Here is a 55,723-nt window from a genome sequence, read left to right on the forward strand (position 1 = left end):
AGCGAGCCGCCGCCACGAGCGCGGCCGCCTGCTCCGGGGTGCGCACGTGCGCGGCCATGATCCCGGCCGCACCCAGGTCGAGGACCCGTTGGATGAACGACGCGTCGTGGTCGGCGACGCGTACGACGGCATCCATGCCGACGGCGTCCGCGCCGCGGATCAGATCGCGGATTTCGGTCAAGGACAACGATCCGTGCTCCGCGTCGATCCAGGCGTAGTCGAGCCCTGCTTGTCCCGCGACCTCCACCAGGTCGGCGCTGGGCAACTGGACCGCCATCCTGTAGGCGGTGGTGTCCGTTTCCCAGGCCGTGCGGATGCGGCGCGGCCTGCTCCTCAGCATGGGGTGGTTCCGGTAGGCATGCCTCGACTGTAAGACCGGAAGGAACGCCACAGTTTCGGTATTGTCGAAAGTTGTGTCGGCTCAACTCGTCCACATGCAGGTCTTCCTCGCCGTCGCGCAGACGGGCAGCGTCAGCGCCGCGGCCCGCCGCCTGCACCTGGCGACGTCACGCATCAGCGAACGCGTCCGGGAACTCGAGTCCGAACTGGGCGTCAGCCTGCTCGACCGCTCGACCCGCCCGGCGACCCTGACCGCGGCCGGCGAAGCGCTGCTGCCGCGCGCCCGCGCGATCGTCGCCGAGTTCGAGCTCGTCGAAACGATGTTCCGCACCGCACGCACACCCCCCGTCCGGGTCGGCATGCGCTCCCTGCCCACGGAGTTCCGCGAGTCGCTCGTCGAGCACACCATCCGCCCCGCCATCGGGCGGTCCGCCCTGTCGCTGCGCCCACTGGACTCGCACCAGCAGCTCGAGTCGCTGCGCTCGCGGGACCTCGAGCTGGGTCTGGTGTGGACCGAACTGCGCGAGGACGGCGAGCTCGAACAGCTTCCGCTGCTCGAGGAACGGTTCCTGGTCGCCGTCCCGGACACGCCGCGGTTCCACCGCCTCGAGCGGGTCGGTCCCGAAGACCTCGTCGGACTGCGCCTGGCCACCAACATCGACCCCTGGACCTTCCCCGACGTCCTCCATCCCTACCTGGCGATGGTGCCGCTGGTGGACCGGATCAACGCCGCCGTCGAGGACGGGCTGGCAATGCTGCTGTCGGACGGAACGCACTGCTCGTTCCTGCCCGCCGCCTGGCACGACCACAGCCACTTCTCGGCACCGCACGGCGAACGGGTGCTGCTGCGCCCCCTGCAGGACCCCCAGCCCGCGATCGTGACCTACCTGACCTGGCGCCGGGACCGCCGTGAGGAAGCCCCCATCCGCCGGGTTGTCGACCGCGCCCACCGGCAGTTCCCCCGCCCCGTCGGCCGGTGACGCCGTCGCGCGGGACCACCACCCGAGCGCACACCACTCGAATCGGCGCCACTCCCCTCTTCGCGATGAGGCCACCCGTACCGATCAGGGCCAGCAGCGCGACCGGACATGCCGCACTAGCGCGATGGCCGGCCACGAGCGGCATGGGCCAGTTCGAACGCGCAGTTGGCCTCGTTCTGCCCGTCACCGAGTTCGACGAACAGCGAGCAGGCGGCGGCCAGCACGTCGATCGCCGTCGCCGTGTTGCCGAGCATCGCGTGGGCGCGGCCCAGGTGGAGCTGTACCCGCGCGGTGCAGCGCCGATCGCGCCGGCCTTCCACGATCTCCAGCGCCCGCGTCAACTGTCGCAACGCCTTCGCCGGGGCGTTCTGCTTGATGTTGAACTCGCCGCAGCGGGTCAACACGGCGGCAGTGCGGTGGTCGTCGCCCAGTGTCATGGCTCGTTCCAACGCCTCTTCCAGCAGCGTCCAGGCTCGCTCGGGCCTGCCCTCGGCCAGGTGCAGCGTCGCCGCTCCGGCGCGGAGCTGGATCTCGAGGTGGCGGTCGCCGGTCTCGATCGCCAGTACGGTCGCGCGCGCGTTGAAATCCAGTGCCGCGCCGGCTTGGCCGGTGACCCGGTAGGTGGTGGCCAGCCCGCCGAGCGCACGCGCGATGCCCGGCACGTCGCCCAGCTCTTCGCTGATCGCCAACGACTCCCGCAGCGCGGCGAACGCCTCCGGGAACCGGTCCCAGTAGATGTGCAACTGCCCGAGCCCCAGCAGGAGCGCGGCCCGGCCGCGGCCGTCGGAAACCCCGGCGAGCGCGTCGGTGGTGAACTGGAACCAGACCTCGTTGCGGCCGCTGTGGTCGAAGTACTGCTGGCACATCACGGCCAGTTCCCAGCCGTGGTCGGCCATCCCCTCGGCGACGGCGATCTTGATGGCCGCGTGCAGCGCGGGCAGCTCGGCTTCGAACCACTCCGTGGGGTCCGTGATCGGCTCGCTGCCGGCCTGCCAGCGGCTCGCGTCGCCGGGTGCCGGGGTCAATACGCTTCGCGGCAGCATGGCCGCCGCCTGTTCGCTGAGGTGGAGCCATCCGCCGAGAGCCCTGGTGATGGTCTGCCGACGTGCAGGCGCCGGTTCCTCCTCGGCCTTCTCGGCCGCGAAGCACCGCAACAGGTCGTGCAGCCGGTAACGGACCGCGCCCGCGACCCGGCCGGCGGGTTCCACGAGGTTGCAGCCGACGAGGTCCTCCAGCATCCGCTCGGCCGCGCGCGCGTCGATCCCCAGCACCGCGGCGGCCAGCCACGCTCCGAAGGTCGGCACGCCCAGCGAGCCCAGCCTGCGGAACAGGATCCGGTGGGTGGCGGGCAGCTGGTGGTAGCTGATCGCGAAGCTGGCGCGGACGGCGAGGTCGCCGACCGCGAGCCAGTCCAGCCGGGTCCGCTCGGCCGTCAGCCGTTCGGCCAGGTCCGCGGTGTTCCAATGGGGGCGTTCGGCGAGCAGCGCGCCCGCGACCCGCAGGGCGAGCGGCAGACCGCCGCAGTGCGCCAGCAGCGGCTCGTCGGGCGCGTGCCGCACGCCGGTGATCGTGCCGAGCAGACTGGCCGCGTCCTCGTCGCCGAGCAGGCCGAGCCGGACGCGCCTGCCGTGCTCCAGCCCGCTGAGCGACTGGCGGCTGGTGACGAGGACCGCGCAGCCGGGCGCGGCGGGCAGCAGCGGCCGGACCTGCCGTTCGTGCTGCACGTTGTCGAGCACGATCAGCACCCTGCTGTCGGCGAGCAGATCCCTCAGCAGCGCCGAACACTCGTCGAGGTCCGGGGGCACCATGTCGACGGGGATGCCCAGTGCGCGCAGGAACCGGGGAAGCACCGTTGCGGCGCTGGAGTCCCCCAGCGTCGCGAACAGCTGGCCGTCCGGGTACGCGTCGCGGACCTGGTGTGCCAGCCGCACCGCGAACGTCGTTTTCCCGAGACCGCCGACGCCGGAGATGGACAGCACCAGCGGCTCGCGCCGGTCCGGCGCGCGCAGGTCGTAGGCCAGCTCGGCCAGCAGCTCCGCTCGGCCGGTGAAGCCGGCGAGATCCACCGGCAGCTGTTGCGGCCGGTTCACCTCGCGAGGGGCGGTGACCGCGGGCCGCAGCGCCGGTTCACCACGCAGCACGCCGGCGTGCAGTGCGCGCAGCGCGGGTGACGGCTCGACGCCGAGCTCGGTGACCATGGTCCGGCGCAGATCCAGGTAGACGTCCAGCGCTTCCGCTATCCGCCCGGAGCGGGCCAGTACCGTCATCAGCTGCGCACGGGGTCGTTCGCGCAGCGGATGCGCGGCGATCACCGCGGTCAGTTCGTCGACGAGCTCGTCGGTGCGGCCGAGGTGCAAGTCCGCTTCGAGCCGGTCCTCGATCGCGACCGGCTGCAGTTCATCCCACCGGTCGGCAGCCATCCGCGCGGAGGGCATGGGAATGCCGGTCAGCGCCCCGGTCGCGGTGGCCGGGTCGAGGGCCGGGTCCGCGCGCAGGATCTGCGCGTGCACGCGCTGCAGCCCGGGCCCGGGGTCGGCGCCGAGCTCCTCGGCCAGCAGGCGCTGCATGTCGTGGAACACCGCGAGCGCGTCACCCTGGCGGCCGCTGCGGTAGAGCGCGAGCATCAGCAGCTCCCGCGCGCGTTCCCGGTAAGGGTGCTCGCCGGCCAGCCGGGACAGCTCGGCGACGGCCGGCGCGTGCTCCCCACGCAGGAGGTCGAGCTCGGCGAGGTCCTCCAGCGCACCCAGGCGGTACTCCTCCAGCCGGGCACGTTCGGTGACGGCCGCCGGGGTGTCGAGACCGGAGAAAGCCGGCCCGCGCCACAGCGCCATCGCCTCGGCGAGGTGCTGCCGCGCGGCGGCCGGGTCGCCGTCGCTCTTCGCCGCCCGAGCCCGCGCGAGCCCCGACGTGAACCGGGCGCTGTCGAGCTGGTCGGGGACCACCCGCAGCGCATACCCCGTGCCGACCGTCTCCAGCGAGCCGTCGTCCGGCTCCAGCGATCGGCGCACCTCGCCGACGTACTTCTGGACGAGGTTCACCGCGCTCCTCGGCGGCTTTGCGCCCCAGACGCCCTCGATGATCTGATCGCGGTCCACCCGGTGATCGGCGTGCAACAGCAGCACCGCGAGCACCAGGAGACATTTGCCGGAGCCCACTTCGAGCGCGTCCACCCCGCGCCAGGCAGCGACCGGGCCGAGTACACCGAACCGGATTACGGGCATGCGTCTATCCCCTCCCCGGCGCGATAGTACCTCCGGCCAGCTACTTTCCGTAAGCCTGCAGCGCGACTGCAGTGAGCATTGTGAGGCTTCCGTCGCCAGTCGAACACGGTTGACGAGAGGAAGACCGACGATGGGAATCAGCACCAAAACACGCCGCAACCCGGGGCGCCGGGGGAAAGCGGTCGCTGTGGTCGCCGCGGCTGCGGCGGCCATCGTCGCCGGGGCTCCGGTCGCCACCGCGGCGCCTGCCGGATTCGAGGTCACCGTGCGGCACAGCTCCGGCACGATCGTCGGCCACCTCACGGGTAACCTGAGCTGGTCGACCTCCGGCAGGACAGTGACCTTCTCGAACCAGGCCTTGACCGTCAAGAGCGGCGAGTGCGTGGACGTCGCGTACGCCGGTTACCAGGGGAACACGCGGGTGACCGACATCTGGGAGGTCCGCGGCGCGTGCCTGACCGGCACCATCGACGACTTCCCCTTGGCGACCGACGTGCCCGGGGGTGTCCAGCAGGTCAACATCACCCTGACCGACGTCGACCACCGGAACAAGGCTTCCATCGCCTGCCGCAAGGACCAGTCCGTGTGTCACGCCTGATGTGGAGGAAGGAACGCATGCGATTCACCCGGTTTCGACGCGTTGTCTGCGTCGCGATGGTCACCGGCATCGGCCTGCTCGGGCTGGACGTCGCCCCGGCATTGGCCGTCGGCTGCGGCTACAACAGCTGCAACGGCAAGGACCCGCAGGCCATGGGGTGCTCGACGGGCGCGAAGAACCTCGACCAGTACACCGACAACTGGGGTGACTACATCGAGCTCCGCTACTCGGCGACGTGCGGAACCGTCTGGACCCGGATGACGACCACCAACTGCCAGTGGGCCAAACCCGTGCTGGAGGTCGGGTACATCGACTACTACGGCCACTACACCTTGCAGGGCCGGTACAGCAGCGCACAGGGCCTGTGCGTGGACGGACCGCGCCAGGGCTGGTCGGCGATGTCGTCCTCCCGGCGTGAACGGATGAGGTTCGAGTCCGACCAGCCCCGCGGCGGCACCAAGGTGCACGTGACCAGCTGCAACGACTGCTACTGAATTCCTCGCGCCCTCCCGGATCGGCGGTGGTCCTGCGGATCCGGGAGGGCCGGGCCGTGGCCCTCGACCCGTCAGCGGAGGCTGCGACCGGTGGTGGCGGCGAAGCGGAACTCCACGCTCACCGGGAGGGCTTCCAGGTCAAGCGCCTGCTGCAGCCGGGGCAGGGCCTCCGCCGCCAGGTGTTCGCGGACCTCCTGCGGGTCACCGTCCTGGGCCAGCGTGATGACGAGGGCCAGCGTCGGGGCTTCGCGGGCCCCCGCCAATGTCGCGCGCGCCTGGTGGACGCCGGGATGGGCGCGCAGTTCTTCGGTGAACGGGGCGACGGCGGTGTCGGCGGCCAGTTCGGTGCGGCCGCGGTCCGGGTCGGTGTCGAAGCGCCACGTCCGGGTCGGTGGGCGGCGGGTCAGCTGGGCGAGGATCCAGCGCAGCGCCAGCAATCCCAGCAGCACCGCGACCGCGGCGGTGACGTACCAGACCCACGTCGGCGGTGCGGCCGTGCCGGGCACCAGCGTGGCCGCCGGGTCGAGGACGCGCAAGCGCCCGAAGTGCGTCGCCACCGCGAATCCGCCGGCGGCCAGCAGGAGCAGCCCGAGCAAGGCCAGCACCGTGCGGTTGAGGCGGGCCGGGCGGTTGAGGTCGGTCATGTCGTCCTCCTCGGGGCGCGGACCCGCACCGCCACCGCGGGCCGGGCGGCCGGGCCGATCCGGTCCAGCCGGTCGGCGACCGCCGTGCGGACGGCGTCGGCCAGCCCGTCGGGGCGGGTGCGGGCGGTGTCGACGCGGACCTTGACCCGCCGCCGGCCGAGCTTCACCCGGGCCGCGGCGACGCCGTCGACGGCGGCCGCGGCGGTGCGCAGGGCCGTGCGGTAGCCGCCGCGGGCGACGCCGGAATCGAACCGCCCGGCCAGCGGCAGCACGGTGGCCGTACCGGGCAGGATCGCGGCGAGCAGCAGCACCAGGCCGGCCAGCGCGAGAACACCTCCGGCGACGGCGGTCGCGATGTCGTTCCAGCGCAGGTCGTGCAGCGTGGCGGCAACGCTGTCGTAGCTGATCCAGGGACGTTCGCCGAGGATGCGCTGGATGGCGCTCACGGCGACGAGCACGCACGCGGCCAGCAGCACGAGCGCGCTCAGCAGAGCCGGGACGCTGCGGCGTGGACGGCGTTTCATTCGACCCTCCGGGACGTGGCGACGGGGCTGTGCAGGGCGGTCACGGTGATGTCGACGCGGGTGACGGTGAGACCGGTCAGCTCCTCGACGCGTCGCTCGAGGTGCTCGCGGGCCCGCTCGGTCGTCCGGGTCACCGAGGCCGGGTAGGTGATCGAGAGGCGCACGTCCAGCGCCACCTCGCCGCCGGTGACGTGGGCGGTCACCTTGGCGGACCGGTCGGGGTCTTCGGCGCCGAGGCTGACGCCGAGGACCCGGCCGGCGGCGCCGCCGACCTCGTCGATTTCCCGCACCGCGTGGGCGGCCAGGCGTTGCACGGCCTGGTCGGCGATGGTGAGTGTGCCGCGTTCGAGGGTGGCGGTCACGGTGCTCAGCCCCGGTCGCGCCCGGACAGCTGGGACAGGTCGAGCTTGCCGTCGAGAACGCGGCCGACGAGGAACCCGATCGCGCCGAGGACGGCGACGGCGGCGAACGCCCCGAACCCGCCGAAGGCGACGGCCAGGCCGAGCACGAGGCCGGTCAGGAGGCCGAGCTGGGTGGAATTCACGACACCTTCTCCTTCGCTTGCTGCTCCACAGTGGGCTGTTCGGCGAGGTCCGCCAGGATGACGTGCACGGCCCGGCCGGTGACGCCCGCCGCGGCCCGCACGGCCGCGGCGAGGTCGGCGGCCACCACCGGGAAGTGCGCGGTGACGGCGATGGTGACGTCTTCGTCGCGGACCCGGACGCCCTTGATCCGCCGCGGCGGGTCGAGGGTGGCGATCTCCCCGAACCGGCCGCCGTGCAGGCCGGCCACGCCGGGCACGGCCAGCACGGCGGCGGCGATCCGGGCGGCGTCGGGCTCGGGGGTCACTGCACCCGGCCGGTGTCGGTGTTGTCGCCTTCGTCGTCCGACGGCAGGTGCAGGTCGCCGACGTGGATGTTCACCTCGACGACCTCCAGGCCGGTCATCTGCTCGACCGCGGTGATCACGTTGCGGCGCACCGAACGCGAGAGGTCGGCGATCGAGACGCCGTACTCGACGACCAGCTGCAGGTCGACGGCGGCCTGCTTCTCCCCCACCTCGACCGACACGCCCTGGCCCGCCGAGGCGGTCGCGCCCGGGATCCGCTCCCGGATCGCCGAGAACGCCCGCGCCGCACCCCCGCCGAGTGCGTGCACACCGGGGATTTCGCGGGTGGCCAGGCCGGCGATCTTCTGCACCACGACGTCGGAGATCGACGTCGAGCCCTGGGCACTCACCAGCGCGCCCTCGGTCTTCGCGGCGGGCTGGGACGAAGAGGTCTGCGCGGGAACCTTGGTGGCAGCAGCGGTCATCGTGGTGTCTCCTTCGCACGGATCGGATGTCTTGCGGTGGCAGAGGAACCGACTTCGATTGTTTCCTCCACACAGGACAGACAGCCGAGCGGGAAGATCGTCACGACCCGATCGTGTGAAGCACGCCACTCACCCCGCAGGTGCGCTCGCGCCGGGGCCGAACCAGTCGAGGCAGACGACCATGGCGTCGTCGGTCGTCCCCCCGGCCGCGCGGCGGAGGGCCAGGTCGGCCAGCACGGCGCCCGGAACCTGCGCCGCCGGGAGTTCGGCGGTGTCGGTGACCGTGCGGGCGAGGCCGGCGTCGCCGTACAGGTCGCCGGTGGGGCCCATGACGTCGTAGACGCCGTCGCTGACGAAGACCAGCCGGTCGCCGGGCCTGGCTTGCAGGCGCTGCGTGAGGTAGTCGGTGTCGCCGAAGGCGCCCAGGGGCAGCTGCTCGTCGAAGGACACGCGGCGGGCATCGCCGTCACGCAGCAGCCACACGCGCGGGGAACCGGTGTCGACGACGTCCAGCGCGCCGGTCGCCAGGTCGAGCTGCAGCAGCAGGGCGGTGACGTACTCGCGGCCGTCGTAGTGGCCGTGCAGGGCCTGGTCGGTGAGTTCGGCTTGGGCGGTCAGGGGCACGCCGGCGCGGCGGGCGTTGCGCATGGCGTTGACGGCGAGGTGGGTGACCATGGCGGCGTCGACGCCGTGTCCCGTGCCGTTGACCAGCGTGACGGTCAGCGACCTGGCCGTCGCCGACCAGTCGAAGCTGTCGCCGTGGACGGCGTAAGCGGGCTCGAGCTGCCCGCCGAGCGCGAACTCGGGCCGGGTGCAGGAGCGTCCCGGCAGCAGCTGCCACTGCATCTCGGCGGCCAGGGTGAGCCGGCTGGTCCGTCGCGCCTGCAGGTAGAGGTCGGTGTCCCGGCCGGCGACCAGGAGCTCGTGGGCGAGTGCTCCGGCGATCCGGGACAGTTCGAGCTGCACCGCCGGGTCCGGTGCGGTCGCGAAGGTGACCGCCAGGACACCCAGGCGGTCACCGCGCACCGAGACCGGGACGTGCGCGGTGACCGTGCTCGCGGTCTTTTCGAACCTCACCTGCTGACCGGTGAACGCCACGCCCGGCGCGGTCCCCCGCACCGGCACGGGTTCCCTGCTGTAGGGAAGGTCCGCCACCGGCTGCAGCTCGGTCATGCCGTAGTCGGCGAGCAGCAGTTCGACGCCCTGGGCGTCCCATCCCGCGGTCAGCACGGCTCGCAGCACCGCGAGCAGTTCGTGCGGCGCGGCTTCGCGCAGCAGCCGGTCGACCGCCGTCGTCTTCACCGCGGTGTCCTCCTCGGAGCCCGAGGTTGGCGGGGCTCCTGTCGATGTCGGCCCGAACCGGCTCTTCGGAAAGGCCGAAGATCGCTCGTGGCGCTGCCGGACGGGGATTGAGGTGCGAAAATCGGGTCTGTGGACCGGTCGACACGTTGGCAGGCTGACGCAGCCGCGGCCGAGCCCGCCGACCTGGTCGACTCGTTCGGGTTCCTGTGGGATTACGCCCGTCAGGTCTCCGAGGACTCGTTACCGGCCTCGCAGTTCCGGGTCCTGGTGGTGCTCGACCGCCACGAAGGCATCAACCTGAGCTCGCTGGCCGAGCAGCTCGGGACCACGCCACCCTTGGCCAGCCGCCTGTGCGACCGCCTCCAGGCCGCCGGATTCGTCGAACGCACGCTCAGCAAGCACAGTCGCCGCGAGTTGTCCTTGCGGCTGGGTGAACGCGGACGGGCTCACCTGAACCGGGTGCGGGCGCGCCGGAAGAAACACATCGCGACTGTGCTCGCCGCGCTGCCTCCCGAAGCACGCGAGGCTCTGTCCGCCGGGCTGAGCGCGTTTCGCGCCGCCGCTCGCCGCGGACGAGGGGTAGATTCCTGACCACGCGGACACCGTACGACAACTGTTGTCATGTGACAACAGTCGGCGGTGGATCGCCACGCGGTGGTGTCGTTCCGAGCCGGAGGCCGCTCCGATCGGGTGAGAGCGCACGATAGGCTGCGTCGACGGCTCGACCTAGGGATGCCACAGTGAACGCGGTGAACCGTTCGCGCAGGACACGCGCTGCCGACCAGGTGGCCGAGGCCGTGTCCGACACCGCGGAGCTGCTCGAAATCCTGTTCGAGCGGGCCCGTGACGCTTCTCCCCGGCCGCTGTCGGTTTCGCAGGTGCGAGCGGTCGTCGCCCTCGACCGCTACGAAGGGCTGAACCTGCGGACACTGGCGGAACTGCTCGGCTCCACCCCGCCGCTGGCCAGCAGGCTGTGCGACCGCCTGGAAGCCGTGGGCTTCGTCGAACGGCTCCCCCATTCCCGGAACCGCCGCGAGCTGGTCCTGCGCCTCAGCGACAGCGGCCGGGCCTACCTGCAGGACCTGCGGGCACGTCGCCGGGAAAGCCTGCACGGTGTTCTCGCCGCGCTGACCGCCGAGGAACGAGACGCCCTCGCCACCGGGCTGCGCGCGTTCCAGGCCGCGGCCAATCGTGATCTGACCGAGGATGACAACCACGCGGCGGGACTCTAGGCTCACTGTTGTCATATGACAACTGACGTGGTGGTCGCCCGCCGTGCCAGGTCGTTCTGAGGTCGCGGTTCAGCCGTCAGCCGTGGCGTGCAGCACGCCGTCGTCGTTCCCGGTCGACAGAACCGGCTTTCCCTCGGAGCACAGCTCATGAAACCTGGGCACCCGCCGATGCCGGCGGCCGCCGTGCGATCGATCGGCGACATCGCGGTCCTCGAAGTGGGCGGCGACGTGGATCACGTCGTGCGGTCGACGCTGCGTGCGGCCATGGAGGCGGCGCTCGCCCGGAATCCCCGGGCGCTGGTGGTCGACCTGAGCCGCGTGGGGTTCTTCGCCTCGGCCGGTCTCTCCGCGCTGGCCTGGCTGCACGAAGCCGCCGGGAAGGCGGGCATCGACGTCGCGTTGGTGGCGACCCAGCGCAGCGTGCTGAGGCCGCTGGCGATCACCCGGGTCGACGACTTGTTCGACATCCATCGGACCGTGGACGCCGCCGTCGAGCGCTTCGGCGCGCCGGAGGTTCGCGGTCACGGCGATTAGCCGGCGGCACTCGCGCCGTTTCACGGGCCCAGCGCCAAGGTGGAGAGCAGGCCCAGGCTCGCCAGCTTGCGCCGGACCGGCTCGGAGGCCACCACGCGCAACGACGTTCCCTCCGAGGCGCAGCGGCGGGCCAGTGCGACGAACGGGACGACGGCTTCCGTGGTCAGGTAGGTCACCGCCGCCAGGTCCAGGACGAGGGCGGTCGCGGGATCGGCCGCGGCGGCCGGCGCCACGATCTTCTCCGCGGCGTGCGCGTCGGCGAGGTCCCCGGCACCGCGCAGGACCAGCACGTCGGTGGCGGGATCCCCGTGGGGATCGACGACAGTACTCAAGTGCCCGTCCTCTTCCGCCGCGCAGCCTCGACGCATCTCGGCGGGAAGCACCGGGTCGCGAGCTGCGCAGCTGTCGCTTCGGGTATCTCGGGGGATTCGCCGCGCGTTACCACCCGGATGGGTACGTCCGCGCCGGAATCACCCGCCGGTCCGGTTTCCGCGACTCCCGCGTTGCCGGGCACGGGCGTGGGGCCTGGCTTAGGCTGCAGCCATGGCCGAGATCGATTCGTTGACCCCTGCCGGCGCGTTCGAGCTGCTGCTCGCGGGCAACCGGCGCTTCGTCGCCGGCACCCCGGAACACCCGAACCAGGACGCCGCCCGCCGCGCCGAGGTCACGCCCGGCCAGCGCCCGTTCGCCGTGCTGTTCGGGTGCTCCGACTCCCGGCTGGCCGCCGAGATCATCTTCGACCGCGGTCTGGGTGACCTGTTCGTCGTCCGCACCGCGGGGCACGTGGCCGGCTCCGAGGTGCTGGGCAGCATCGAATACGGCGTGGCCGTGCTGGACTGCCCGCTGGTCGTGGTCCTCGGCCACGACTCCTGCGGCGCGGTCGGCGCCGCCTCCGCCGCCTTGGAGGACGGGGTGACCCCCGGCGGGTACATCCGGGACGTCGTCGAGCGGGTGACACCCAGCGTGCTGGCGGCCAGGGCCGCCGGGCGGGTCGAACCCGGCGAAATCCTCGCCGAACACGTCCGCCACACGGTGGACCTGCTGCTGGAGCGCTCCCGCGTGCTCGCCGACCGGGTCGACGCGGGCCAGACCGCGGTCGTCGGCCTGTGCTACCGCCTGGCCGACGGCCGCGCGGACGTGGTGGCGGCCCGCGGCCTCGACGTCACCGCCGGCTCCCCGTCCTGACCCCGGCGCCCGTCACCGGAGCTCGCGGGGCCCGGCCGCGCGGCGAAGGCGGTTGGCGATCGCGAGACCCAGCCCCTCCTCCGCCGGCAACGACGCGATGATGACGTCGCACCCCAGCTGGTCGAGCTCCCGCAGGAAGCCGTACAGCCCGCGCGCGTAGCCGGCCATCGACTCCGGAACCGCCACCACGGCGTGCGCCTTCACCGGAACGTCGGCGCAGGAGGGCGGGAGAAAGACGCCCACCTGGTGCCCCTGCTCCTGCGCGGCCTGCGCTGCGGTGGCGATCTCCCCCGGCTCGACCAGGACGACACGCGCCCGCGGGGCGTAGTGCGACGGGTGCTGCCCGGGAACCCGGATCGGACTCGCCGAACCGGTCGCCACCGGGCGCCCGAGCACCGCTTCGAGGTCCTCGGGCGTCACCCCTCCGGGCCGCAGGATGCTCGGGGTGTCGCCGGTGGCGTCGACGATGGTCGACTCGACGCCCACGTCGCACGGGCCACCGTCGAGCACGAAGTCGACGGCGTCACCGAGCTCGGCCCGGACGTGCTCCGCCGTGGTCGGGCTGACCGAGCCGAAGCGGTTGGCCGAGGGCGCCGCGACACCGCCGCCGAAGGCCGACAGCAGCTCGAGCGCAACGGGGTGGGCGGGCACCCGGATGGCGACCGTCTCCAGCCCGCCGGTCGCTTCCAGCGGCACCCGGCGACCGCGGCGCAGCACGAGCGTCAGTGGCCCCGGCCAGAAGTGCCCGGCCAGCACCAGTGCCGTCTCGGGCACCTCGGCGACCCAGTCACCCAGCTGCTCGGCGCCGGCGAGGTGGACGATCAGCGGGTGGGTCGGCGGGCGGCCCTTGACCTGGAACACGCGCGCGACCGCGGCCGGGTCCTCGGCGTTGGCGCCCAGCCCGTACACCGTCTCGGTCGGGACGGCGACCAGTCCCCCGGCGCGCAGCACGCCGGCCGCCTTGCCGATGTCGACGGCGTTCACTGTCACTTTCGAACCTTCCTGCTACCCGACGCTTCCGGTACCAGGGTAGATGCTGGCCGATTTCGCCGTGCTCGACGCCGCCGCGCCCGTGTCTCACAGTGTTCCGGCGAGTTCGGTCACCGCGTCGGTCAGGATGCGGTCGGCCTGGTCCAGCACCGCCTGCGGTGGTGGCGTCCGGATGTACCCGTAGAAGACCTCGACGTCGACCAGGTTGTGTCCGATGTGGACGCTGTATTCACGGCTGATCACGACCGCCGGTTTTCCGTGGAACCGTCCGGTGAACGACCGGTTGCGGATACGGGCCGGGTAGGGCGACGCGGGAGCCGCTCCCGGGGTGAGGACGCCGTCGAGGTGTCCCCCGTCGTAGATCTTCTGCGGCATGCGGAAGTGCGTGCACGCGCGCGTGGCCTCGTCCATGGCCGGGAACAGGTCCTCGACGCCGGTGTAGGAGGTGACCGACGCCGTGACGTGGGCTCCGCCGACGGTGCCGGGCGCGGCGAACGCGTAGCTGCGCTCGACGTCGGCCGTCCGAGGCTGAGCCTTCTCGAATGCGGCGAATCTCTTGTCCGCCGCGTCGCAGTCCGGCGGGGTCACCGGCACCGACGTCGACGGTTCGCTGTCCTCGGGTTTCGCATCGGCCGGGAGGACAGCGGGCAGGCGGCCGAGTGCCGCGGTGGCCGCGGGTTCGTCGAGCGGGCGGCCGTGGTCCGGCGATGCGGCCGGGACGGCCGGAACCGGCGTCGGCGCGGACGGCGCGAGGACCGCCTGCCCGGCCGCGTAGTCCTGCTCGGTGACGGTCACCGCCGAGAGCCGGCCGCTGATCAGGGCCACCACGAGCAGAACCGCGACGGCCCCGGAGCCCACGGCCCACGCGGCCGCTCCCCGTCGCGGGGCCCGGCTCGCCCAGGCGGTAGCGAGCAGCGACGTCACCGGAAGGGTGACGATGAGCGCGACCAGCAGCAGCCAACCCGGCACCTGCACCGACTGCTGGAACACCGAGGATTCCCGGGCGTACCCGGCGATCCGCACGGCCGTGTACTGGATGGCCCCCGCAGCAGCGGTGACCAGCAGGCCGATCACCGAAGCCGACGGCACGCCGGCCAGGATCGCACCGCGGCGGCGGTTCGCGAGCACGACGGCCACCGCCGCGACCAGGCCCGCGAACGCGCAGATCCACCACCGCTGGGAGGCCAGCAGGTACCGGACGTCGTTGCTCTGCCCGGCTTGCAGGCGCAGCAGCCCGGACAGCGCCGCCGCCGCGCCCCCGATCACCGCGGTCGCCGCGGCCACCGACACGCTGACCCGCCGGGGCCGGCGCCACCGCTGCCGCAGGGTGACGAACACGAGCCCGGCCAGGATCACGACCGGGGCGTACTGCCACGCGCGATCGCTGCCCAGGCCCATGACGTGCCCGCGGGCGATGGCCGGGTCGGGGAACAGCAGGAAGGTCGCCACCGAGGACACCGTCCCGCTGACGGTCGCGGTCAGGGCGACCGCGACGGCGAGAGAACCGCCTGCCCAGCTCACCCGCCGCCGCAGCGTGCTGCCCGCGGGCTCGGCGAGCCGGGTGGCGATCGCCGACGTCAAGACGGCGATCGCGAACGCGGTCACCGCCAAGGCCAGAACCAGCAGCGGCCGTTCGGGCGCGAAGAACGCGGTGATCGCCGCGGCCGCGCCGGGCACCTGCAGGCAGAACCCGGCGACCAGCCCGGCCACCGCGCCCGCCCAGGAGCCCGCCCACCCCGGCTCGGGCAGCGCTGCCCGGCGGGTCCACGCCGGCAGCACGACCGCGGTCCACAGCAGCGCCGCGACGGCCATCGCCACGTCGGCGGGCAGCCGGGGATCGGTGTCGACGAACCCGAGCAGGTTCCCGAGCACGGCGTGCACACCGTGGTAGGTCAGCATCGCCACGACACCCGCGGCGGCGGTGTAGACGAACCCGCCGTCCCAGCGCCCCTCGCGCCCGCCCGGGGCGAGGCGGTCCGACGCCGGCGGGTGCGTGGCGAAAACCCGGCGGATCACACCGATCCGGTCGGTGCCGGCGCCGAGCACGACGGCCATCGCGTCCGGATTTCCCGTCGCCTCGGCCGCGTGCCGGTCGGCGGTCAGCTCACGCTGCCGCAGGAGCGCGGCGCGGACCGCCAGGAGCGCACCAGCGGTGACGGTGGCGACCACCAGCGATCCGCCGTAGAAGCTCCACATCGTCGCCGGCACGTCCAGGATCGGCAGCAGCGCGAGGACCAGGGCCGGAACGGCGAGCCAGCCGGCCCACCAGGCGGCCGACGCCCACCGGACGTCCCGGGCGCGGACGTGGCCGAGCTCGTGCAGCGCGACCGCGTCGAACGCGGCACTGCCGCCGTAGGCGTAGGCCTGCGGCACGACGACCCACGAGCGCGCGCCCGGAAGCCCGGTGGTGAACGCGTCGGTGACACGTGTCGCGGGCGGGGCGAGAACCAGCCTGGGCTGCCGATGCGCGGTCAAGCCCTGGCTCTCGCACAACGCCGTGAAGCGTTCGGTCAGCCGGTCGAGGTCGGCCGGCGGGACGCCGGCGAGCCGGCTCCTGCGCAACCTCCGCCGGGTGGCCAGGCCACCGGCGACCATCAGCAGCCACGCCGTCGCCGGGAGCACGGCGGCGCCGACGAGGCTGGTGAACCCGAGCCGCCGGTCGTAGGCACCGGCGCAGTCGGCGTAGCTCGGGCCCATCGACGCGGTCGGCTGCCCGTCGGAGACGGAAATGCCGTTGCGGGCCAGGCACGCCTGCGCCGCGGTGTAGTCGCCGAAGTCGTGGGTGACGAACATTGCCTCGGCAGCGCCCGCGCCGGTGGCGGCCAGCGCGAGGGTGACCAGGACGTACACCCACCACAGACGCGGTGGCGCAGGCGCGATGCGCAGGGAAACGGACTTTTCGCGGGCCGGGGGTACGCAGGAGATCAAGAGCGCTCGCCGTCCGCCGTCCGGCGCAGGACCGCCTGCACCGCATCGGCCAGCAGCGTCGCCTCGGCCTCGTTCAGGCCCAGCGTCCGGCCGTGGAGGACGCACGCGTCCCGGATCTCGCCGATCCGGGAGACGTCCAGGACGAGGTGCGCCGGACGCGGACGGCGGCGGCGCCACCGGCGGCGCTGCAGACCGGCGAACCCCGCCGCGCCCAGCACCTGCGCGGCGGTGCCGGTCAGCAGCGGCAGGATCACGTCGCTGAGTACGGAAAACGCGCCGCCGGAGCCGATCTCGCCACCGGACCAGGTACCGCCGGGCCGGCGGGGATCCTTTCCCGCCGCCCACTCGGCCGTCACCAGCGCGAAGTAGGGCAACTGGTCGGGCGCCACCTCGGCGACGACATCCCGGGCGAGATCCGCGAACGCGATCACGAAACGGGCCGACGACGCCACCCGCTCACGGTCAACGCCCTCCGGGTGGGTCATTTCGGTCATCCGGCCACCCGTTCCTCGAGTCCACTCGGCGAAATCAGCACGGGCAGTCAGTCGCCACGCGCGCGCCGAGAGTTACAACGGGGGTATTCGAGACCGCACCGGCGAGACGGCCGGAGCTACCGCCACCACGGGCGATGGCGCTGGGCCGCCACCACACCGGCGGGCTCGACGAGTTCGGCGAGCCGGGCGGCGATGTGCTTGATGTGCTCGTGGACCCACAACGCGCAGGCGAGGTCGCGCACGGAGGCACCCGGCTGCTCGAGGAGCTCCGGGAACGTGGGCGGGGCGAGCATCGGCACGTCGCCGTGGTCGGTGCGGTCGAGGCGGGACGCCAGGTGGTCGTACCAGGCGGCGAGCTGGCCCGCCTGCTCGCCGAGGAGCAGGCGGAACGGGTCGGGTTCGACGTGGGGGTTCGGGAGCCCGGCCAGCGAGTGCGCGGTCAGCCGGGCGCGGACGGTGCCCGTGACCAGCCGCCACAGGAGAGGCTTGGGGACGTGCTTGGTGCCCTGCTCGCTGAGGAACCCGCGCAGCGCGTCGTCGAGCCGGGCGCCGGCGGCGGTCGCCGCGGCCGGGGCGGGCGGGTCGTGGCGGAGGCCGAGCGCCCAGTGCGCGGCCGTCGCGAGGTACGCACCGCCGGTGCGGAAACTGTCGGCGAGGTCGTCGGCGACCACGGCCCGGGCGCCGCGGGGCCAGAACAGCGCGCCGGCCACCAGGCACACCGCGCAGCCGATCGCGACGTCTTCGATCCGCACGACCCCGATCCGCCACCCGGCCGGGGCGAGCAGGTTGAACAGCACGACCACCGTCACGGTGAAGGCGGCCTGGCCGACCGCGAAAGGCAGGGCGCCCGGCGCGTAGGAAGCGACCAGCACCGCGAGCGGGAGGGCGATCCACAGCGCCGGCGTACTGGTGCCGATGACCAGCAGCAGCAACGCGCCGACGACGACCCCCAGCACGGTGCCGGCCAGCGCGCGCAACGCGGTCGACCCGGTCGCCGCCGCGTTGCCGCGCAACACCGACAGCGTCCCCAGCACCACCCAGAAGCCGTGCTCGACGCCGCTCGCGCCGGCGACGACGACCGCGGCGCTCAGGGCCACCGCGCCGCGGAGGCTGTTGACGAACCACACCGACCGCAGGCTCGTCTGAGGTGACGCCACCCGGGTCAGCGACGTCAGGGAGAGGCTGCCGGGAAAGCGTTTGCGACGGCTGCCGGGCGTCGCGGCGCGAGCTTCGACCGCCGCTGCGCGGGCGGCGAAAGCGGCGGTCCGGGCGTGGAAGGACAGGTGCACGGCGTCGGCGTAACCGGGATCGCCGGAGGCCATGCCGCGCAGCCACGCCACGCTCGCCTCGATCTTGCGGTCCAGCTCGCCGGTGTCCAAGGCACCGGGCCGGTCGGCGAGCAGACCGGCGACCGCTCGCAGGCACGCGCTGGTCTCGGCGAGGAGTTCCCGTTCGACCTCGGGTGCCCGGCTCAGGTCCGGGTATTCGCCGAGGGTGTCGGCGAATACCGAACAGCACCATTCGAGCAGGCCCACCAGGCTGTCGAGGGCCTGGTCTTCGGCGGCCAGCCCGGTGGGGCGGTACGGCGTGGCGGTGAACTCGTCGATCAGCTGGTGCTTGGCCTCGACGGCCGCCTCCTTGGCCGCTTGCACCTCCGGGTCGCCGCGCAAGGCCGCGTCCAGGTAGCCGGCGAGGGTGCCGGCCGACCGGGACGCGGCGTCCCGCAGGGCGGTGGCGGGAGATCGGGGCGACAGCAGCAGGACGGCCGCGGTGCCCACGACCGACGCCAGCCACCAGCCGGCGAGGCGGTCGGGCACCATGCCCAGCGTGCCGGGCGAGGCCGCCGGGAGGACGTAGGCGAGCAGCGCCGCGGGGGCGCCGGTCGCCGCGTTCGGGCCCGCGACCCCGCTGAACAGCACCAGGAACACCACCACCAGCGTCACGACCGCCGCCAGCGGCAGCGACGCGCTGGCGACGGTCCCGACGACCAGCAGGACGCTGCCCGCGACGGCGAGCCCGAAGTGCGCGCGCAGCTTCTCCCGCCAGTCGCCGCCGAACGAAGCCAAGACCAGGGTGGCGAACCCGCCGAAGGCGGCGAACGTCGCCACCTGCAGGTTGCCGATCACCGCGACGCTGAACGCGAAGAGGGCGGGCACCACCAGCGTCGCCCGGATCGCGCGCAGCGCAGCGCCCGCCGACCACTGCGGCACCCAGTCCCGGGGCGTGCTCCGGCGGGTCTTCACTGCGGGAGAGTCGATCGCCACGCGGCGAGCATAGCCGCGAACCCGCTGATCACGGGCTGGTCATCACGTGCCGCAAGTCATCGGTGCGGGAGAGCCGGCGCGGCGAGCCGGTCGCCGCGGGACGGTCCGGTACCGGCGGTCGGCAACGACGGAGCCGTGCGCTGGTCAGGCCGGCCGGGATGGCCTCATCCGTCCAGCTCCATGGCGTCCGGGTCGCCGGTCCAGCCCGGCCCGCGGCCGGCGCGCTGCTGGCCGACCATCTGCTGCATGCGTTCCTGCTGGGCCTGGATCCGGTCGCGCACCGCCTGGTCCGACATGTCGACGTCCTTGACGTCGTCGCCCCAGTACTTCTGCTTGTCCGCGTCCGTCGGCTGCCCGAGGCGGTGGCCCATCTCCTTGTCGTGGAGGAACATCGGCATGTCCTCTTTGGACACATTGGCACCGTCCCGCACGACGTCGCGCGCGGTGTGCATCTCGATGACGTCGTCGTGCGAGACCGGCGGGGTGTGGGTGGTGCCGCCCGGCTTGCCGACACCGCCGGTGCCGTCGCTGTACTCGACCGACTTGCCCTCCATCTTGTCCACCATGTGGTGGTAGGAGTCGTCGGCGACCTTGCCCTGCACCGTCCCGGCGGTGGGCCGGAAGGAGTCCCGTCCGGGAGCGGGTTGCTCCGCGTGGGTCATCTTCGGCTCGTCGGGAGTCTCGATGTCGTTCTTGTAGTGCGGGTTCGGCTCCCAGTTCTGGATGCGCGGGGGCACACCGGGGGTCTTCTTGTCGCTGATGTAGGCGGGGTTGTCGATCATGCCCCCGTCCTTGTGCTGGTGGGCGTAGGTGAGCTGGTTGAGCTGGACGCCGTCGCTCGGCCGGCCTTCCCGCAACGTGTTGCCGAGGGATTCGCGGTAGGTGTCGGCGTTGAACCCCGAGCCGTCCTTTTCCCCGCGCACGCCGGTGCCGATGTTGTCGCGGTGCGCCTGCGCCGACTCCTGGTACGCGGGAGCGTCGTCTTCCATGCGCCGGGCGTCCTTGATGTTGGCGGCCTCGTCCGCGGTCTTCGGCCCGCGATCGCCGGCCTTGACGCCGTCACGGATCTGGGTTTCGTGGGCGTTCGCCCGCTGGAACTCGTCCCCGCCGATCGCCTTGTACCCGATCGGGTGCTCCGATTCGTGCGTTTTGCCGCTGACGATCTTGCCGGGGTCTTTCCAGGTCGAGTCGTTCTTGATCTCGTTCTGGTACTTGTCCCAGGTGCGCGCCTGCTCGTGTTTCGTCGTGCCGTACGAGCCGTCGGACTTCGCGGGGTTGCCGTCCGGCTTGGTCTTCACCTTCGCGGGCTTCTTGCTCGGCCCCACGCCGCCGGTGCCGACCAGCTGCTGCTTCGACTTGTTCACCTTGGACTTCGCGGAACCGGAGGCGGCCGCCTGCTGCTTCTTCTTCGCCGCGCACGGGGTGATGGTCGGAGCGAGGCCGAGCGGGTCGGCCAGCGCGGTCGGGTTGTGGACGTAGGCCTGCGAGTCCGGGCCGGGGTCGAGGCCCAGTGGGTCGTGGGACAGGTAACGGCCGACCTCGGGGTCGTAGTAGCGGTTGAGGTTGTAGTGCAGCCCGGTTTCGGCGTCGTGGTACTGGCCGGGGAACCGCAACGGTGTGGTGGTGCGGCCGGGTCCGTCGAGGACCTTGCACCAGAGCGTGGCCTGTCGGTGCCACGCGACCTCACCGGATTCCTCCAGCAGCTCGCTCGGCGTGCCGGCGAGGTCGGTGACGATCGTGTGGAACCGCTCGCCCGGCGCGCCGAGGACGCGTTCGGTCTGGGTGAGGGCGCGGCCGGTACCCGGCTCCCGTTCCCACACGGTGGCGACCGGGGGCTGACCGGGTCCGGAGCGCACCTGTTCGGCGAGCGCGTCCCCGTCCCAGGCGAACTGGACCTGCTCGGCCACCCGGCCGTCCGGCGTGAGGCGCTGCTTGGCGACCCGGCGGCCCAGCGCGTCGTAGCGGTAGCGCCAGTGCTCGCCCCGGGGCGTGAGCACCGAGGTCAGGCGGCTTTCGGCGTTCCAGCGGAACTGCCACTGCGGGCCCGCCGGCCCGGCACCGCGCAGGGTGGTGCGGCCTTCGGGGTCGTGGGCGTAGCGGACCGCGCCCGCCGCGGTGAGCAGGGTGCCGCGGTACTCGCGCGGCCCGGCCGTCGGCGCTCCCGGCGTCTGCGCCTGGGCGATGACACCGGTCGGGTGGTAGACGTAGTTCTCCTGCCACCCGCGGCCCACGACGGCCTGGACGCGGCCCGAGTGGTCCACCTCGAGCGTGCGGGGGCCGGTGATCGCGTCGGCCACCGAAGCCAGGTAACCGTCGGCGAGGTAGCCGTACTCGCGGTGCTGGGTCGTGCGCGTGCCCGCGACGACCGTCTGGGCCACGAGCCGGTCGCCCGGGGCCCAGCTCTGGCGCAGTTCCGCGGCACCGAAGCGGCGGATGCGCTCGTGACCGGCGAGGTCGTGCTCGAAGCGCAGCGAGCGGTTCCCGACGTGCAGCGCGGCGAGCGTGCCGGCCGGTCCGTACTCGAAGCGCGACACCGCACCCGACGGCGTGTGGCGCGCGCGGCGCCGGCCGAGCTCGTCGTACTCCGAGCGGACCACGCGCCCGTCCACCGTCTCGGCGACCACGCGGCCCAGCGCGTCGTAGGCGAAGGTGACCTCGGCGTCGGCGTTGCGCGCGGAGACCATGCGGCCGGCCCCGTCGTAGGCGAAGGTCGCGACGTCGTCGCCGGTGACGCGGCGGACCACCTGGCCCATCACGTCGCGCTCCAGCGTCGTGGTCTCCCCCGCGCCGTTCGTCCGGCCGATCAGCTGTCCGGCGGCGTCGTAGCGGTAGTGCAGGGTGCGGCCGTTGAAGTCGGTCTCGCCGGCGAGGTTCCCGGCGGGGTCGTAGCGGTAGTGCCAGACCAGGCCCTGCTCGTTGGTGACCGACACCAGGCGCAGCTCGGTGTCGTAGGCGTAGGCGAGCCGCGAGCCGTCCGGGCCGGTTTCGGCCACCGGCAGGTCGAACTGCGCGTACTCGGTGCGGGTGGTGTTGCCGCGCGCGTCGGTGCTCTCGTCGGTGTTCCCGACGGCGGAGTCCCGCCACCGCCACGTCGCGCCGTCCGGCTCGACCCGTTCGGCGAGCTGGTCGCCCGCCGCCCACGCGAACCGGGTGACGGCGCCCAGCTCGTCGGTCACCGACGTGGTGCGGCCGAGCAGGTCGTAGGTGTAGCGGGTGACGGCGCCGTCCTCGTCCTCGACGGTCAGCGGCCGGCCCGCCGCGTCGGAGGCGATCCGGGTGGTGCCGCCGAGCGCGTCGGTGACCACGGCGACGTTGCCGCGCTCGTCGTAGCCGTAGGAGGTCCGGGCACCGAGCGGGTCGACGACCCCGGTGACCTTGCCGCGCTCGTCGTACTCGTAGCGCCACGTGGCGCCGTCGGGGCCGGTGGCGGCGACCGGGCGGCCCTGCTCGTTGTACTCGGTCAGCGACCGCGTGCCGTCCGGCGCGGTGATCGCGACGACCCGGCCGGCCCGGTCCCGCTCGTAGCGGACCTGGCGGCCCAGCGGGTCGGTCCGGGTGAGCAGCCTGCCGTGCTCGTCGTAGGCGAGGCTGGTGGTGTGGCCCAGCGCGTCGGTCTCGGCGATCACCCTGAGCCGGTCGTCGAGGTGGAAGCGGCGCACCGCGCCGAGTGAGTCGGTGACGCTCGTGACGAGGTTCTCGCGATCGTAGTCGATCGTGCAGTCGAGGTAGCCGTCGGTACCGCGGGCCCGCACGACCCGGCCGGCCGCGTCGAAGCCGTAGCCGTACCAGCGGCCGTTGACGTCTTCCCAGCGCACGATCCGGCCGTCGGCGTCGTAGGTGAAGCGGGTGGGGGTGCCGGCGGCGTCGACGACCCCGGCCAGCCGGCCGCGGGCGTCGTAGGAGTAGCTCGCGACGACCGTCCCGTCGGCCGCCCGCAGCGCGGTGATCCGGCCGCCCGCGCTGTCGAACAGCACCCGGTCGCCGGAGGAGTGGACCAGCTCCGCCGGCACCCCGTTCGCCCCGGGCACCACGTCGATGCGGTTGCCGTCGCCGTCGAAGATCGTCCGCAGCGGGAACCCGCCGTCGGCGGACTCCTCGAAGAACAGCGTGTGCTGCTGCTGCGGGTCCTCGACCAGGTAGCCGCCCTCGACGCGCCGCAGCGGCCGGGCCGGGCCCGCCACCGGCAGCACCGGGGAGGTCACCGGCACGGGGTAGCTCTGGAGGCTCCCGTCGGCGAGGGCGACGTGCACGCCGTCGGCCTCGACCTCGAGCCGCTGGTCCACGGTGGAGGCCCACGACGGGCCGAACCAGCGGCCCGCGCGGTAGGACGAGATGTGCGTGCGCGACACCTCCAGCGGCAACGCGCCGGGGATCTCCAGGTCCGTCTGCGTCAGCAGCATCCACCCGGTCGCCACGTCGATCGGGTCGCCGCACACCGACCGGTCCGGCGGCGGGGTGCCGTTCTCGTGCGGGTTCGCGTTGCTGTCCTTGATGCTCTTGCCGCCGCCGGAGCCTCCGGAGCTTCCCGAGCCCGAGGTGGTCGTCTTGTCGTTCCCCGGCCCCTTCGGGGTCTGCGCCGGAGGCGGTTCGGGGTCGGCCTTGGGCGGCGCTTCGTCGGTCTTCGGCGGTGGATTGCCGCCACCGCCCTTGGCGCCGCCGTCGCCGGCGCCGGAGGTGTGGGTGGTGTCGTCGCCGCCCTTGGCCGCCGGTGGCGGGGTGTGGTCCTTGGGCGTGCCCCCACCGTCGCCGCCGGGGGTCTTCACCGGCGGCGCCTTCGGGGTTCCGTTGATGTCGCCGGCCTTGGGCGGCGGGGTGACCTTGCCGACCTTGATGTTCTTGAGCGCCTTGCCCGCGTCCTCGAAGAGCGTTCCCGCCCTCTTCAGCAGCGGCACCAGGGCCTTGAGCGCCTTGACGAGCTTGGTGACCAGATCGGTGATCTTCGAGGCGGTCTTCGCGACGGCGGTGACGACCTGGGGGACGACCCAGGTAAGGCCGATGCCGAGGGTGAAGATGACCTGCAGCGCCCAGCTGATCAGGTGGCCGACGAGTTCGGAGATGATGTCGCGCACCAGCGTGCGGACCGCGGCCACGACCTCGCCGGCGGTCTTGACGCCGCTGGAGGCGCCTTCGCAGCCCTTCTGCGCCGCTTGCAGGGTCGTGGCCACGTCCTGCCCGCGCTGCCGGTAGGCGTCCGAGGCCGATCCGGACCACGACTGCAGATCGGCTTTGATGGCGTCGGTCAGGTCCGCGGAGACGCTCCCGAGTTCCTTGGCGACGTTGGCCCAGGTCTCGGACTGGGCCTGGATCTCGTCGGCGTTGCCGGTGAGCCCGTTGAGTGCCTCCTTGAGCGGGCCGACGTGCTCCATCAACCAGCTGACACCGGCGGCGAGGATCGCACCGAACGGGTCCATGGCCATCGACAGGGCGTCGAGCGCCGTGCCGACCGCGCCCATCGCCACCGACGCCCAGTCGCCGCTCTCGATCGCGGACTTCAGGTCGTTGGCGGACTCCAGGAGCGAGATGCCGGAGTAGGCCTTCGTCGAGTCCTGGGTCTGCGCGATCAGCGGGTTGCTCACCCCAGCACGCTAGCAGCGGAGGAACACGGCGATCCCGACCGCTGTGCTGCTCGACGACTTCGTGCGCCTTGGAGGGACCCGGCGGCTCGGTCCGCCGAGAACCGCAGGAAGGGCACGGCCAGACCAAGGGCTGGCAGAACCACCCGCGAGGCGCGGCCCGGGCCGGCCCGGGTGCGCAGCTCACTCCCCGGTGGACGGCACGAATCCCGGGAAGCTCTGCTCCCGCTTGCTCAGCCAGTGCGAAATGCGCGCCGGGGCGTGGGCGTACGGATCGGGGACGCCCAGTTTGCGCGCGGCGTCCAGGGGCCAGTTCGGGTTGTAGAGCAGCTCCCGGCCGAGCGCGACCAGGTCCGCCCGGCCGTGCTCGATGATGGACTGGGCCTGGGCGGCACGGACGATGTGTCCCACGGCCATCGTCGGAGTTCCGGTCCGCTCGCGGATCTGGTGGGCGTAGGGCACCTGGTAGCCGTAGCCGGTTCGCAGGCCCGGGTACGGCAGCCCGGTGATCCCTCCGGAGCTGCAGTCGATGACGTCGACGCCGTGGGTCCGCAACTGCCCGACCAGCTCGACGGTCCGGTCGATCGTCCACTCGACATCGACGCACGAAAGGCGGACGAACAGCGCCTTGCCGTCCGGCCAGACCGTCCGGATGCGGTCGACGATCTCGACGAGGAACCGGAACCGGTTCTCCGTCGACCCGCCGTAGTGGTCGGTGCGCCGGTTGGCCAGCGGCGAGAGGAAGCTGTGGATCAGGTAGCCGTGGGCCGCCTGCAGTTCGAGCACCTCGTACCCCGCGTCGTCCGCCCGCCGAGCGGCGTCCGCGAAAGCCGTCACGGTGTCTTGGATGTCGCGCAACGTCATCTCGACGGGGGCCTCGGCCCCGTCGAGTCCCATGGGGACCGCGCTGGGCGCGAGCCGCGGCCAGTCCGCGGACGGCGGTGGCGTGCCGGGGAGCCACGGCGGGTTCCGGCGCCCCTTGCGGCCGGCGTGGATGAGCTGGATGCCCGGCACCGCACCACCGGCTTTGACGACCTCCACGAGCTGCGCGTGGAGCGGAACCGCGCTGTCCTCCCAGAGACCGAGGTCCCCCACGGTGCCGCGGCCACGCCGGTCCACCGTCGTGCCCTCCTGGATGACCAGCCCCGCGCCGCCTTCGGCGAGTCGTCCGTAGTGGACGGTGTGCGTCGGGGTCGGGCGACCGTCCACTCCGGAGTACTGCCACATCGGCGAGACGACCACCCGGTTCGGCAGGCGCACCCCGCGGATCTCGATCGGGCTGAACAGGGTCGGCGGCATCCCGCGGCTCCTTCACTCGGCGATTGACAGGCCCCCACGGCGCGCTTACCGTCATGCTACTCGACGATACGTCGTATCGCATAGTGGCACGAGGAGCAGGCATGGCGACGAACCGGGTGGCGGAAAGCCGCGAAGTCCACCGACCCGACGACACGTCCATCCGGTACTCGCTCAGCGGACCGGACGAGGGCCCCACGGTCGTCTTCGTCCACGGCTGGGCGTGCAACCGGACGGACTTCGACGCGCTGACCCGGTTCCTGCCGGACGAGTTCCGCGTGCTCGCGGTCGACCTCGCCGAGCACGGCGAATCGCGCTCGGCGCGCGACACCTGGACGATCGAGGAGTTCGCGCGCGACGTCGCCGCGGTCCTCGACGCCGAAGGGGTGACCGACGGCGTCGTCGCCGGGCACTCACTCGGCGGCGCGGTGGCGGTCGAGACCGGCCGGCTGCGTCCCGAGCGGGTCCGGCACATCGTCGCGCTCGACACCCTGCACTACCTCTTCCTCTTCGGCGCCATGAGCGACGAAGAAGCCGAAGGGTTGCTTCGACCGCTGCGGGACGACTTCGCCGGGCTGGTCCGGTCCATGGTCGAGGCCGGTTCGCCGCCGGGTACCGACCCGGCGCTCAAGGACGCGCACTTCGCCAAGATGGCCGCGGTGCGGCAGCCGGCGGGAACCCGGGCGTTCGAGGGTCTGGTCGCCTGGGACATGGATGCGGCGCTCGCCGATGCCCGGCAGCCGGTCACCGTGTTCGGCGTGCGCGACCTGGTCACCCCGGAAGCCATCGACCGGCTGGCGGGCCGGGCCGACGTGGTGCTCGTCGACCTCGGCAGCCATCACTTCCCGGTGGAGTCACCGGAGGGGACGGCCGCGCTCATCGCCGGCGTCGTGCGCGCGGAGGCCGTCACGGGGACGCGAGCAGGCGGCTGATCTCGTCCGCGGCCGCGACGACCTTCTTCGCCAGCTGCTCCTCCTGCGCGGGCTGGTACCGCATTTCCGGGATGCTCAGCGTGACCGCCGCGATGGGTCGTCCGGCCGCGTTGGTGACCGCCGCGCCGAGGGAAGCGACGTGCGGGCGGTACCACGACGACATGTTGACGGCGTAGCCGCGCCCGGCGGTCCGCGCGATCTCCTCGCGCAGCTCCTCAGGACCGAGCAGCGGCGCGCCTTCGAACTCCCGGGGCTCGGCCCGCAGGAGTTCGCCGACCTCGCCGGGTTCGAGGCGGGCGAGGATCGCCACACCGCCCGAGCTCGCCCCGAGTGGCACCCGGGTGCCGATCTCCATGAAGACGCGGACGAGCTGCGTGCTGTCTTCGCGCGCGACGATGAGGTACTCGGCGCCGTCGCGCAGGCCGAGGAGCACCGTCTCGCCGGTCTCGGCGGCCAGCCCCTTGATGACCGGCGTCGCCACTTCGCGCAGGTCCTGCTCGCCCGCGCTGCGCAGACCCAGCACCAGCGCCTTCATCGTGACGCCCCACCGCGCGTGCTCCCGGTCCACGATCCGGAGCCAGCGGGCCTGTTCGAGGGTGACCAGGCAGCGCTGGACCGAGCTCTTCGGGATGCCTGTGACCCGGGCCAATTCCGAGACGCCGATCGGCTGCCGCACCGCGACTTCTTCGAAGACGCGAAGCGTGCTCAGCACGCTGTTCATCGACCGGATGCTGCTGTTCGGCTTGTCCGGTTCGCCGCCGTCGCCTGGGGTGCCCATGAGGCCACGACCGTACCACTGGACGCACTGCCGTACCTCATCCCGGCACAGCGCTTCTTTACAACGCCGTCCGCGTCGGTCTACTGTGCGGCACAGCGTGCCACAATACGGAACGGAGTTCGCATGGATCTGACTGTCGTGGGCGATGTCGTGCTCTCGGGGTGGCCGCGCCGCCCCGGTGGTGCGGACCCCGGCGCGTCGGCGTTCGGCCTGCTGCGCGGCGGCGACCTGACGATCGGCAACCTCGAAGTCCCGCTCACCGGACGCGGGCAGCGCGCGGAAAAGCTGGTCGCCATGCGGGCCCCGACGTCGGGCGCCGCCGAACTGGCGGCCCTCGGGTTCGACCTGGTGTCCCTGGCGATGAACCACGCGCTGGACTACGGCGCCGACGGGATGCGTGACACCGTCCGCGCGCTGGACGCCGCGGGAGTCGCCCACGCCGGCTTCGGCGAGACGCGTGCCGAAGCGACGCGCGCCCGGGTCGTCTCGGCCGGCGGCGAAAGCCTGGCGTTCTTCAGCTTCTGCTGTGCGCTACCGCGCGGTTTCGACGCGACCGCGGACCGCGCGGGCATCGGCGCCATCCGGGTGCGTCAGTCCTTCGAGTACGACAGCGGCTTCCTGGACGAGACGCCGGGCACGCCGCCGTTCGTCCACTCCGACGCCCACGAGCCCGACGTGCGGGCGGCCGAAGCCCTGGTCCGGGAAGCGAAGCAGCACAACGACTTCGTCGCCGTCGCACTGCACTGGGGCGTTCCGCACTGCTACCTGCCCGCGGCGCAGGGCCCACTGGCCGAGTACCAGCGGCCCCTGGCCCGGCGGTTGATCGACGCGGGCGCCGACCTCGTCATCGGGCACCACCCGCACTGCCTGCACCCGGTGGAGTTCCACCGGAACGGGCTGATCCTGTACTCGACCGGCAACTTCGTCTTCGACTGGTGCGACGGCTGGAACGCCGAAGCGATGGCGCCGAAGGAAGACGCCCACCCGGCGGCTCCCTACCAGCCCGCCCTGGTGCGCGGCCCGTGGTTCGAGAGCGCCGTGTTCCGCGTCGGGCTGGGCGGCGCCGGCGGGCCCACCCTCCGCCTCGATCCGATCGAACTGGACCCGGACAGCCAGCCGGTCCTCCCCCGGCCGGACGTCGCCGCGTCGATCCTCGCGCAGGTCGCCGCGGTGTCCAGGGACCTGGACCCGGCGATCGTCGTGGACGACGACGGCACCGTCCGGCGCGCTGTCACCGCCTAGCCACCGACCACCCAGGAGCGTCTCGATGTACAGCCCCGCCGCCAAACCCGACGACTACGAATCATTCCCCTACCTCCGGCGCGGGGTCGACTTCCCCGCCGTCGAACTGGCCGATCCGAGTACCCGCCGAAGCCGCTTCACCGCCGGTTCGGACGACGACCGGATCGACCGCCTGCTCGCGGACAACGTCACCATCAGCTTCCACGACCACCCGCAGCTGCTCCCGGCCGACTTCGCGGACGCACCCGGTTTCCTGCGCGCCAAGCACGAGTTCACCGCGTTCGCCGAGCTCCGCCGGGCCGGCCTGACCGCGGTCTTCGACAACTGGTTCGGCGTCATCGGCAGCACCCGCCGGGCGGGCTGGAAGTGGGACGACCTGATCACGACGCTCGGCCTGCGGCTCGCCGATCTCGCCCACCAGGACGGCGTCGTCGTCGCCCGCACCGTCGGAGACATCCTCGGCGCCCAGCGGGACGGGCACGTCGCCTTCGTCATGGGCACCGAGTCCGCCGGGATGATCGAGAACGAGCTGGACCGCATCGACGTCCTCTACGGACTCGGCATCCGGCAGATGGGCCTGGTCTACGCGGAGGCCAACACGCTCGGCAGCGGCCAGAAGGAGCAGCGCGACGGCGGCCTGACCGCCTTCGGCAGGCGCGCGGTCGAGCGCATGAACGCCGTGGGCATGCTCGTCGACGTCTCCCACGCGAGCGACCGCACGAGCCTGGACGCGATCGAGGCGTCGGCCAAGCCCATCGCGATCACGCACGCCGGCGCGCGGGCGGTCTGGCCCATCGCCCGGATGAAACCGGACGAAGTCCTCAAGGCCTGCGCGGAGCGCGGCGGCGTCCTGGGCATCGAAGCGGCGCCGCACACGACCGTGTCCTACGACCACCGGGCGCAGTCCATCGACTCGGTGATGGACCACTTCACCCACGCCGTCGAGGTGATGGGCATCGAGCACGTCGCGTTCGGCCCGGACACGCTCTACGGCGACCACGCCGCCTTCCAGAAGGCCATCTCCGACGTGATCGGCTCGTCCACCGTGTTCGACGCGGGAGACCTCGAGTGGGAGCGCGTCAGCCACGTCGACGGGCTCGAAAACCCGACCGAGAACTTCCGCAACATCGCCGGCTGGCTCGTCGAGCACGGGTACCGCGACGACGAGATCACCGCCGTGCTCGGCGGCAACATCCTGCGGCTGCTCGGCGAGGTGTGGCGATGACCGAAATCGGAAGCACTTTCGCGACGCACCTCGACGACGTCTTGGCGCTGTCACACGCGATCAACGCCGACCCCGAGCTGGCCTTCGAGGAGCACCGGACCTCCGCCGCGATCACCGACGTCCTGGCTCGGCACGGATTCGCCGTCGAGAAGGGCGTTGCGGACCTGCCCACGGCGTTCGTGGCCTCGGTGGGTTCCGGCGAGCTGGTGTTCGGCATCTGCGCCGAAATGGACGCGCTCCCCGGGATCGGGCACGGCTGCGGGCACAACACGATCGCCGCGGCGGCCGTGGGCGCGGCCCTGGCGCTGGCGCCGTTCGCCGACGAGCTGGGGCTGACGCTCAAGGTGTTCGGCACGCCGGCGGAGGAACGCGGCACCGGCAAGGAGATCATGGTCAACCGCGGTGTCTTCGCCGGGACGCACGCGGCCATGATGGTGCACCCGTCGCTGAAGGACGTCGTCAGCCCCCAGTTCCGGGCTTCGCGGTCGTGGCGGATCGAGTACACCGGCCGCGGCGGTCACGCGTCGCGCCCGTGGAACGCGCTGAACGCCGCCGACGCGGTGGTGGTCGCGCAGACCGCCATCGGACTGCTGCGGCAGCAACTGCGCGACGGGGTCCGGGTCCATTGCGTGGTGCAAGAAGCCGGTTCGGCCGTCAACGTCATCCCCGACCGGGTCGTGGCCGAGTGCATGATCCGCTGCGACACCATCACCGAAGTCGACGAGGTGTGGGCGCGGGTCCGCCGGTGCTTCGAAGCCGGCGCGCTCGCGGCCGGGACCACAGTGGACTTCACGACCCAGCCGTCGCTGTACCGCGAGTTCCGCCACGACCCGGACCTGGCCACGCTGTTCGAGGCCCACGCGAAGGCCTTGGGTCGCACGTTCCCGGACTACCCGGACAAGCTCTTCGGCTCGACCGACATGGGGAACGTCTCGCAGGTGATCCCCGCGCTGCACCCGATGCTGTCGTTCGACCTCCCGGCGGAGGACGGGAACCACACCGCCGCCTTCGCGGCCGCGGCCGGCAGCGTGGAAGGCGACCTGTTCGTCCGCGATGGCGGCCTGGCGATGGCGCTCACGATCGCGGACGTCGCACGGTCCGCACCGATCCGGGCCCGGCTGATGGCCCCCGGAAACTGAGGGAGAACGACCATGGAAGCCACTCGGCTCGGCACGGCAGCCGAAGCGACCGGGCGGGCCGGCCGCCGGGCGCTCGTCGCCGGCAGCATCGGCAACGCCGTCGAGTTCATCGACTGGGCGGTGTACACGACGTTCTCTTCCGTCTTCGCGCACCACTTCTTCCCGCCGGGCAACGACAGCGCAGCCCTGCTGTCCACTTTGGCCATCTTCGCCGTCGGTTTCGTCGTGCGGCCCATCGGCGCCGCGATCATGGGTGCCTACGCCGACCGGCACGGCCGCAAGAAGGGCCTCGTGCTCACGATCGGCCTGATGGCCGCGGCGACGTTCGTCATCGGCGTCTCGCCGTCCTACGCCCAGGTCGGCCTCGCGGCGCCCGTCATCCTGGTGCTGGCCCGCATGGCGCAGGGCTTCGCCGCCGGGGGCGAATTCGGTTCGGCGTCGGCCTTCCTCGTGGAGTCCGCCGGCCCCGGCCGCCGGGCGTTCGCCGGCTCGTGGCAGCAGGTGTCGGTGGGTGTCGGCATTCTCATCGCTTCGGGTATGGGCGCGATCGTCACGTCGGCGCTGCCCCGGCAGGCGGTGGACAGCTGGGGCTGGCGCCTGGCGTTCGTGGTCGCCTCGCTGTTCGGGCTCATCGGTCTCTGGCTGCGCCGCTCGCTGGAGGAAACGGCTTCGTTCCGCCACGTTCGCGGCGACCGGCGCAACGCCCTGGTGACGATGCTCCGGGCGCACCCGAGGGCGGCGTTGCGCGTCTTCGGGCTGAACATCGCCGGCGTCGTGCTCTACAACATGTGGCTGACCTACCTGCCCACCTACGCGGCCGTGTCCACGCACATCCCGCTCAACCAGGCGTTGCTGGCCAACGTGATCGGGCTCGGCACGTTCGTGGTCCTGCTGCCGTTCGCCGGGATGCTGTCCGACCGGGTCGGCCGCAAGCCGACCCTGGTGGCGTTCGCCGGCGGGTTCCTGCTGCTCGCGTGGCCCGCCTTCCGGCTGCTGAACGGCGATTTCCGGTTGCTGCTGCTCGTCCAGGTCGCCGGGCTGGTCCTGCTGCTCGGCTACTCGGCCAACGTCGCGGCCGTCATGGCGGAGCAGTTCCCGCCGGAGGTACGGGCGACCGGCATCGGCCTCCCCTACGCGTTGTCGGTCGCGGTGTTCGGCGGCACCGTCCCGTACCTCACGACGTGGCTGACCACCCACGGGCTCGGGTCGTGGGTGTGGCTGTACTGCGCGATCGCCGCCGCGATCGGCCTGGTCGTCTACCTCACCATGCCCGAGACGAAGGACAAGGCCATCGACTGAAGGTCAGTCGACCGTCAGCACGACCTTGCCGAAGCGGTCCGGGCTCACCAGCCGTTCGTGAGCCCGGGCCAGGTCGGCCATGGGGAACACCGAGTCGATCACGGGGCGCACCTTCCCGGCGGCGAGCCAGGCGAGGACGTCGGGAACTTCGCGGAGGTCCCCGGCGTGGGCTCCGCGGAAGTCGATCTCGTGGCGGTAGAGGCTGTACAGGCCGATGTCGGCGTGCGGACCGGAGTGCGAGCCCATGCCGATCAGCCGTCCACCGGGGCGCAGCGCCCCAATCGACTCCTGGATGGTCGCCCCACCCGCCGAGTTGTGGACGAGGTCGACGCCCCGCTCGTCCGTCAGCGAGCGGACCGCGGCGCCGAACTCGGGCACCTGCCGGTAGTTCACGACCTCGTCGGCGCCGATTTCCCGCAGCAGGTCTCGCTTGTCTTCGGTTCCGGTGGTGGCGATGACCCGCGCGCCGAGAGCCGCGGCCAGCTGCACCGCGGCGGTGCCCACGCCGCTCCCGGCGCCGACGACCAGCGCGGTCTCATCGGGCTGCAGGTCGCCGCGGGTCACCAGCATGTGCCAGGCCGTCAAGTACGCGAGCAGGCTCGCCGCCAGCTCGGCGTAGGTCAGGGACTCCGGCGCCGGAATGGCATTGCGAGCCGGGACGGCGAGGTACTCGGCGTACGTGCCGTCGGTGTGTTCGCCGAGGAACTTCAGCTCGCGGCACCGGCTGTCCACATCGGACCGGCACGCGTCGCACACGCCACAGCCCAGCATGGGCAGCACGACCACGCGTTGCCCCACCTCGACGTTCGTGACCGCGCCGCCGGCCGCCACGACGTCTCCGGCGCCTTCGACACCGAGGATGATCGGGAACGGCGGTTGTTCGGCGAACTTCCCGTCCCGGACGAGCACGTCGGCGCGGTTGAGCCCGGCGGCCCGGATGCGGACCAGCACGTCCCCCTCGCCGATCGGGGGACGCGGCACGTCGTCGATCTCGACGACCCCGGCTTGCCGGACGATCGCGGCCTTCATCGTGTTTTCCTTTCTCCAGTGAGCGTTTCGACCTGGCCGGTGGCGGTGATCCGGCCACTGTGGTCGCGCACGGAAACCCCGCCGCCGGTGGCGCGCACCACCAGACCTTGGTGGTCGAACAGCGGCGCGACGACGCGGTAGCCGATCGCGGCGGGCGTCACCCCGGTTGCGCGGACGGTTTCCGCCATGGCCAGTGCCTGCAGCGGGCCGTGGACGACCAGCCCCGGGTAACCCTCGACGTCCCGGGCGTAGTCGCGGTCGTAATGGATGCGGTGGGCGTTGTAGGTCAACGCCGAGAACCGGAACAGGACGGTCGGGTCGACCGGGAACTCCCGCTCGCCCGCTTCGAGCGGCACCGGAGTGGCCGCCGACGCCGACACAGGCGTGGACGCGGCAGCGCGGTAGACGATGTCCTGCTCCTCGACGACCTTCACCACGCCGTCCTGGCTGATGGTGTGCCGGACGACGACGAAGGTCAGCGGGCCCGAACGGCCCGCCTTGTCCGTCGTCGACACGACTGCGGTGTGCCGGGTCGCGGGCCGGCCGACGACCAGCGGCCCGGTGCGGGTGACCCGGCCCCCGGCCGCCATGCGCCGGCGTCCCGGCGCCGGGACGACCCCGCGCACGGGATGGCCGTCCGGCCCGAGCTCGGCCTGGTGCGGCCGGTCGAGCAGGTAGACCCAGTGCCACAGCGGCGGCAGCCCGTCGGTCTCCAGGTCCGGCAGGTCGACGCCGAGGAGCCGGGCGAGGGCCACGGCCGGCTCCGGTTGCAGCACTTCGGTGTGCTCGGTCACGGGGTGACCTCCTCGAGCCGGGACCCGAATTCGGCGCGGAGGGCGTCGTTGTGCTCGCCGAGCCGGGGCACCGGGCCCAGCACCGGCTCGACTTCGTCGATGTCGACCGGCGGCAGCAAGGCCCGGACGATGCCACCAGGGGCGCGGACCTGCTGCCAGCGATCACGGGCGGCGAGCTGCGGATGGTCGAGGAGCTCAGCCGGACGGCGCAGGCGGGCGCACGCGATACCGGCCTCGCCGAGCAGTGCGACGACCCCGTCGGCGTCGAACGCGGCGAACGCCGACTCGATCAGCGGCCCGATCAGGTGGTCGTGGGCGACGCGTTCCGGGTTGCGGGCGAGCCGCGGGTCGTCGGCCAGCTCCGGGCGCCGGAGCACCTCCCGGCACAGCCGAACCCATTCGCGGTCGCTTTGGACGGCCAGGAAAACCTGGTTGCCGTCTCCGGTCCGATAGGGACCGTAGGGAGCGATCGACGCGTGCTTCGCCCCGGTCCGGCGGGTCTCCGCACCGCCGTAGACCGCGTTATACGCCGGTTGCACCATCCACTCCCCCAGCGCGTCGAGCATGGCGACCTCGACGGTGGCGCCGACGCCCGTGGTGGCCCGGCGCAGCAGCGCGGTGAGGATGCCCGAGTAGGCGTACATGCCCGTCGCGATGTCCGCGATCGAGATCCCGGCCTTGCTCGGCTGCTCCGGCGTGCCGGTGGCGGCGACGAGCCCGGCCTCGCACTGGATCAGCAGGTCGTAAGCCTTCTTCCCCGCGTACGGGCCGCCGGGTCCGTAGCCCGAGATCGAGCAGTGGACGAGGCCGGGACGGGCCGCCCGCAGGGTCGCGGCGTCGAAGCCGAGGCGGCCCACCGCGCCCGGCGCGAGGTTCTGGACGACCACGTCGGCGGCCGCGATCATCGCGTCGAGCACCCGGCGGTCGGCCGGGTCCTTGATGTCCAGCTCGATCGACTGCTTGCCGCGGTTGAGCCAGACGAAGTAGCTGGAGTCGCCGTGGACCGTCCGGTCGTAGCCGCGGGCGAAGTCCCCGGCACCGGGGCGTTCGACCTTGATGACGCGGGCGCCGAGGTCGGCGAGCTGCCGGGTCGCGAAGGGAGCGGCGACCGCCTGTTCCAGCGCGACGACGGTGGTGCCTTCGAGTGGGAGCATGGAAAGCCTTTCGTGAGCGGCACTTCAGGGCCGGAGAATCGCGTGGGCCCGGTCGAGCACCGGTTTGTCGATCATTCGCCCGTCGGGACCGGTGACCGCGCCCGCCGAACCTCCGGCCGCCTGGAGCACTTCGCGGGCCCACGCGATTTCGTCCGCGCCGGGGGTCAGACCCCGTGCCGCGGGCCCGATCTGGGCCGGGTGGATGCAAAGCTTGCCGCGGAAGCCGACGCTGCGGGCGTAACGAGCCGCCGTGGTCACGGCGTCGGCGTCGTCGATGACCGTCGTGACGCCGTCGATCGGCGGCGGCAAGCCGGCCACCCGGGAAGCGAGCACGATCGTGCTTCGCGCGAACAGCATCGCTTCGGCGGTGTCGTCGGCCCCGAGGTCGGCGGCCAGGTCGAGCGCACCGAACGCCAGCCGGGTCACCCCGGGCGCGGCGGCGACGTCGTGCACGCGGTGCAGTCCGGCCGCGGTCTCGACCAGCGCGACCACCGCGGTGTCCGTGCCGAGCCGCGCCGACAACGCGGCCAAGGCCGCCGGGTCCTCGGCCTTGGGCACGAGCACGCCGAGCAGCCCGGACGCGCCGGCGACGGCGTCGATGTCCGCGTCGGACCACGGCGTCCCGGCGGCGTTGAGGCGAACCCAGGCCTGGCCGCCGCCGGTCAGCCAGCGGAGCGTCTCGGCGCGGGCGGTGTCCTTGTCCTCGGGGCGCACCGCGTCTTCGAGGTCGATGACGACGGCGTCCGCGCCCGCGGCGGCCGCCTTGGCGAAGCGGCGGGGAACGTTGCCGGGCACGAAGAGCCAGGTGGCTTCGGGCCTCATCGGACCGGGTTGCGCTTGATGAGCTGCCGCGCGATGACGGTCCGCTGGATCTCGTTGGTGCCCTCGCCGACGATCATCAGCGGCGCGTCGCGGAAGTACCGCTCGACGTCGAACTCCGTCGAATAGCCGTAGCCGCCGTGGATCCGCACCGCGTCGAGCGCGATCTTCATGGCCGTCTCCGAGGCGAACAGCTTCGCCATCCCGGCCTCCATGTCCGCGCGCTCGCCGGAGTCGTACCGGCGGGCGGCGTACTGGACGAGCTGCCGGGCCGCGGTCAGCCCGGTCGCCATGTCGGCGAGGTGGTTGCCGATCGACTGGTGCTGCCAGATCGGCTGCCCGAAGCTTTCGCGCTCCTGGCTGTAGCGGATCGAGCGGGCGAGGGCGGCGGCGCCGACGCCGAGCGCTCGTGCCGCCACCTGGATGCGGCCGATTTCGAGCCCGCGCATCATCTGCGCGAAACCCTCGCCTTCGACGGTGCCCAGCAGCGAGCCGCGGGGTACGCGGAAGTCGGTGAAGGACAGCTCGCAGCTTTCGACGCCCTTGTAGCCGAGCTTCGGCAGGTCGCGGGACACCTCGAACCCGGGCCCCTTTTCGACCAGCAGGATGCTGATCCCGCGGTGCTTCGGCTCGGCGTCGCGGTCGGTGACGCACAACAGCGCCACCAGCCGGGCGCGGCGGGCGTTGGTGATCCAGGTCTTGGAGCCGTTGACGACGTAGCTGTCCCCGTCCTTGCGCGCCACGGTCCGGATGGCCTGCAGGTCGGACCCGCCGCCGGGTTCGGTCAGCGCCATGGTCGCCCGGATCTCCCCGGTGGCCAGCTTCGGCAGGTAGTGGTCCTGCTGCGCCCGGGTTCCGTAGTGGAGCAGGAGCTTGGCGACGACGCTGTGCCCGCCCATGGCGCCGGCGAGGCTCATCCACCCGCGGGCGAGTTCTTCGGTCACCGCGGCGTAGCACGGGGTGGACACGCCGGCGTCGTTCCACGGCTCCGGGATGGCGAGCCCGAAGATGCCCATGCGCTTCATCTGCTCGATCAGGGCTTCGGGGTAGGTGTCGGCGTGCTCGAGTTCTCGCACCACGGGCTCGACCTCGCGGTCGACCCACTCGCGGACGACGTCGACGATCGCGGTCTCGTCTGCGCTGAGTTCGTACATGGTTGTCATCCTGACCCGTCATGACGAGTCGAGAGAAATACCGATTCGTGATATCCCTAGACGCGTCCGGCATACCGGCAGGAGGACGGGTGGAACTCAAGCAGCTCTTGGCCTTGGTGACCGTCGGCGACACCGGGAGCGCCACCAAGGCGGCGCGCCTGCTCCACGTCGTGCAGCCCGCGGTCAGCCGGTACATCCGCGCTCTCGAGGACGAGGTCGGAGTGCCGCTCTTCGAGCGCAGCCGCCAGGGCATGACCCTCACCCCGGCGGGCGAGGTCCTCGCCGAGCGCGCGAGACGCGCGTTGCTCGAACTGGACCGGGCCCGCGCCGAGATCCGCCCGGACCGCGAGCACGTGCGCGGCATCGTGACGATCGGGCTGCTGGAGAGCACCGTCGAACTCGTGGCCGCGCCGCTGGTGGAGGTGCTGGGACGCCGGCACCCGGGCATCGAGGTGCGGATCCTGAGCGCGTTTTCCGGTCACCTGCGGCAGTGGCTCGACGACGGCGAGGTGGACATGAGCCTGCTGTACAACGTGAACTCGACGCCGTCGATCGCGATCACCCCGTTGCTGCGCGAGGCGTTGTGGGCGATCGCTCCCCCGGGCGCGGAACTCGGCCGCGAAGCGCTCACCTGGGACCGGGTGTGCGAGAACCCGCTGGTCCTGCCGGTCACGGGACACGGCCTGCGCACCCTCGTGGACGAAGCACTCGGCACGGCGCCCACGATCGCGTGCCAAACCAACTCGATGCCGGTGCAGAAAAAGCTGGTGGCCGCCGGCACCGGCTGGAGCGTCCTGCCCGCGGCGGGCGTCGCCGAAGACGTGGCAGCCGGGCGGCTGCGGGGCGGCCCGATCGCCGACCCCGCGATCTCCCGCACGATCGTCCTGGCGTTGCCCCGAGCCGGCCGCATCCCACCCGCGGCCGAGGTCGCCGCCACCGAGATCGTCCGGGTGACCCACGGGCTGGTCGAGGACGGCACCTGGCCGACCGCCAGCGTCGCGTAGGCGGGCGACCAGGATCATCCTCCGTGGGACTCACACCGAGACTGACGCGGCTGAGCCCGAGTTGAGCGCCGGTCGGTGCCGGCGGGCACGGATCGCGAGGACGGCGTTCGCACCGATGACGGCACCGGCGATGGCGGTCGCCGGGACCAGCAGGCCCGATCCGGCCAGTGCGCCCAGCAGTGCCCCCACCCAGCTGCCGAGCAGGGTCAGCATCAGCGCGGGGACGCGGCGCGAGCCGGCGGAAGGCTCGGCCGGCCGGGCCAGGTGCACCCCCAGCCCGACCAGCAGTCCGGTACCGGGCACCACCACGGCGAAGCTGGTGATGAACCACTCCGGCGCGAACGTCCAGCCGAACAGGACACCCAGGGACCAGCCGGCGAGCCCGAGCGGCACCGCACCGAGCAGCCGGATCCACCGGCCGGCCCGGCGGCCGGGCGCGCCGCGGCGGCGACGGCGGCGGGCGAGCACGACCAGCGCCAGCAGGCCGAGCAGCAGCACTCCGGTCGTGACGCCGACCAGGAGACCGGCGATCAGCGCCATGCTCAGCGGCACGGCGGTGAGGTCGGCCGGGGTGCGCACGAACCGGGAGCTGTCGACGCGGCCGGTGTCGTAGAAGGTGTTGAGCAGGTGCTTGGCCGCGTCGGGTTGCTGGGCCCAGAAGTCGCCGGTGTGCCCGATCCCGGGCACGATCACCTCGTGTCCGCGGCTCAGTGAAGGCAGCAGTTCCTTCGTGGCGTTGACCGGCGGGGTGGAGAAGTCGAATTCACCGCCGATGAGCAGGGTCTCCACCGCGCTGGGCCGCACGGTGCGGTACTCGGCGTTGTCCGGGCTGTCCGGCCACGTCCGGGAGAACCCCTCCGGACCACCCCAGAGGAAATCGGTGGAGGAGTTGCCCAGGATCGACCCGGGATCGCCGCCCTGGTCGTAGTAGGCCTGCGTGGCGGGTGCGTCGATCATGCTGAAGGACGCGAACTCGCCCCACACCGTCGAGGTCGGCAGCGCGACGTCCGCCAGCACCGACATCGCCCACAGCGCCGCGGGGCCGCCGTCGAGGTAGGCGTCGATCACGGTCGGCGCGTTGGCGGGCGCCTCGTGCCGTCCGTTCATGTGCATGGCGTACTGGCTCAGCACCCGCACGTTGGTGCTCTTGATGCCGAACGGGCCCCAGCTGCCGGGCATGGCGGCGACCCGGGACCGGATGGTGGCCGCGAGGTCGGACGTCTTCGCGGCGCAGCCGCGGTCCGCCCGGCAGACGTCGGCGTACTGCCCGAACTGGGCGTCGGTGGTGCGCGGGTCCCAGAACAGGTGCCCTGGCGGGTTGACCGAGATCATCGCCGAGCGCAGCAGCGCTTCGGGGTGGCGCCACGCGTAGACCATCGCGGTCCGGGTGCCGGCGCTGGAGCTGACCAGGTCGATCCGCCGGTAGCCGAGCGCTTTGCGCGCCGACTCCATGTCCTCGATCCGCTGGACGACCGAGTAGCCGGTCAGGTCGACGCCGGTGCGCCGCAGCCGGTCGGCGCACCGGTCGAACGCGCGGCGCGTGCGGGGCAGCGCCTCGGGCCCGGTCATGTCCTTCGCCGACTGCAGGGCGTTCGTCACTTCGGCGCAGTCGAGCCGGGACGAGCCGTCGACGCCGCGGTAGCCCACCAGCACCACGTCATGGTGCTCGGCGAGACGGCTCGCCTGCGGGAAGTCCATATTGGACAGCCCGGGGCCGCCCCCGAACCGGAAGACGGGCTCCCCGGCCGGCTGCGCGGTCGCCCGGATCCGGACGACGGGCAGCGCGATCAGCCGGGAGCCGGGGTGGTTGCGGTTTTCCGCGACCACGAGCGTCCCGCAGTCGGCGGCGAGCGAGCCGGCCTCGGTGTCGTAGGAGCACGGTGACACGGCCAGCGAGTCCGGTGCGGCGCCACGGGGGACGCGGACCGGGGAGTCCGGCCACGCGATGAAGGCGGCCAGCACGAGGGCCACGGCGGCGACGGCCGCGATGACGTGGGAGCGGCGGCGATGGGGAGAGCGCATGCCGGGAAAGGTAGGGGTGGGCGGCTGCCGAAGCGTCATACCGGGCAGTGATCATCCGTCCCTCCACGGAGTGACGCCCGGCGGGAGCCGCTCCGACACAATGGCCGGATGTCCAGCACTGTGAACCTCGCGCGAGCCGCGCTGATCCGCCGGTGGACAGCTCGCTTGCCGTCCCGTGACGCGCGGCAGTCGCTGGCGCGCCAGGCCTGGTTGGTCGCGGTCATGTGCGTCGCCATCGACGGGCTGAGCTTCCTCACCCGCGGCCCGGGACCGGGTACGTGGAACGCCGTCCTGCTGGCCGGGGTCATCGCGGCCGACCTCGCGCTCGCGACCGCGCCGAAGCTGTCGGGCTGGGTCGCCGTCGCGCACGCGGCGGTGATCGTGGCGCTGGCGTTCGTGATGCCGGGCCGCAACCCGAGCACGGCGGGCCAGCTGGTCAGCTCCTACCGGGCCGGCGCGTGGCTGCGTGGCCGCTCCGCGGCGGCCGCCCTGACCACGGTGTGCGCCGGCATCCTGGCGTCGGTGCTGATCACCGGGCTCACCGCGCCGGCGACGCTGCTCGGCGTCGTGGCGGCGAACGCCCTGCTGCCGTGGCTGGTGGGCCGCTACACCACCGCCCGCAAGGAACACGTCGACGAGCTGCGCCGGCAGCGGGAAGCGAAGGTGCGGGACGCGGAGGCCGAGGTCGCCGCGGCGGTGACGAAGGAACGCGAGACGATCGCCGTCGACCTGCACGACGTCATTTCCCACCACGTCAGCGCGATCGGCGTCCACGCGGCGGCAGCCCGGCTGAACCTCGCCGGTACGGCGATCCCCGGCGACAACCCGGTGCACACCTCGCTCAGCGCGGTCCAGCAGTCCGGTCAGGCGGCCATGGTGGACCTCCGGCGGCTGCTGTCCTTGCTGCACGAAGGAAGTGAGTCCGCCGATCAGCCCGGAGTCGCGATGTTGCCGGACCTGTTCACCGGCCTGCGCGCTTCGGGGCTGCAGGTGACATTCGTCGTGTACCAGGCCCCGCCGACGCTTCCCCAGGACGTCGACACCACTGTCTACCGCGTGGCACAGGAAATGCTGACGAACGCGCTGCGGCACGGCGACGGGCGATCGGCCCGGGTCGAACTCGACTGCAACGACGACCGTGTCGGTCTGACGGCCCGCAACCGTGTCGCCTCCGCATTCCGCACGTCCGCACCGGAAGGGTCCGGTCTCGGCTTGCGCGGCATGCGCAAACGTGCTGAGGCACTGGGCGGATCAGCGTCCTTCGGCGTCACCGACGACGGGAACTACTGGGAGTCGAGCGTGACGATTCCGCTGGCCGGTGCCCGATGACGCTGCGCATCGTGATCGCCGACGACCACGTCATGTTCCGGTCCGGCTTCCGTGCCGTCCTCGACGCACAGCAGGACATGGAGTGCGTCGCCGACGTCGGCGACGGGTACAGCGCCGTCGAGGCCATCACCTCCCTGGCGCCGGACCTCGCCGTCCTGGACGTGCGCATGCCCAAACTGGACGGACTCGCGACGGCCCGGCGCATCAGGTCCGAGGGACACCAGGGCGTGAAGATCATCCTGCTCACGTCGTTCGGCACGGACGACTACCTGCGTTCGGCCCTGTCGGCCGGAGTGAACGGCTTCGTCCTCAAGAGCTTGCCCCCCGAGGAGCTCGTGACCGCGATCCGGGTCGCGGCTCGCGGTGACACCTACCTGGATCCCTCCATCACCAGCCGGCTGGCGCCTCGCCTGGCCGACGCCCTCGCCCCGGCGCCGCCCGCACGCAAGCAGGCACCGGGCCTGGAGCGCCTCACGGCCCGCGAACACGAGGTGTTCCTGTTGATGGCCCGGGGTTTTTCGAACGTCGAGATCGGCGAACAGCTCTACGTCGGCGAGCAGACGGTCAAGACCCACGTTTCGCGGGTGCTGGCCAAGCTGGGGCTTCGGGACCGCGTGCACACCGTGCGGTTCGCCCACCACCACGGCCTCGTCGACCCGCACGACACCGCTGGCCTGTAATCCGGAGCGAACGCCGGAAGTCGGGTCGGCGGCCTGGCGTGGTGCGCAATAGTCATGGGATGGGCGAGCGTCACGACGGTCCCGGGGAGGCGTCGAACGAGGCGTCGGTGGACGGTGACGTGTCGGGAATGCTGGTGCAGATCGGATCCGTCCGCGGTGATCTCCACCTTGCACCGGCCGTTCGTCCCCGGGTGCAACTGCCTCATCGGACGCCGTCGCTGCCGCGACGGGCGACCGCGTTCCAGCCACGGGCGGCCGCCGCCGAGCTCGACCGGATCCTGGACGACAACGGCACCGCTGTCCTGACCTCGTCCGCCCAAGCGACAACCGGGCTGATGTCGGGGCTCGGCGGTGTGGGCAAAACGCAGCTCGCCCTCGACTACGCCGAACGAGCATGGGCGGCAGGTGCGGTCGACCTGCTGGTCTGGGTCACCACCGCATCGCGGGACGCGGTGGTGACGGAGTACGCCGCGCTGGCTGCGGGACTGACGGGTTTCGCCGACCTTGACGCGGAGCAGGGCGCCGAGCGGTTCCTGACGTGGCTGGCAACGGCAGAGGTGCGGTGGCTGATCGTGCTCGACGATCTGCAGCATCCTCGCGACCTCGAACGCCTCTGGCCCCCGGCCAATCCACACGGCCGGGTTCTCGTGACCACACGCCGCGCTGACGCCGCGCTCCGCGGCCCGCACCGGCAGCTGATCAACCTCGAGGTCTTCACTCCAGCCGAGGCTCACGCTTACCTGCACGACACCCTCGCCGAGCATCAGCGGAGGAGCGGTGCGATCGAGGCGCTGGCCGAGACGCTCGGCTACCTGCCACTGGCTCTGGCCCAGGCCACGACCTACATGCTCGACCGCGACCTCTCGTGCACCGAGTACCTGTCCCGTTGGCACGACCGCCGCAACCAGCTGGCGGCGCTCTTCCCCGAACCCGACTGCCTCCCCGACGGACAGCACGCCACGATCGCCGCCACCTGGTCACTCTCGATCGACCACGCCAACCGCCTCCAGCCCGCCGGCCTGGCCAAACCACTGCTCGAAATCGCCAGCGTCCTGGATCCCAATGGCATCCCCACCGCCGCACTCACCAGCGCCGCCGTCACCACCCTGCTCGGCAACGACGTCGACCGCCGGGTCACCGCCGAGCACGCCCGAGACGGGCTGGCCTGCCTGCGCCGGCTCAACCTGATCAGTCAAGCCGCCCACCCTCCGATTCCCACTGTGCGCGTCCACACCCTCGTCCAACGGACCACCCGAGACGCCCTCACGGTCGACCGTCACGCAACGATCGTGCGTACGGTCGCTGACGCCCTGAGCGAAATCTGGCCGGACGTCGAGCGCGACGCGGAACTCGGGCAGATCCTGCGCACCAACGCCACCGCCCTCCTCGAAAACGGCAGTCCGGGCCTCTGGGAACCCCACGCTCACGAAATCGTCTTCCGGATCGGCGGCAGTCTCGGCAACGCAGGCCAAGTCAAAGCGGCATACGACTACTTCCGACGTCTCCACGTCCTGGCCCACGACAACCTCGGACCCGACCACCCCGATACCCTGAGCGCCCGCAATTACCTCGCCCGTTCACAAGGGGAGGCAGGAGACGAAACGGGCGCTGCCGACGCCTTCGAACAGCTGCTCACCGACCACCTGCGCGTTCTCGGCCCCAACCATCCCCACACCCTGGCCGTTCGCAACAACCTCGCCTACCGGCAGGGCACGGCCGGGGACGTGGCGGGCGCAGCCGAGGCCTTCGAACAATTGCTCGCTGACGCCTGTCGCGTCCTCGGCCCGGACCATCCCCACACCCTGGGCGTGCAGAACAACCTCGCCCGTTTTCGGGGCCGCGCCGGGCACACGGCCGCCACCGTCGACGCCTACGAGAAGGTGCTGGCCGATCACCTTCGGGTGCTGGGTCCGGACGACCCCGAAACCCTGACCGTCCGCCACAACCTCGCCTGCTACTGGGGCCAAGGAGGAGATCCGACGCGTGCGGCCAACGCCTTGGAGCTGCTGCTCTTCGACCGGCTGAGGGTCCTCGGCCCCGACCACCCCGACACCCTGGTCACCCGCACCATGCTTGCCCGTTGGCGAGCAGCGGAAGGGGATCCGGCCGGTTCGGCCGACGCGCTCGAACGGTTACTCGCCGATATCATCCGGGTCCTCGGCACGGACCATCCACTCACCTCGGAAACCCGCGACCTCATCGCCCAGTTGCGCGCGGAGGCGCAGTACGAACAGCCATCAGATCCGGCATGATCGGCAACGCCGCGGACCGGAAGATTTCAGCGTCCCGCGGTTCGACCGCCTTCGGGCGTTCTGATTCATCCCAGCTGTCCGAGGAAGCCTCGGCAGTCAGTTCGGCTCGGCGGACAGGCGCAGTGTCCGGGACAAGCCCAACGCGGCCGTCCGGACCGCCGGGGCGAGGTGCGCCGGGCGGAACTGCTCTCGCGGCACCGCCACCGACAGCGCCGCTACGGCGACCGCGCCGCTGAACACCGGGGCCGCGATGCAGCTCACGCCGAGCGCCGCCTCCTGCTCTTCGTACGCCAGGCCGGACACCTGCGTCTGCTCCAGGGCCGTGCGCAACCGGACCGGGTCGGTGATCGACGACGATGTCAGCTGCGGCAACGGATCCGCGAGGATCGCCTCCGCCAGTGCCGGCTCGGAGAACGCCAGCAGCGCCTTGCCGATCGCCGTGCAGGTGAGCGGGAGCCGGCCGCCGATGCGGGACGGCAGCGGGACCGCGTCGTGGCCGTGGATGCGTTCCAGGTACACGACTTCGCGGTCGTCGCGGATTCCGAAGTGGACGGTCTGGCGGGTGCTCTCGAACAGGTCCTGCAGGAACGGCAAGGCGGCCTCGCGCAGGTCCTGACGGCGGGGCACGAGCGAACCCAGCTCGAACAGCGTGCCGCCCAGCCGGTAGCGATCCCCTGCCCGCTCCAGGAAGCCGAGGCGGACCAGGTCGCCTGCCAGGCGGAACGCCGTCGTCTTGGTCAGCCCTGCCCTGGCCGCGAGTTCCGTCAGGCGGAACGAGCCACCGTGCGGCCGGTAGACGTCCAGGACGGCGGCCGCCTTGTCGAGCATGTTGCCGTTCTCGCTGTTCCGTGTCACGGGACAAACTTTGGCACACCGTCGGACCACGGCCTATACCTGGCGGGTCACGATCCCTGCTCCGGAGGTCCCCGATGAACGAGGCCGTCCCCAAGGCCGCGGAAGTCCTCGCGGCCGCGGCCGCCACTGGCACGCCCTGTCCGCCGATCCGCGATCTGTTCGCCGACGGCGACCTCGACGCCGCCTACGCCGTCCAGCGGCTCACCACCGAGCGCGTGCTCGCGGCCGGGCACCGCCTGGTCGGGCGCAAGATCGGCCTCACCTCCCCGGCCGTGCAGCGCCAGCTGGGCGTCGACCAGCCCGACTTCGGCGCGCTTTTCAGCGATATGGCCCTCCCCCACGGCGCAACCGTCCCGGCCGGCCGGCTCCTGCAGCCCAAGGTGGAAGCGGAAATCGCCCTGATCCTCGGCGCCGACCTGCCCGGTCCGGACTGCTCGGTCGCCGACGTCCGCGCGGCCACCGCGTTCCTCGCGCCCGCGCTGGAGATCGTCGACAGCCGGATCGCGGGCTGGGACATCACCATCGTGGACACGGTCGCCGACAACGCCTCCTCCGGCCTGTTCGTCCTCGGCGACACCCGCGAGGCCGACGTCGAGCCCGCCGACGTCGAGATGCAACTCCATCGCCAGGCCGAACTCGTTTCGGAGGGCACCGGCCGCGACTGCCTCGGCGACCCCCTCAACGCCGCCGCCTGGCTCGCCACCACGCTGGCGAGGCGCGGCGAGCCCCTGCGTGCCGGCGACATCGTCCTCACCGGAGCGCTCGGGCCAATGGTCCCCGCCGCCCCCGGCGACGTCTTCACCGCCCGGATCTCCGGCCTCGGCGAGGTCACCATCAGCTTCGAAGGAGAAGCCCCATGAGCGTGAAAGTCGCCGTCATCGGCTCGGGCAACATCGGCACCGACCTGATGATCAAGGTCCTCCGGCTGTCGGACCGGCTGGAGATCGCGGCCATGGCCGGGATCGACCCCGCTTCCGACGGGCTCGCCCGCGCTCGCCGCCTCAAGGTCGCCACGACGCACGAGGGCGTCGACGGCCTCGTCCGGCTCGACGAGTTCGCCGACGTCCGGTACGTCTTCGACGCCACCTCCGCGGGCGCCCACCGCCGCCACGACGAGGTCCTGCGCGGCCTCGGCCGCACCGTCATCGACCTCACCCCGGCCGCGCTCGGGCCCTACGTCGTCCCGCCGGTCAACCTCGGCGAGCACCTCGACGCGCCCAACGTCAACATGGTCACCTGCGGTGGCCAGGCCACCATCCCGATCGTGGCCGCGGTCGCCGCGGTGACCCCGGTCCACTACGGCGAGATCATCGCGTCCATCTCCTCGCGCTCGGCGGGCCCCGGCACCCGGGCCAACATCGACGAGTTCACCGAAACCACCGCGGCCGCGATCGAGCAGGTCGGCGGGGCCGCCCGCGGCAAGGCCATCATCGTGCTCAACCCGGCCGAGCCCCCGCTGATCATGCGCGACACCGTGCACTGCCTGGTGTCCGAAATGGACACCGTGGACACGGAGGCCGTCACGGCGTCCATCGAAGAGATGGTCGGGCGGGTCCAGGCCTACGTGCCGGGCTACCGGCTCAAGCAGAAGGTCCAGTTCGCCACCGTGCCCGCCGACGACCCGCTGCACCGGCTGGTCCCCGACGGCGAGGCGGTCAAGGTGTCGGTCTTCCTCGAGGTCGAGGGGGCCGCCCACTACCTGCCCGCCTACGCCGGGAACCTCGACATCATGACCTCGGCCGCGCTGCGGACCGCCGAACGCATGGCCGCCCAGGAGGCACTCCGATGACCGACCTGTACATCCAGGACGTGACCCTGCGGGACGGCATGCACGCCATCCGCCACCGCTACACCGTCGAGCAGGCCCGCACGATCGCCGCCGCCCTCGACGCCGCGGGCGTCGCCGCCATCGAGATCGCCCACGGCGACGGCCTGTCCGGCTCCAGCATCAACTACGGTGTCGGCGCGCACACCGACTGGGAATGGATCGAAGCGGTCTGCGACGTCGCCCGCCACGCCATTCCCACCACGCTGCTGCTGCCCGGCATCGGCACCGTGGGCGATCTGCGCCAGGCCCACCGGCTCGGCGTCCGCTCGGTCCGGGTCGCCACGCACTGCACCGAGGCCGACATCTCCGCCCAGCACATCGGCGCGGCCCGTGACCTGGGCATGGACGTGGCCGGGTTCCTCATGATGTCTCACCTGGCCGAGCCCGCCGAGCTGGCGAAGCAGGCCAAGCTGATGGAGTCCTACGGCGCCGGATGCGTGTACGTCACCGATTCCGGTGGCCGGCTCACCATGGACGGCGTCCGCGACCGCGTCCGCGCCTACCGCGATCTCCTCGAACCGGGGACGCAGATCGGCATCCACGCCCACCACAACCTCGCCCTCGGCGTCGCCAACAGCGTCGTCGCGGTCGAGAACGGCGTGGTCCGGGTCGACGCCTCCCTGGCCGGGCAGGGCGCCGGAGCGGGGAACTGCCCCCTCGAAGCGTTCATCGCCGTGGCCGACCTGATGGGCTGGGACCACGGCTGCGAGCTGTTCCCGCTGATGGACGCGGCCGACGACCTGGTGCGGCCGCTGCAGGACCGCGAGGTCCGGGTCGACCGCGAGACGCTGAGCCTGGGCTACGCGGGCGTGTACTCCAGCTTCTTGCGGCACGCGGAAGCGGCGGCGGTGCGCTACGGCTTGGACACCCGGGCGATCCTCGTCGAGGTCGGCCGGCGCGGCATGGTCGGCGGCCAGGAGGACATGATCACCGACATCGCCCTCGACCTCGCGGGCTGACACCGCGGGGACGGCGGCGCGCGGCCGGACTCAGCCGGATCGAGCCGGCCGTGGTTGCACGGAATCCGCGACGGCGACGAGCGACTGGATCATGGCCTCCGAGGCCGGGCTCAGCCGGCGGCCGGCCGCGAGGGTGATCCCGACGCGTGCGCCGACGAGGTCGAGCGGGATCGGCAGTGCGGTGAGCCGCGGGTCGCTCGCGACGATGAGTTCCGGCAGCGTGGCCACCGTGTCGGTCTCCACGAGCAGCTGGCGGATGGTGAGGAACGCGGTCGTCTCGACGCGGTCGGGGGGCAGGGAGACGTCGTTGCGGTGGAAGAATTCCTCGAGTTCCGCGCGCAGCGCCGTCTCCACCCCCGGCAGGACCCACGGGTAGGCGATCAGCTCGCCGAGCGGGATCTCGGTGCGTTCCGCGAGCGGGTGGCCGCTGCGCGCCACCACGCGGATCGTCTCGGCGTGCAGCGTCTGCTGGGTCGTCCCCTCCGGAGGGACCGTCGCCAGGCGACCGACGACGAAGTCGATCTTGCCGGCGACGAGGTCTTCGAGCAGCGCCCCCGGTGTCGCTTCGCGCACCACGATCCTCAGGGCGGGGCGGCCTTGCTTGACGTGGGCGATGGCCCGCGGCAGCAGGAGGTTGGAGCCCGCGAGATGGGTGCCGATGACCACGTGGCCGCGGGTGGCGTCGGCTATCTCCTGGAGGTGCCGGCTCGCCTGGGTCATCTGGGCCAGCGCCGAGCGCGCGTACTCGGTGAAAGCGGCACCGAACTCGGTGGGCCGGATCCCCCGCGGGCCGCGTTCGTAGAGGGTGACGCCGAGGATGCGTTCCAGGTCCTGGAGGCTGCGGGTGACCACGGGCTGGGTGACGTGGAGCGCGGCCGCGGCGCCGACCACGCTCCCCTGGCCGGAGAGCGCCTCGACGAGCAGGAGATGGCGGAACTTCAGCCGCCCGTCCAGCATCCGCGGTATTTCCATGTCAGAACGGTAGACCGCCTTGCGCGTCGAGGCATAGTTACCCGGCTGTGGACCACACCGCGGACATACCCGCTGGTGACGCCGGGCAGGTCAGCGCTCGGCGGGCACGCGCCCGACCCAGCGCAGCGCGTTGCCGCCGGCGATCGCCTCGCGCTCCGCGGCGCTGAGGAAGTCGGCCTTCCGGAGCACCTGGCCGACGGGCCGTTCGCCCAGCGGGTAGGGGTAGTCGCTGCCCAGCATCACGTGGTCCGCGCCGAGGGTGTCGACCAGCGTGCGCAGCGCCACGGGGTCGAAGACGACGCTGTCCACGCTGAACCGGCCGACGTAGGCCGAGGGCGGCCGCTGCGAGGTGGCGATGAGGTCCGGGCGGCGGTGCCAGGCGTTCTCCAGGCGCCCCAGCCAGAACGCGAACGACCCGCCGCCGTGCGCGAAGCAGATCCGCAGCGCGTCCGGCACCCGGTCGAACACCCCGCCGAGGATCATGGCTAGCACGGAGAGGTGGGTTTCCGCCGGCATCCCGGTCAGCCACCGCGCCATCCAGCGGTCCAGCCGCGGGGAGGTGGGCATGTCCCAGGGGTGCACGAAGACCGGCGCGCCGCGCGAGGCCGCGTGCTGCAGGAAGGTGACGACGCCTTCCGAGTCGAGGTCCTGGTCGCCGACGTGGTTGCCGATCTCCACGCCGGCGTGCCCGGCGTCCAGGCAGCGGTCGAGTTCGCGGCATGCCGCGTCGGGGTCCTGCAACGGCACCTGGGCGAACGGGATGAAGCGCTCCCGGTCGGGCGCGCAGATCTCCAGGGCGAGATCGTTGAAGATCCGGCAGACCTTGACCGCCTCGGCACCGCTCAGGTCGTACCCGAAGAACAGCGGGGTCGGTGAGACGACCTGCGCCCGCACCCCGTCGGCCGCCATGTCGGCCAGCCGGGCCGACGCGTCCCAGCAGGACGAATCGACGGCCCGGAACTCGGTCTCCCCCACCATGATCATCGCCTGGCGTTCGGACTCCACCCGCAGCCACGGCTGGCCGGGGCCGAGGTCCGGCCAGCCGGCCGGGACGTAGTGGGTGTGCACGTCGATGACGTCGGACACCGGCGTCAGCCCTTGCCGGGGTGCAGCGCGCCGCAGTTCCCGCACGTACGCTGCTCGACGGACGCGTGGAAGGTCTCGAACACCGGCGGCAGGTCGGCGACGATGTCCCGCACCTGCAGCTCCACCGAATGCACCTTCGTGCCGCACTCGAGGCAGAACCAGCCGAACTGCTCCGTCGTCCCTTCGGGGCGGACGCGCTCCACGACGATGCCGATGGATCCTTCCTCGGGACGCTGCGGCGAGTGCCAGGTGTTGCCGGGCAGCAGCCACATGTCACCTTCGCCGATGTCCACCCGCTGCGGACCGTCCTCGGTGATCACGTTGACGTGCATGTTGCCCTTGACCTGGTAGAAGTACTCCTCGAACGGCTCGAAGTGGAAGTCGAGCCGCTGGTTGGGCCCGCCGACGATCTGCACGATGAAGTCGCCGCTGGTGTCCCACATCGCCTTGTTGTTGACCGGCGGCTTCAGCAGGTGCTCGTGCTCGGCGAGCCACTTCGGGAAGTTGAAGACCGGAGGCAGGGACGACGTCATGAGTTCTCCTTGGCGGTGCGGCCGGGCCGGCGCACGGCGACGGCCTGGATCTCGATGAGCAGGTGCGGGTGGGGCAGCTGGTGGACCGCGACGGTGGTCCGCGTGGGGCCGGAGGTGTCGAAGTACTCGGCCCACACGCGGTTGTAGCCGCCGAAGTCGTTCATGCTGACGAGGTAGGAGGTGACCTGGACCAAGTCGTCGAGCGTGCAGTCCACGGCGGCGAGGACGTCGCGGATGTTCTCGAGCACCGCCCGGGTCTGCGCCTCGATGTCGAGGTCGGTCACCCCCATCGCGTCGGCGGTGGCCCCGGCGAAGGTGTTGTCGGGGCGGCGGCTGCTGGTCCCGGAGACGAACACCAGGTCACCGGCGACCTTGACGTGCGGGAACCGGCCGCGGGGGGTGGCTTTTCCTTCGACCACGACGGACTCGTCGGTCATCGTTCCTCCGCGGGGGTGCCGGTGGTGGTGATGCGGACGGAGCCGAGACCCGCGACGGTCGCGCGGACCGTGACTCCGCCCGGGAGGGCGACCGCGGCGGTAGCCGCGCCGGCCAGCAGCACGGAACCGGCAGGCAGGACCACTCCCTGGGCGGCGGCCATGCGAGCGATCGCCGGGAGGGCGAGCACCGGGTCACCGAGGATGTCGCTGGTGTTCCCGGTCGCCGCGACCGCGCCGTCGATCTCCAGGGTCACCGGCCGGTCGTCGAAGCGGACGCCGGTGGCGGTGAGATCGGCAGGCTGCCAGGCTCCGGTGACGAACCCGGCCGCCGAGGTGTTGTCGGCGACGACGTCGGTGAGGGAGAACCGGAAGTTCGCGTAGCGGCTGTCGATGATCTCCAGCCCGGGGGCGACCGCGTCGACGGCGGCCCGCAGTTCGGCCTCGGGGTCGGCCGAGGCGCGCGCGTCGAACCGCGCACCGAGCCGGAAGGCCACCTCCGGTTCGACGCGCGGGTGGATGAAGTCCGCCAGGGCGATGGTGCCACCGTCGGGGTACTCGCCGCGCGCGTGCAGCCGGCCGAAGATGACGTCGGAGACGCCCATCTGCCGTGCCTTGGCCTTGCTGGTGAACCCGAGCTTCACCCCGACGAGGCGGTCACCACGGGCCGTCCGCAGCTCGGATCCGAGTGCCTGCACGCGGTAGGCGTCGTCCAGGGTGAGAGCGCCGAGCTGCGCGGTGGCCCGCTTGGAGGTGACGGCCTCGTCGAGCGCCGAGGCGTACCGGGAGAGAGTCGTTCCGGTCACAGGGCCACGCACACATTCGTCGTCTCGGTGTAGAAGTGCAGCGAGTGCTTCCCGCCCTCGCGCCCGATGCCGGAGCGGCCCGTCCCGCCGAAGGGGGCGCGCAGGTCGCGCAGGTACCAGGTGTTCACCCAGGAGAGGCCGACGTCCATCGCCTGCGCCACCCGGTGGGCCCGGGTCAGATCGCTGGTCCACACCGAGGCGGCCAGCCCGTATTCGGTGTCGTTCGCCAGGCCGATCGCCTCCTCTTCGGTGTCGAAGGGGATCAGCGCGGCTACCGGACCGAAGACTTCCTCGCGCACGGTACGACAGGAGTTGTCCAGGCCGGTCCACACCGTCGGTTCGATCCAGGCGCCGCCCGCCAGGTCCTCGCCGAGATCGGGAATACCGCCCCCGGCGAGGACTTCGGCGCCTTCCTCGACGGCGAGGTCGAGGTACGACAGCACCTTGGCCCGGTGGCCCCGGGAGATCAGCGGGCCGGTCGTCGTGCCGGGGTCGCGCGGGCGGCCGAGGCGCAGTTTCCGGGCCCGCTCGGCGATCCCGGCCGCGAGCTCGTCGAAGAGACCGCGCTGGACGTAGACCCGCTCGGTGCACAGGCAGACCTGGCCGGTGTTCAGGAACAGCGACCGGGTCAGCCCGTCGAGGGTCCGCTCCACCGGGGAGTCGTCGAAGACGACGGCCGCGTTCTTGCCGCCCAGTTCGAAGGAGACGGGCACCACGCGCGGCGCGACCGCCTTCATGATCGTCGCCCCCGTCGAGGACTCACCGGTGAAGGTGACCCCGTCGATGCCCGGGTGCTGGGTGAGGAACTCCCCCGCCGAGCCCGGGCCGAAGCCGTGAACGACGTTATACACACCATTCGGCGCGCCCGCTCCGGCGATGACCTCCGCCAGCAGGGTCGCCGTCGACGGCGTCTCCTCGGACGGCTTGACGACCACGGCGTTGCCACAAGCGAGCGCCGGGGCGACCTTCCAGGTGAGCAGCAGCAGCGGGAGGTTCCAGGGCACGATGACGGCCACGACGCCGAGCGGACGGCGCACCGCGTAGTTGAGGGCACTGCGGCCCTCGCCCGTGTCGGTCAGGTAGGAATCGAGACCGGCCGAGGAAATCGTGTCGGCGAAGGACCGGAAGTTCGCCGCCGCCCGGGACACGTCCAGTTCGCGGGCCAGCGCCACCGGTTTGCCGGTGTCGCGGATCTCGGCGGTCACGAACTCTTCGAACCGCGCCTCGATCCCGTCGGCGATCCGCCTCAGCAAGGCGGCTCGGTCGCGATCGGTGCTGAGGCCCCAGCGGCCGTCGAAGGCCCGGCGCGCGGCGCGGACGGCGGCGTCCACCGTCTCCCGCCCGGCCTCGTGCACCACGGCGACGCAGGCCCCGTCGACCGGGCTGATCTTGTCGAACGTGTCCGCGCCGTCGACGAAGCTTCCGTCGACGAAGTTCCGGAGCTGAACGACCTCGGTGGGCGGATCGGCACTCATGAGGGCACCGTACGGTCGCCTTTCCATGCCCGTCCAATGCTGATCCAGGGCTGGGTTATAGCCGAATGGGCATAGCCTTCGGTATGACCGGATGGCGATAGATGCTGACGAACTAGGCATTACCCGAGGTGCCGCGGGGCTGGTGAGGATCACTGCACGACCGGAGCCGCCAGGGCGCCGGGCGACGACGAGGAGGACCAATGGCCGCAGGTCATGCCGTCCGTCCGGCGGACACCAGTGAGTTCTTCACCTGCCGGCACCCGGAGGACTACCACCCTGACTGGCCGGGCTTCTATCGGCAAGCCGCACGCGCCCGGGAGGAACTGCGCGCACGGGTGCCCCATGAGGTCGATCTGAAGTACGGACCCGATGCCCACCAGCTCGTAAACGTCTACCACTCCGGATCCGGCGGCCGTCCGGTCATCGTGTACTTCCACGGCGGCCGCTGGCGCGAAGGCCATCCGGCCTACTACGACCACCTCGCCGGCCCCTGGGTGGACGCCGGCGCGGTCTTCCTGTCCTTCGGCTACCGGCTCGAACCGCGCCACACCATCGCCGACGCCGTCGCGGACGCCGCTGCGGCGGTGGAGTGGGCCCGCGCGAACGCCACCCGGTACGGGGGCGACCCGGACCGCATCACCGTGGCCGGGCATTCCGCGGGCGGTCATCTCGCCGCGATGGTCACGCTGACCGACAGCGCCCCCGGCCCGGTGGCGGGCACCGTGTGCATGAGTGCGCCCACCGATTTGCGGGACATCGTCGACGACCCGGCGCAGGCCCGCCGGCTCAGCCCCGCACTGCGGGTGAGCCGCGCCCCCGAGCGGGTGGTGATCTCCTTCGGGGATCCGGAACCCAACCGCAAGGCGGACGACGACCGCTGGCTGACCCGCCAGGGACGGCTGCTCGCCCGCGCCCTGGCCGACGCGGGCCGGCCGCCGGTGGTCGTCACGCTGACCGGGACCGACCACATCGGCACCGCCACCGCCTTCGCCGACCCGAAATCGGAGCTGTTCGAAGCCGCGCACCAAGTCGTGTTCGGAGGCTCTCGATGACCGGGCGAGGTTTTCGCGGGATGCGCTTCGGCGTGGTGGGCCTGGCCTTCCTCGCGGTGCTGCTCGACGGCTTCGACTCCGCGTCGCTCTCCTTCGTCCTGCCCTCTCTGGCGCGGCAGTGGGGCGTCGCCTCGGCCGCGTTCACCCCGGCGGTGGTGCTGACCAACATCGGCGTGGTGCTCGGCTACCTCGCCTCGGGCCGGCTCGCGGTGCGGCTGGGCCTGCGGCGGATGCTGATCGCCGGGACCGTGCTGTTCGCCGCGGGCTCGCTGGCCACCGCCCTGGTGCTTCCCCTGCAGTCCCTGGCCGCTCTGAGCGCGGTCCGGCTCGGCACCGGCCTCGGACTCGGCGTGGTGCTGCCCGGCGCCGTCTCCATCGCCACCGCGCACCACCCGGACGGGCAGCGGCAGACGGTCTCCGTCACGGTCACCCTCGGACTCGCCTTCGGCGGCACGGTCGCCGGGGTGTTCGGCGGCAGCCTGCTGGCGTCGGTCGGGGCCACCGGGGTGTTCTGGATCGGCGGCGGGCTGCCGCTGCTGCTGGCCGTGGTGATGGGCCGGTGGCTTCCCGCCGCGCCTGAGTCCTCGGCCGCGTCCGCGTCCGCAGCGCGGGTCGGAGCGCTGTTCGCCCCTGGCCTGCGCGCCGCCACCCTGCTGCTCTGGACCTTCGCCTTCCTGGTCTTCATCGCCAGCTACACGCTCCAGTCCTGGGTGCCCACTTTGCTGACCGGGTACGGCTTCTCCGCCGCGCAGGCTCCGATCGGCCTCGCCTTCCTCAGCTTCGGCGGCGTCATCGGCGGCGTCGTGCTCCTCTTGCTGGCCGCCCGCAAGGGAATCACGTTCGCGTTGATGGTGATGCCGGCGATCGGGCCGGTGTCGATGGTCGTCGCGGCCACGGTCGGGACGGACCACACCGCGCTGCTGCTCGCCCTCGCCGGTTCCGGTGCGGGCGTCACGGCCA

The 55,723-nt window shown here is 72.1% G+C and carries 51 protein-coding genes (2 of these 51 running past the window's edge); 21 read left to right on the forward strand and 30 right to left on the reverse strand.

What is annotated here, in order from left to right; translation table 11 throughout:
* Positions 1-340, reverse strand: partial view of an aldolase/citrate lyase family protein gene (locus ABZX11_RS12230; RefSeq protein ID WP_354912520.1) — the beginning only. The gene continues 446 nt to the left of window position 1, outside the view; only the first 340 of its 786 coding nucleotides appear in the window; its start codon is at positions 338-340; the stop codon falls past the left edge of the window.
* A 94-nt stretch (positions 341-434) separates the two neighbouring features.
* On the opposite strand from ABZX11_RS12230, the gene ABZX11_RS12235 reads away from it, so the two are divergent.
* Entirely contained in the window at positions 435-1,319 is an 885-nt protein-coding gene (locus ABZX11_RS12235) for a LysR family transcriptional regulator (protein ID WP_354912522.1), read from the forward strand.
* 116 nt (positions 1,320-1,435) lie between these two features.
* On the opposite strand, the gene ABZX11_RS12240 is transcribed toward ABZX11_RS12235, so the two are convergent.
* Positions 1,436-4,540, reverse strand: coding sequence for a BTAD domain-containing putative transcriptional regulator (locus tag ABZX11_RS12240; protein WP_354912524.1), 3,105 nt, complete (start codon positions 4,538-4,540; stop codon positions 1,436-1,438).
* A 130-nt stretch (positions 4,541-4,670) separates the two neighbouring features.
* Here ABZX11_RS12240 and ABZX11_RS12245 point away from each other — a divergent pair, with 130 nt between their 5' ends.
* Positions 4,671-5,138, forward strand: coding sequence for a hypothetical protein (locus ABZX11_RS12245; protein ID WP_354912526.1), 468 nt, complete (start codon positions 4,671-4,673; stop codon positions 5,136-5,138).
* A 17-nt stretch (positions 5,139-5,155) separates the two neighbouring features.
* Complete coding sequence (locus ABZX11_RS12250) at positions 5,156-5,632, forward strand: DUF2690 domain-containing protein (protein ID WP_354912528.1); 477 nt, start codon at positions 5,156-5,158, stop codon at positions 5,630-5,632.
* A gap of 71 nt (positions 5,633-5,703) precedes the next feature.
* Here the strand turns inward: ABZX11_RS12250 and amaP are convergent, their stop codons facing one another.
* The 7 genes from amaP to ABZX11_RS12285 all read right to left on the reverse strand — a co-directional run bounded on the left by amaP (position 5,704) and on the right by ABZX11_RS12285 (position 9,415).
* Positions 5,704-6,276 (reverse strand): alkaline shock response membrane anchor protein AmaP, encoded by a 573-nt coding sequence (gene amaP, locus ABZX11_RS12255; RefSeq protein ID WP_354912530.1) that lies wholly within the window; start codon positions 6,274-6,276, stop codon positions 5,704-5,706.
* Entirely contained in the window at positions 6,273-6,800 is a 528-nt protein-coding gene (locus tag ABZX11_RS12260; RefSeq protein WP_354912532.1) for a DUF6286 domain-containing protein, read from the reverse strand. Before ABZX11_RS12260 ends, amaP begins: the two co-directional genes overlap by 4 nt.
* Positions 6,797-7,171: an Asp23/Gls24 family envelope stress response protein gene (locus tag ABZX11_RS12265; RefSeq protein WP_354912736.1), complete on the reverse strand. Its 375-nt coding sequence runs from the start codon at positions 7,169-7,171 to the stop codon at positions 6,797-6,799. Before ABZX11_RS12265 ends, ABZX11_RS12260 begins: the two co-directional genes overlap by 4 nt.
* Complete coding sequence (locus tag ABZX11_RS12270) at positions 7,168-7,344, reverse strand: hypothetical protein (RefSeq protein ID WP_176170605.1); 177 nt, start codon at positions 7,342-7,344, stop codon at positions 7,168-7,170. The genes ABZX11_RS12265 and ABZX11_RS12270 overlap by 4 nt, the downstream gene beginning before the upstream one ends.
* Positions 7,341-7,649, reverse strand: a complete 309-nt coding sequence (locus ABZX11_RS12275) for a hypothetical protein (RefSeq protein ID WP_176170606.1) — start codon at positions 7,647-7,649, stop codon at positions 7,341-7,343. Before ABZX11_RS12275 ends, ABZX11_RS12270 begins: the two co-directional genes overlap by 4 nt.
* Positions 7,646-8,113: an Asp23/Gls24 family envelope stress response protein gene (locus ABZX11_RS12280; protein WP_176170607.1), complete on the reverse strand. Its 468-nt coding sequence runs from the start codon at positions 8,111-8,113 to the stop codon at positions 7,646-7,648. Before ABZX11_RS12280 ends, ABZX11_RS12275 begins: the two co-directional genes overlap by 4 nt.
* A gap of 129 nt (positions 8,114-8,242) precedes the next feature.
* The gene (locus tag ABZX11_RS12285) at positions 8,243-9,415 is read right to left on the reverse strand and encodes a PP2C family protein-serine/threonine phosphatase (protein ID WP_354912535.1); all 1,173 of its coding nucleotides are present in this window, start codon (positions 9,413-9,415) and stop codon (positions 8,243-8,245) included.
* Positions 9,416-9,544: 129 nt separating this feature from the next.
* Between ABZX11_RS12285 and ABZX11_RS12290 the strand changes: the two genes are divergently transcribed.
* The 3 genes from ABZX11_RS12290 (at position 9,545) to ABZX11_RS12300 (ending at position 11,181) form a co-directional block, all read left to right on the forward strand.
* On the forward strand, positions 9,545-10,006 hold the full coding sequence (locus tag ABZX11_RS12290; protein ID WP_254896756.1) for a MarR family transcriptional regulator: 462 nt from the start codon (positions 9,545-9,547) through the stop codon (positions 10,004-10,006).
* Positions 10,007-10,164: 158 nt separating this feature from the next.
* Entirely contained in the window at positions 10,165-10,647 is a 483-nt protein-coding gene (locus tag ABZX11_RS12295) for a MarR family transcriptional regulator (RefSeq protein ID WP_354912537.1), read from the forward strand.
* Positions 10,648-10,794: 147 nt separating this feature from the next.
* On the forward strand, positions 10,795-11,181 hold the full coding sequence (locus ABZX11_RS12300) for an STAS domain-containing protein (protein WP_176170608.1): 387 nt from the start codon (positions 10,795-10,797) through the stop codon (positions 11,179-11,181).
* 20 nt (positions 11,182-11,201) lie between these two features.
* On the opposite strand, the gene ABZX11_RS12305 is transcribed toward ABZX11_RS12300, so the two are convergent.
* Positions 11,202-11,513: an STAS domain-containing protein gene (locus tag ABZX11_RS12305; RefSeq protein ID WP_354912539.1), complete on the reverse strand. Its 312-nt coding sequence runs from the start codon at positions 11,511-11,513 to the stop codon at positions 11,202-11,204.
* 211 nt (positions 11,514-11,724) lie between these two features.
* On the opposite strand from ABZX11_RS12305, the gene ABZX11_RS12310 reads away from it, so the two are divergent.
* Positions 11,725-12,366, forward strand: a complete 642-nt coding sequence (locus ABZX11_RS12310) for a carbonic anhydrase (RefSeq protein ID WP_176170610.1) — start codon at positions 11,725-11,727, stop codon at positions 12,364-12,366.
* Between the two features lie 12 nt (positions 12,367-12,378).
* On the opposite strand, the gene ABZX11_RS12315 is transcribed toward ABZX11_RS12310, so the two are convergent.
* The 6 genes from ABZX11_RS12315 to ABZX11_RS12340 all read right to left on the reverse strand — a co-directional run bounded on the left by ABZX11_RS12315 (position 12,379) and on the right by ABZX11_RS12340 (position 25,914).
* Positions 12,379-13,356, reverse strand: a complete 978-nt coding sequence (locus tag ABZX11_RS12315) for an L-threonylcarbamoyladenylate synthase (protein WP_176170611.1) — start codon at positions 13,354-13,356, stop codon at positions 12,379-12,381.
* Positions 13,357-13,443: 87 nt separating this feature from the next.
* Entirely contained in the window at positions 13,444-16,206 is a 2,763-nt protein-coding gene (locus ABZX11_RS12320; RefSeq protein ID WP_354912542.1) for a M48 family metalloprotease, read from the reverse strand.
* Positions 16,207-16,280: 74 nt separating this feature from the next.
* Positions 16,281-16,778, reverse strand: coding sequence for a hypothetical protein (locus tag ABZX11_RS12325; RefSeq protein ID WP_354912544.1), 498 nt, complete (start codon positions 16,776-16,778; stop codon positions 16,281-16,283).
* A gap of 116 nt (positions 16,779-16,894) precedes the next feature.
* The gene (locus ABZX11_RS12330; protein ID WP_354912546.1) at positions 16,895-19,042 is read right to left on the reverse strand and encodes an FUSC family protein; all 2,148 of its coding nucleotides are present in this window, start codon (positions 19,040-19,042) and stop codon (positions 16,895-16,897) included.
* A gap of 164 nt (positions 19,043-19,206) precedes the next feature.
* Positions 19,207-24,618, reverse strand: a complete 5,412-nt coding sequence (locus ABZX11_RS12335; protein WP_354912548.1) for a DUF6531 domain-containing protein — start codon at positions 24,616-24,618, stop codon at positions 19,207-19,209.
* Positions 24,619-24,798: 180 nt separating this feature from the next.
* Complete coding sequence (locus ABZX11_RS12340) at positions 24,799-25,914, reverse strand: hypothetical protein (RefSeq protein ID WP_176170616.1); 1,116 nt, start codon at positions 25,912-25,914, stop codon at positions 24,799-24,801.
* 101 nt (positions 25,915-26,015) lie between these two features.
* Here ABZX11_RS12340 and ABZX11_RS12345 point away from each other — a divergent pair, with 101 nt between their 5' ends.
* Positions 26,016-26,843 (forward strand): alpha/beta hydrolase, encoded by an 828-nt coding sequence (locus ABZX11_RS12345; RefSeq protein WP_354912550.1) that lies wholly within the window; start codon positions 26,016-26,018, stop codon positions 26,841-26,843.
* Here the strand turns inward: ABZX11_RS12345 and ABZX11_RS12350 are convergent.
* Entirely contained in the window at positions 26,818-27,621 is an 804-nt protein-coding gene (locus ABZX11_RS12350; protein ID WP_176170618.1) for an IclR family transcriptional regulator, read from the reverse strand. The genes ABZX11_RS12345 and ABZX11_RS12350 overlap by 26 nt on opposite strands.
* Before the next feature lie 123 nt (positions 27,622-27,744).
* On the opposite strand from ABZX11_RS12350, the gene ABZX11_RS12355 reads away from it, so the two are divergent.
* From ABZX11_RS12355 to ABZX11_RS12370, 4 genes are read left to right on the forward strand one after another with little or no spacing between them, the layout of a single operon-like run.
* Positions 27,745-28,863, forward strand: a complete 1,119-nt coding sequence (locus tag ABZX11_RS12355) for a CapA family protein (protein ID WP_354912553.1) — start codon at positions 27,745-27,747, stop codon at positions 28,861-28,863.
* Between the two features lie 25 nt (positions 28,864-28,888).
* Positions 28,889-30,088, forward strand: a complete 1,200-nt coding sequence (locus ABZX11_RS12360) for a membrane dipeptidase (protein WP_354912555.1) — start codon at positions 28,889-28,891, stop codon at positions 30,086-30,088.
* The gene (locus ABZX11_RS12365; protein ID WP_354912557.1) at positions 30,085-31,227 is read left to right on the forward strand and encodes a M20 family metallopeptidase; all 1,143 of its coding nucleotides are present in this window, start codon (positions 30,085-30,087) and stop codon (positions 31,225-31,227) included. The genes ABZX11_RS12360 and ABZX11_RS12365 overlap by 4 nt, the downstream gene beginning before the upstream one ends.
* A gap of 12 nt (positions 31,228-31,239) precedes the next feature.
* Positions 31,240-32,526 (forward strand): MFS transporter, encoded by a 1,287-nt coding sequence (locus ABZX11_RS12370; RefSeq protein WP_354912559.1) that lies wholly within the window; start codon positions 31,240-31,242, stop codon positions 32,524-32,526.
* 3 nt (positions 32,527-32,529) lie between these two features.
* Here the strand turns inward: ABZX11_RS12370 and ABZX11_RS12375 are convergent, their stop codons facing one another.
* Genes ABZX11_RS12375 through ABZX11_RS12395 form a run of 5 tightly spaced genes read right to left on the reverse strand, consistent with a single transcriptional unit; the run spans position 32,530 to position 37,476 of the window.
* Positions 32,530-33,555: a zinc-binding dehydrogenase gene (locus tag ABZX11_RS12375; RefSeq protein WP_354912561.1), complete on the reverse strand. Its 1,026-nt coding sequence runs from the start codon at positions 33,553-33,555 to the stop codon at positions 32,530-32,532.
* Positions 33,552-34,349, reverse strand: a complete 798-nt coding sequence (locus ABZX11_RS12380; protein ID WP_354912563.1) for a MaoC family dehydratase N-terminal domain-containing protein — start codon at positions 34,347-34,349, stop codon at positions 33,552-33,554. Before ABZX11_RS12380 ends, ABZX11_RS12375 begins: the two co-directional genes overlap by 4 nt.
* On the reverse strand, positions 34,346-35,503 hold the full coding sequence (locus tag ABZX11_RS12385) for a CaiB/BaiF CoA-transferase family protein (protein ID WP_354912565.1): 1,158 nt from the start codon (positions 35,501-35,503) through the stop codon (positions 34,346-34,348). The genes ABZX11_RS12380 and ABZX11_RS12385 overlap by 4 nt, the downstream gene beginning before the upstream one ends.
* Before the next feature lie 24 nt (positions 35,504-35,527).
* Positions 35,528-36,325, reverse strand: coding sequence for a CoA ester lyase (locus tag ABZX11_RS12390; protein WP_354912567.1), 798 nt, complete (start codon positions 36,323-36,325; stop codon positions 35,528-35,530).
* Entirely contained in the window at positions 36,322-37,476 is a 1,155-nt protein-coding gene (locus tag ABZX11_RS12395; protein WP_176170625.1) for an acyl-CoA dehydrogenase family protein, read from the reverse strand. Before ABZX11_RS12395 ends, ABZX11_RS12390 begins: the two co-directional genes overlap by 4 nt.
* 89 nt (positions 37,477-37,565) lie before the next feature.
* Here ABZX11_RS12395 and ABZX11_RS12400 point away from each other — a divergent pair, with 89 nt between their 5' ends.
* Positions 37,566-38,480, forward strand: coding sequence for a LysR family transcriptional regulator (locus ABZX11_RS12400; RefSeq protein WP_354912570.1), 915 nt, complete (start codon positions 37,566-37,568; stop codon positions 38,478-38,480).
* A 30-nt stretch (positions 38,481-38,510) separates the two neighbouring features.
* Here the strand turns inward: ABZX11_RS12400 and ABZX11_RS12405 are convergent, their stop codons facing one another.
* Positions 38,511-40,502: an alpha/beta hydrolase gene (locus ABZX11_RS12405; RefSeq protein ID WP_354912572.1), complete on the reverse strand. Its 1,992-nt coding sequence runs from the start codon at positions 40,500-40,502 to the stop codon at positions 38,511-38,513.
* Between the two features lie 108 nt (positions 40,503-40,610).
* Here ABZX11_RS12405 and ABZX11_RS12410 point away from each other — a divergent pair, with 108 nt between their 5' ends.
* Genes ABZX11_RS12410 through ABZX11_RS12420 form a run of 3 tightly spaced genes read left to right on the forward strand, consistent with a single transcriptional unit; the run spans position 40,611 to position 44,763 of the window.
* Positions 40,611-41,831, forward strand: a complete 1,221-nt coding sequence (locus ABZX11_RS12410; protein ID WP_354912574.1) for a histidine kinase — start codon at positions 40,611-40,613, stop codon at positions 41,829-41,831.
* Positions 41,828-42,511 carry a response regulator transcription factor gene (locus ABZX11_RS12415; protein WP_176170629.1) on the forward strand — a complete coding sequence of 228 codons (684 nt, stop codon included), beginning with the start codon at positions 41,828-41,830 and terminating at the stop codon, positions 42,509-42,511. The genes ABZX11_RS12410 and ABZX11_RS12415 overlap by 4 nt, the downstream gene beginning before the upstream one ends.
* Positions 42,512-42,570: 59 nt before the next feature.
* Positions 42,571-44,763 carry a tetratricopeptide repeat protein gene (locus tag ABZX11_RS12420; protein WP_354912576.1) on the forward strand — a complete coding sequence of 731 codons (2,193 nt, stop codon included), beginning with the start codon at positions 42,571-42,573 and terminating at the stop codon, positions 44,761-44,763.
* 96 nt (positions 44,764-44,859) lie between these two features.
* Here the strand turns inward: ABZX11_RS12420 and ABZX11_RS12425 are convergent, their stop codons facing one another.
* Positions 44,860-45,618, reverse strand: a complete 759-nt coding sequence (locus tag ABZX11_RS12425; protein ID WP_354912578.1) for an IclR family transcriptional regulator — start codon at positions 45,616-45,618, stop codon at positions 44,860-44,862.
* 74 nt (positions 45,619-45,692) lie between these two features.
* Between ABZX11_RS12425 and ABZX11_RS12430 the strand changes: the two genes are divergently transcribed.
* From ABZX11_RS12430 to dmpG, 3 genes are read left to right on the forward strand one after another with little or no spacing between them, the layout of a single operon-like run.
* Positions 45,693-46,478 (forward strand): fumarylacetoacetate hydrolase family protein, encoded by a 786-nt coding sequence (locus ABZX11_RS12430; RefSeq protein WP_354912580.1) that lies wholly within the window; start codon positions 45,693-45,695, stop codon positions 46,476-46,478.
* Complete coding sequence (locus tag ABZX11_RS12435) at positions 46,475-47,407, forward strand: acetaldehyde dehydrogenase (acetylating) (protein WP_354912582.1); 933 nt, start codon at positions 46,475-46,477, stop codon at positions 47,405-47,407. Before ABZX11_RS12430 ends, ABZX11_RS12435 begins: the two co-directional genes overlap by 4 nt.
* Positions 47,404-48,405 carry a 4-hydroxy-2-oxovalerate aldolase gene (gene dmpG / locus ABZX11_RS12440; RefSeq protein WP_354912584.1) on the forward strand — a complete coding sequence of 334 codons (1,002 nt, stop codon included), beginning with the start codon at positions 47,404-47,406 and terminating at the stop codon, positions 48,403-48,405. The genes ABZX11_RS12435 and dmpG overlap by 4 nt, the downstream gene beginning before the upstream one ends.
* 30 nt (positions 48,406-48,435) lie before the next feature.
* On the opposite strand, the gene ABZX11_RS12445 is transcribed toward dmpG, so the two are convergent.
* The 6 genes from ABZX11_RS12445 to ABZX11_RS12470 form a co-directional block, all read right to left on the reverse strand.
* The gene (locus tag ABZX11_RS12445; protein ID WP_354912586.1) at positions 48,436-49,377 is read right to left on the reverse strand and encodes a LysR substrate-binding domain-containing protein; all 942 of its coding nucleotides are present in this window, start codon (positions 49,375-49,377) and stop codon (positions 48,436-48,438) included.
* Positions 49,378-49,467: 90 nt separating this feature from the next.
* A complete protein-coding gene (locus tag ABZX11_RS12450; protein WP_354912588.1) occupies positions 49,468-50,508 on the reverse strand; it encodes an amidohydrolase family protein in 1,041 nt (346 codons plus the stop codon).
* Positions 50,469-50,996: a 3-hydroxyanthranilate 3,4-dioxygenase gene (locus tag ABZX11_RS12455; RefSeq protein ID WP_354912590.1), complete on the reverse strand. Its 528-nt coding sequence runs from the start codon at positions 50,994-50,996 to the stop codon at positions 50,469-50,471. The genes ABZX11_RS12450 and ABZX11_RS12455 overlap by 40 nt, the downstream gene beginning before the upstream one ends.
* Positions 50,993-51,433 (reverse strand): RidA family protein, encoded by a 441-nt coding sequence (locus ABZX11_RS12460; RefSeq protein ID WP_354912592.1) that lies wholly within the window; start codon positions 51,431-51,433, stop codon positions 50,993-50,995. Before ABZX11_RS12460 ends, ABZX11_RS12455 begins: the two co-directional genes overlap by 4 nt.
* Positions 51,430-52,236, reverse strand: coding sequence for a fumarylacetoacetate hydrolase family protein (locus tag ABZX11_RS12465; protein WP_354912594.1), 807 nt, complete (start codon positions 52,234-52,236; stop codon positions 51,430-51,432). Before ABZX11_RS12465 ends, ABZX11_RS12460 begins: the two co-directional genes overlap by 4 nt.
* Positions 52,233-53,711, reverse strand: a complete 1,479-nt coding sequence (locus tag ABZX11_RS12470; RefSeq protein ID WP_354912596.1) for a 2-hydroxymuconic semialdehyde dehydrogenase — start codon at positions 53,709-53,711, stop codon at positions 52,233-52,235. Before ABZX11_RS12470 ends, ABZX11_RS12465 begins: the two co-directional genes overlap by 4 nt.
* 200 nt (positions 53,712-53,911) lie before the next feature.
* Here ABZX11_RS12470 and ABZX11_RS12475 point away from each other — a divergent pair, with 200 nt between their 5' ends.
* On the forward strand, positions 53,912-54,763 hold the full coding sequence (locus tag ABZX11_RS12475) for an alpha/beta hydrolase (RefSeq protein ID WP_354912598.1): 852 nt from the start codon (positions 53,912-53,914) through the stop codon (positions 54,761-54,763).
* Positions 54,764-54,783: 20 nt separating this feature from the next.
* A protein-coding gene (locus ABZX11_RS12480; protein WP_354912600.1) for an MFS transporter crosses the window boundary here: on the forward strand, positions 54,784-55,723 show its 5' portion. Its footprint extends 263 nt past the window's final position; only the first 940 of its 1,203 coding nucleotides appear in the window; it begins with the start codon at positions 54,784-54,786; the stop codon falls past the right edge of the window.

The sequence above is a fragment of the Amycolatopsis sp. NPDC004169 genome (genome assembly GCF_040610315.1).
Classification (GTDB): domain Bacteria; phylum Actinomycetota; class Actinomycetes; order Mycobacteriales; family Pseudonocardiaceae; genus Amycolatopsis.

What these genes read in the sequence shown, in the direction of transcription:
- ABZX11_RS12235 (WP_354912522.1), top strand. Translation starts at nt 435, where the DNA reads ATGCAGGTCTTCCTCGCCGTCGCGCAGACGGGCAGCGTCAGCGCCGCG.
- ABZX11_RS12240 (WP_354912524.1), bottom strand. Translation starts at nt 4,540, where the DNA reads ATGCCCGTAATCCGGTTCGGTGTACTCGGCCCGGTCGCTGCCTGGCGC.
- ABZX11_RS12245 (WP_354912526.1), top strand. Translation starts at nt 4,671, where the DNA reads ATGGGAATCAGCACCAAAACACGCCGCAACCCGGGGCGCCGGGGGAAA.
- ABZX11_RS12250 (WP_354912528.1), top strand. Translation starts at nt 5,156, where the DNA reads ATGCGATTCACCCGGTTTCGACGCGTTGTCTGCGTCGCGATGGTCACC.
- amaP (WP_354912530.1), bottom strand. Translation starts at nt 6,276, where the DNA reads ATGACCGACCTCAACCGCCCGGCCCGCCTCAACCGCACGGTGCTGGCC.
- ABZX11_RS12260 (WP_354912532.1), bottom strand. Translation starts at nt 6,800, where the DNA reads ATGAAACGCCGTCCACGCCGCAGCGTCCCGGCTCTGCTGAGCGCGCTC.
- ABZX11_RS12280 (WP_176170607.1), bottom strand. Translation starts at nt 8,113, where the DNA reads ATGACCGCTGCTGCCACCAAGGTTCCCGCGCAGACCTCTTCGTCCCAG.
- ABZX11_RS12300 (WP_176170608.1), top strand. Translation starts at nt 10,795, where the DNA reads ATGAAACCTGGGCACCCGCCGATGCCGGCGGCCGCCGTGCGATCGATC.
- ABZX11_RS12310 (WP_176170610.1), top strand. Translation starts at nt 11,725, where the DNA reads ATGGCCGAGATCGATTCGTTGACCCCTGCCGGCGCGTTCGAGCTGCTG.
- ABZX11_RS12325 (WP_354912544.1), bottom strand. Translation starts at nt 16,778, where the DNA reads ATGACCGAAATGACCCACCCGGAGGGCGTTGACCGTGAGCGGGTGGCG.
- ABZX11_RS12340 (WP_176170616.1), bottom strand. Translation starts at nt 25,914, where the DNA reads ATGCCGCCGACCCTGTTCAGCCCGATCGAGATCCGCGGGGTGCGCCTG.
- ABZX11_RS12345 (WP_354912550.1), top strand. Translation starts at nt 26,016, where the DNA reads ATGGCGACGAACCGGGTGGCGGAAAGCCGCGAAGTCCACCGACCCGAC.
- ABZX11_RS12350 (WP_176170618.1), bottom strand. Translation starts at nt 27,621, where the DNA reads ATGGGCACCCCAGGCGACGGCGGCGAACCGGACAAGCCGAACAGCAGC.
- ABZX11_RS12355 (WP_354912553.1), top strand. Translation starts at nt 27,745, where the DNA reads ATGGATCTGACTGTCGTGGGCGATGTCGTGCTCTCGGGGTGGCCGCGC.
- ABZX11_RS12360 (WP_354912555.1), top strand. Translation starts at nt 28,889, where the DNA reads ATGTACAGCCCCGCCGCCAAACCCGACGACTACGAATCATTCCCCTAC.
- ABZX11_RS12365 (WP_354912557.1), top strand. Translation starts at nt 30,085, where the DNA reads ATGACCGAAATCGGAAGCACTTTCGCGACGCACCTCGACGACGTCTTG.
- ABZX11_RS12370 (WP_354912559.1), top strand. Translation starts at nt 31,240, where the DNA reads ATGGAAGCCACTCGGCTCGGCACGGCAGCCGAAGCGACCGGGCGGGCC.
- ABZX11_RS12375 (WP_354912561.1), bottom strand. Translation starts at nt 33,555, where the DNA reads ATGAAGGCCGCGATCGTCCGGCAAGCCGGGGTCGTCGAGATCGACGAC.
- ABZX11_RS12385 (WP_354912565.1), bottom strand. Translation starts at nt 35,503, where the DNA reads ATGCTCCCACTCGAAGGCACCACCGTCGTCGCGCTGGAACAGGCGGTC.
- ABZX11_RS12390 (WP_354912567.1), bottom strand. Translation starts at nt 36,325, where the DNA reads ATGAGGCCCGAAGCCACCTGGCTCTTCGTGCCCGGCAACGTTCCCCGC.
- ABZX11_RS12395 (WP_176170625.1), bottom strand. Translation starts at nt 37,476, where the DNA reads ATGTACGAACTCAGCGCAGACGAGACCGCGATCGTCGACGTCGTCCGC.
- ABZX11_RS12405 (WP_354912572.1), bottom strand. Translation starts at nt 40,502, where the DNA reads ATGCGCTCTCCCCATCGCCGCCGCTCCCACGTCATCGCGGCCGTCGCC.
- ABZX11_RS12410 (WP_354912574.1), top strand. Translation starts at nt 40,611, where the DNA reads ATGTCCAGCACTGTGAACCTCGCGCGAGCCGCGCTGATCCGCCGGTGG.
- ABZX11_RS12415 (WP_176170629.1), top strand. Translation starts at nt 41,828, where the DNA reads ATGACGCTGCGCATCGTGATCGCCGACGACCACGTCATGTTCCGGTCC.
- ABZX11_RS12420 (WP_354912576.1), top strand. Translation starts at nt 42,571, where the DNA reads ATGGGCGAGCGTCACGACGGTCCCGGGGAGGCGTCGAACGAGGCGTCG.
- ABZX11_RS12430 (WP_354912580.1), top strand. Translation starts at nt 45,693, where the DNA reads ATGAACGAGGCCGTCCCCAAGGCCGCGGAAGTCCTCGCGGCCGCGGCC.
- ABZX11_RS12435 (WP_354912582.1), top strand. Translation starts at nt 46,475, where the DNA reads ATGAGCGTGAAAGTCGCCGTCATCGGCTCGGGCAACATCGGCACCGAC.
- dmpG (WP_354912584.1), top strand. Translation starts at nt 47,404, where the DNA reads ATGACCGACCTGTACATCCAGGACGTGACCCTGCGGGACGGCATGCAC.
- ABZX11_RS12445 (WP_354912586.1), bottom strand. Translation starts at nt 49,377, where the DNA reads ATGGAAATACCGCGGATGCTGGACGGGCGGCTGAAGTTCCGCCATCTC.
- ABZX11_RS12455 (WP_354912590.1), bottom strand. Translation starts at nt 50,996, where the DNA reads ATGACGTCGTCCCTGCCTCCGGTCTTCAACTTCCCGAAGTGGCTCGCC.
- ABZX11_RS12460 (WP_354912592.1), bottom strand. Translation starts at nt 51,433, where the DNA reads ATGACCGACGAGTCCGTCGTGGTCGAAGGAAAAGCCACCCCCCGCGGC.
- ABZX11_RS12470 (WP_354912596.1), bottom strand. Translation starts at nt 53,711, where the DNA reads ATGAGTGCCGATCCGCCCACCGAGGTCGTTCAGCTCCGGAACTTCGTC.
- ABZX11_RS12475 (WP_354912598.1), top strand. Translation starts at nt 53,912, where the DNA reads ATGGCCGCAGGTCATGCCGTCCGTCCGGCGGACACCAGTGAGTTCTTC.